The 56,652-nt window shown below is 65.6% G+C and carries 51 protein-coding genes (2 of these 51 only partly in view); 30 read left to right on the top strand and 21 right to left on the bottom strand.

Annotated elements, in window-relative coordinates; all coding sequences use genetic code 11:
- The 3 genes from QHG62_RS26655 to denD form a co-directional block, all read right to left on the bottom strand.
- Nucleotides 1-89, bottom strand: partial view of a TRAP transporter small permease gene (locus QHG62_RS26655; RefSeq protein ID WP_281148586.1) — the 5' end (the start) only. It extends 406 nt beyond the left edge of the window; only the first 89 of its 495 coding nucleotides appear in the window; it begins with the start codon at nt 87-89; its stop codon lies beyond the left edge, outside the window.
- 86 nt (nt 90-175) lie between these two features.
- Nucleotides 176-1,147 carry a TRAP transporter substrate-binding protein gene (locus tag QHG62_RS26650; protein WP_281148585.1) on the bottom strand — a complete coding sequence of 324 codons (972 nt, stop codon included), beginning with the start codon at nt 1,145-1,147 and terminating at the stop codon, nt 176-178.
- A 72-nt stretch (nt 1,148-1,219) separates the two neighbouring features.
- The gene (denD, locus tag QHG62_RS26645) at nt 1,220-2,236 is read right to left on the bottom strand and encodes a D-erythronate dehydrogenase (RefSeq protein WP_281148584.1); all 1,017 of its coding nucleotides are present in this window, start codon (nt 2,234-2,236) and stop codon (nt 1,220-1,222) included.
- A 102-nt stretch (nt 2,237-2,338) separates the two neighbouring features.
- Here denD and QHG62_RS26640 point away from each other — a divergent pair, with 102 nt between their 5' ends.
- The 4 genes from QHG62_RS26640 to QHG62_RS26625 all read left to right on the top strand — a co-directional run bounded on the left by QHG62_RS26640 (nt 2,339) and on the right by QHG62_RS26625 (nt 9,174).
- Entirely contained in the window at nt 2,339-3,244 is a 906-nt protein-coding gene (locus tag QHG62_RS26640; protein WP_281148583.1) for a LysR family transcriptional regulator, read from the top strand.
- 91 nt (nt 3,245-3,335) lie between these two features.
- Nucleotides 3,336-4,151 carry a putative hydro-lyase gene (locus QHG62_RS26635; protein ID WP_281148582.1) on the top strand — a complete coding sequence of 272 codons (816 nt, stop codon included), beginning with the start codon at nt 3,336-3,338 and terminating at the stop codon, nt 4,149-4,151.
- Between the two features lie 42 nt (nt 4,152-4,193).
- Nucleotides 4,194-5,486: an MFS transporter gene (locus tag QHG62_RS26630; RefSeq protein ID WP_281148581.1), complete on the top strand. Its 1,293-nt coding sequence runs from the start codon at nt 4,194-4,196 to the stop codon at nt 5,484-5,486.
- A gap of 43 nt (nt 5,487-5,529) precedes the next feature.
- On the top strand, nt 5,530-9,174 hold the full coding sequence (locus QHG62_RS26625; protein ID WP_281148580.1) for a hydantoinase B/oxoprolinase family protein: 3,645 nt from the start codon (nt 5,530-5,532) through the stop codon (nt 9,172-9,174).
- Between the two features lie 272 nt (nt 9,175-9,446).
- On the opposite strand, the gene QHG62_RS26620 is transcribed toward QHG62_RS26625, so the two are convergent.
- Complete coding sequence (locus QHG62_RS26620) at nt 9,447-11,144, bottom strand: electron transfer flavoprotein-ubiquinone oxidoreductase (RefSeq protein ID WP_281148579.1); 1,698 nt, start codon at nt 11,142-11,144, stop codon at nt 9,447-9,449.
- A 116-nt stretch (nt 11,145-11,260) separates the two neighbouring features.
- On the opposite strand from QHG62_RS26620, the gene QHG62_RS26615 reads away from it, so the two are divergent.
- From QHG62_RS26615 to QHG62_RS26605, 3 genes are read left to right on the top strand one after another with little or no spacing between them, the layout of a single operon-like run.
- Nucleotides 11,261-12,043, top strand: a complete 783-nt coding sequence (locus QHG62_RS26615; RefSeq protein WP_157614560.1) for an SDR family oxidoreductase — start codon at nt 11,261-11,263, stop codon at nt 12,041-12,043.
- Nucleotides 12,044-12,063: 20 nt separating this feature from the next.
- Nucleotides 12,064-12,951 carry a DMT family transporter gene (locus QHG62_RS26610; protein ID WP_281151828.1) on the top strand — a complete coding sequence of 296 codons (888 nt, stop codon included), beginning with the start codon at nt 12,064-12,066 and terminating at the stop codon, nt 12,949-12,951.
- Nucleotides 12,948-13,370, top strand: coding sequence for an acyl-CoA thioesterase (locus QHG62_RS26605; protein WP_281148578.1), 423 nt, complete (start codon nt 12,948-12,950; stop codon nt 13,368-13,370). Before QHG62_RS26610 ends, QHG62_RS26605 begins: the two co-directional genes overlap by 4 nt.
- 14 nt (nt 13,371-13,384) lie before the next feature.
- Here QHG62_RS26605 and QHG62_RS26600 read toward each other — a convergent pair whose 3' ends face one another.
- Nucleotides 13,385-14,737, bottom strand: a complete 1,353-nt coding sequence (locus QHG62_RS26600) for an ATP-binding protein (RefSeq protein ID WP_281148577.1) — start codon at nt 14,735-14,737, stop codon at nt 13,385-13,387.
- Nucleotides 14,734-15,408, bottom strand: coding sequence for a winged helix-turn-helix domain-containing protein (locus tag QHG62_RS26595; protein ID WP_281148576.1), 675 nt, complete (start codon nt 15,406-15,408; stop codon nt 14,734-14,736). The genes QHG62_RS26600 and QHG62_RS26595 overlap by 4 nt, the downstream gene beginning before the upstream one ends.
- A 145-nt stretch (nt 15,409-15,553) precedes the next feature.
- Here QHG62_RS26595 and QHG62_RS26590 point away from each other — a divergent pair, with 145 nt between their 5' ends.
- From QHG62_RS26590 to QHG62_RS26580, 3 genes are all read left to right on the top strand, one after another.
- Complete coding sequence (locus QHG62_RS26590) at nt 15,554-16,303, top strand: phosphatase PAP2 family protein (protein WP_432445563.1); 750 nt, start codon at nt 15,554-15,556, stop codon at nt 16,301-16,303.
- Nucleotides 16,290-16,859, top strand: coding sequence for a phosphatase PAP2 family protein (locus tag QHG62_RS26585; RefSeq protein ID WP_281148574.1), 570 nt, complete (start codon nt 16,290-16,292; stop codon nt 16,857-16,859). The genes QHG62_RS26590 and QHG62_RS26585 overlap by 14 nt, the downstream gene beginning before the upstream one ends.
- Nucleotides 16,860-16,928: 69 nt before the next feature.
- A complete protein-coding gene (locus QHG62_RS26580; RefSeq protein WP_281148573.1) occupies nt 16,929-18,686 on the top strand; it encodes a phosphoethanolamine transferase in 1,758 nt (585 codons plus the stop codon).
- 9 nt (nt 18,687-18,695) lie between these two features.
- Here QHG62_RS26580 and QHG62_RS26575 read toward each other — a convergent pair whose 3' ends face one another.
- From QHG62_RS26575 to eat, 7 genes are all read right to left on the bottom strand, one after another.
- On the bottom strand, nt 18,696-19,274 hold the full coding sequence (locus QHG62_RS26575) for a peroxidase-related enzyme (protein ID WP_126746805.1): 579 nt from the start codon (nt 19,272-19,274) through the stop codon (nt 18,696-18,698).
- Between the two features lie 77 nt (nt 19,275-19,351).
- Entirely contained in the window at nt 19,352-20,614 is a 1,263-nt protein-coding gene (locus QHG62_RS26570; RefSeq protein ID WP_281148572.1) for an HAD family hydrolase, read from the bottom strand.
- 92 nt (nt 20,615-20,706) lie between these two features.
- The gene (locus QHG62_RS26565) at nt 20,707-21,960 is read right to left on the bottom strand and encodes a type II toxin-antitoxin system HipA family toxin (RefSeq protein ID WP_281148571.1); all 1,254 of its coding nucleotides are present in this window, start codon (nt 21,958-21,960) and stop codon (nt 20,707-20,709) included.
- Nucleotides 21,950-22,294: a helix-turn-helix transcriptional regulator gene (locus QHG62_RS26560; protein ID WP_281148570.1), complete on the bottom strand. Its 345-nt coding sequence runs from the start codon at nt 22,292-22,294 to the stop codon at nt 21,950-21,952. Before QHG62_RS26560 ends, QHG62_RS26565 begins: the two co-directional genes overlap by 11 nt.
- 68 nt (nt 22,295-22,362) lie before the next feature.
- Nucleotides 22,363-23,148: an ethanolamine ammonia-lyase subunit EutC gene (gene eutC, locus QHG62_RS26555; protein WP_281148569.1), complete on the bottom strand. Its 786-nt coding sequence runs from the start codon at nt 23,146-23,148 to the stop codon at nt 22,363-22,365.
- Nucleotides 23,145-24,539 (bottom strand): ethanolamine ammonia-lyase subunit EutB, encoded by a 1,395-nt coding sequence (locus tag QHG62_RS26550; protein ID WP_281148568.1) that lies wholly within the window; start codon nt 24,537-24,539, stop codon nt 23,145-23,147. The genes eutC and QHG62_RS26550 overlap by 4 nt, the downstream gene beginning before the upstream one ends.
- Nucleotides 24,540-24,546: 7 nt before the next feature.
- Nucleotides 24,547-25,968: an ethanolamine permease gene (eat, locus tag QHG62_RS26545; RefSeq protein ID WP_281148567.1), complete on the bottom strand. Its 1,422-nt coding sequence runs from the start codon at nt 25,966-25,968 to the stop codon at nt 24,547-24,549.
- A 154-nt stretch (nt 25,969-26,122) separates the two neighbouring features.
- Between eat and QHG62_RS26540 the strand changes: the two genes are divergently transcribed.
- Nucleotides 26,123-26,500 (top strand): FKBP-type peptidyl-prolyl cis-trans isomerase, encoded by a 378-nt coding sequence (locus tag QHG62_RS26540; RefSeq protein ID WP_251012749.1) that lies wholly within the window; start codon nt 26,123-26,125, stop codon nt 26,498-26,500.
- 4 nt (nt 26,501-26,504) lie between these two features.
- On the opposite strand, the gene QHG62_RS26535 is transcribed toward QHG62_RS26540, so the two are convergent.
- Nucleotides 26,505-27,260 (bottom strand): glucose 1-dehydrogenase, encoded by a 756-nt coding sequence (locus tag QHG62_RS26535; protein ID WP_281148565.1) that lies wholly within the window; start codon nt 27,258-27,260, stop codon nt 26,505-26,507.
- Between the two features lie 128 nt (nt 27,261-27,388).
- Here QHG62_RS26535 and QHG62_RS26530 point away from each other — a divergent pair, with 128 nt between their 5' ends.
- Nucleotides 27,389-28,306, top strand: a complete 918-nt coding sequence (locus QHG62_RS26530; RefSeq protein WP_281148564.1) for a LysR family transcriptional regulator — start codon at nt 27,389-27,391, stop codon at nt 28,304-28,306.
- 6 nt (nt 28,307-28,312) lie between these two features.
- Here the strand turns inward: QHG62_RS26530 and QHG62_RS26525 are convergent, their stop codons facing one another.
- The 3 genes from QHG62_RS26525 to QHG62_RS26515 form a co-directional block, all read right to left on the bottom strand.
- Nucleotides 28,313-29,911 (bottom strand): glucan biosynthesis protein, encoded by a 1,599-nt coding sequence (locus tag QHG62_RS26525; RefSeq protein WP_281148563.1) that lies wholly within the window; start codon nt 29,909-29,911, stop codon nt 28,313-28,315.
- A 235-nt stretch (nt 29,912-30,146) separates the two neighbouring features.
- A complete protein-coding gene (locus tag QHG62_RS26520) occupies nt 30,147-30,989 on the bottom strand; it encodes a class I SAM-dependent methyltransferase (RefSeq protein ID WP_281148562.1) in 843 nt (280 codons plus the stop codon).
- 145 nt (nt 30,990-31,134) lie between these two features.
- Nucleotides 31,135-32,643: a CoA-acylating methylmalonate-semialdehyde dehydrogenase gene (locus tag QHG62_RS26515; protein ID WP_281148561.1), complete on the bottom strand. Its 1,509-nt coding sequence runs from the start codon at nt 32,641-32,643 to the stop codon at nt 31,135-31,137.
- A 105-nt stretch (nt 32,644-32,748) separates the two neighbouring features.
- On the opposite strand from QHG62_RS26515, the gene QHG62_RS26510 reads away from it, so the two are divergent.
- Complete coding sequence (locus QHG62_RS26510; protein ID WP_126746817.1) at nt 32,749-33,699, top strand: LysR family transcriptional regulator; 951 nt, start codon at nt 32,749-32,751, stop codon at nt 33,697-33,699.
- A gap of 28 nt (nt 33,700-33,727) precedes the next feature.
- On the opposite strand, the gene QHG62_RS26505 is transcribed toward QHG62_RS26510, so the two are convergent.
- Nucleotides 33,728-34,639, bottom strand: a complete 912-nt coding sequence (locus tag QHG62_RS26505) for a LysR family transcriptional regulator (RefSeq protein WP_281148560.1) — start codon at nt 34,637-34,639, stop codon at nt 33,728-33,730.
- 113 nt (nt 34,640-34,752) lie between these two features.
- Here QHG62_RS26505 and QHG62_RS26500 point away from each other — a divergent pair, with 113 nt between their 5' ends.
- The 13 genes from QHG62_RS26500 to QHG62_RS26440 all read left to right on the top strand — a co-directional run bounded on the left by QHG62_RS26500 (nt 34,753) and on the right by QHG62_RS26440 (nt 50,486).
- Nucleotides 34,753-35,169 carry a YjfI family protein gene (locus QHG62_RS26500; protein WP_281148559.1) on the top strand — a complete coding sequence of 139 codons (417 nt, stop codon included), beginning with the start codon at nt 34,753-34,755 and terminating at the stop codon, nt 35,167-35,169.
- 15 nt (nt 35,170-35,184) lie between these two features.
- Nucleotides 35,185-35,898, top strand: a complete 714-nt coding sequence (locus QHG62_RS26495; protein ID WP_281148558.1) for a PspA/IM30 family protein — start codon at nt 35,185-35,187, stop codon at nt 35,896-35,898.
- Complete coding sequence (locus QHG62_RS26490) at nt 35,895-36,257, top strand: hypothetical protein (RefSeq protein ID WP_258507487.1); 363 nt, start codon at nt 35,895-35,897, stop codon at nt 36,255-36,257. Before QHG62_RS26495 ends, QHG62_RS26490 begins: the two co-directional genes overlap by 4 nt.
- Before the next feature lie 27 nt (nt 36,258-36,284).
- Entirely contained in the window at nt 36,285-36,929 is a 645-nt protein-coding gene (locus tag QHG62_RS26485; RefSeq protein WP_258507482.1) for an OB-fold-containig protein, read from the top strand.
- A gap of 53 nt (nt 36,930-36,982) precedes the next feature.
- On the top strand, nt 36,983-39,151 hold the full coding sequence (locus QHG62_RS26480; protein WP_281148557.1) for a hypothetical protein: 2,169 nt from the start codon (nt 36,983-36,985) through the stop codon (nt 39,149-39,151).
- A gap of 53 nt (nt 39,152-39,204) precedes the next feature.
- Nucleotides 39,205-39,708, top strand: a complete 504-nt coding sequence (locus QHG62_RS26475) for a zf-TFIIB domain-containing protein (RefSeq protein ID WP_281148556.1) — start codon at nt 39,205-39,207, stop codon at nt 39,706-39,708.
- Nucleotides 39,709-39,720: 12 nt separating this feature from the next.
- Nucleotides 39,721-44,958, top strand: coding sequence for a DNA repair ATPase (locus tag QHG62_RS26470; RefSeq protein WP_281148555.1), 5,238 nt, complete (start codon nt 39,721-39,723; stop codon nt 44,956-44,958).
- Between the two features lie 389 nt (nt 44,959-45,347).
- On the top strand, nt 45,348-46,046 hold the full coding sequence (locus QHG62_RS26465; protein ID WP_281148554.1) for a phospholipase D-like domain-containing protein: 699 nt from the start codon (nt 45,348-45,350) through the stop codon (nt 46,044-46,046).
- The gene (locus tag QHG62_RS26460; protein ID WP_281148553.1) at nt 46,046-46,819 is read left to right on the top strand and encodes a hypothetical protein; all 774 of its coding nucleotides are present in this window, start codon (nt 46,046-46,048) and stop codon (nt 46,817-46,819) included. The genes QHG62_RS26465 and QHG62_RS26460 overlap by 1 nt, the downstream gene beginning before the upstream one ends.
- 113 nt (nt 46,820-46,932) lie before the next feature.
- Nucleotides 46,933-48,108, top strand: a complete 1,176-nt coding sequence (locus tag QHG62_RS26455; RefSeq protein ID WP_281148552.1) for a CaiB/BaiF CoA transferase family protein — start codon at nt 46,933-46,935, stop codon at nt 48,106-48,108.
- The gene (locus QHG62_RS26450) at nt 48,105-49,088 is read left to right on the top strand and encodes a hydroxymethylglutaryl-CoA lyase (RefSeq protein ID WP_281148551.1); all 984 of its coding nucleotides are present in this window, start codon (nt 48,105-48,107) and stop codon (nt 49,086-49,088) included. The genes QHG62_RS26455 and QHG62_RS26450 overlap by 4 nt, the downstream gene beginning before the upstream one ends.
- Nucleotides 49,085-49,465, top strand: coding sequence for a VOC family protein (locus tag QHG62_RS26445; protein WP_281148550.1), 381 nt, complete (start codon nt 49,085-49,087; stop codon nt 49,463-49,465). The genes QHG62_RS26450 and QHG62_RS26445 overlap by 4 nt, the downstream gene beginning before the upstream one ends.
- A 49-nt stretch (nt 49,466-49,514) precedes the next feature.
- Nucleotides 49,515-50,486, top strand: a complete 972-nt coding sequence (locus tag QHG62_RS26440; protein WP_281148549.1) for a Bug family tripartite tricarboxylate transporter substrate binding protein — start codon at nt 49,515-49,517, stop codon at nt 50,484-50,486.
- A gap of 21 nt (nt 50,487-50,507) precedes the next feature.
- Here the strand turns inward: QHG62_RS26440 and QHG62_RS26435 are convergent, their stop codons facing one another.
- Nucleotides 50,508-50,654, bottom strand: coding sequence for a hypothetical protein (locus QHG62_RS26435; protein WP_165442094.1), 147 nt, complete (start codon nt 50,652-50,654; stop codon nt 50,508-50,510).
- A 148-nt stretch (nt 50,655-50,802) separates the two neighbouring features.
- On the bottom strand, nt 50,803-51,369 hold the full coding sequence (locus QHG62_RS26430; protein WP_281148548.1) for a LuxR C-terminal-related transcriptional regulator: 567 nt from the start codon (nt 51,367-51,369) through the stop codon (nt 50,803-50,805).
- 103 nt (nt 51,370-51,472) lie between these two features.
- Here QHG62_RS26430 and QHG62_RS26425 point away from each other — a divergent pair, with 103 nt between their 5' ends.
- The 3 genes from QHG62_RS26425 to QHG62_RS26415 all read left to right on the top strand — a co-directional run bounded on the left by QHG62_RS26425 (nt 51,473) and on the right by QHG62_RS26415 (nt 54,068).
- Entirely contained in the window at nt 51,473-52,276 is an 804-nt protein-coding gene (locus tag QHG62_RS26425; protein WP_157614536.1) for a CoA transferase subunit A, read from the top strand.
- A gap of 1 nt (nt 52,277) precedes the next feature.
- Complete coding sequence (locus tag QHG62_RS26420) at nt 52,278-52,916, top strand: 3-oxoacid CoA-transferase subunit B (RefSeq protein ID WP_281148547.1); 639 nt, start codon at nt 52,278-52,280, stop codon at nt 52,914-52,916.
- Nucleotides 52,917-52,988: 72 nt separating this feature from the next.
- The gene (locus QHG62_RS26415; protein WP_281148546.1) at nt 52,989-54,068 is read left to right on the top strand and encodes a DUF4241 domain-containing protein; all 1,080 of its coding nucleotides are present in this window, start codon (nt 52,989-52,991) and stop codon (nt 54,066-54,068) included.
- Between the two features lie 34 nt (nt 54,069-54,102).
- Here QHG62_RS26415 and QHG62_RS26410 read toward each other — a convergent pair whose 3' ends face one another.
- Complete coding sequence (locus QHG62_RS26410) at nt 54,103-54,996, bottom strand: LysR family transcriptional regulator (protein WP_281148545.1); 894 nt, start codon at nt 54,994-54,996, stop codon at nt 54,103-54,105.
- A gap of 139 nt (nt 54,997-55,135) precedes the next feature.
- On the opposite strand from QHG62_RS26410, the gene QHG62_RS26405 reads away from it, so the two are divergent.
- Nucleotides 55,136-56,652: the 5' portion of a CoA-acylating methylmalonate-semialdehyde dehydrogenase gene (locus QHG62_RS26405; protein WP_281148544.1), read on the top strand. Its footprint extends 7 nt past the window's final position; 1,517 of the gene's 1,524 nt are visible here — the first part of the coding sequence; its start codon is at nt 55,136-55,138; the stop codon falls past the right edge of the window.

Here is a 56,652-nt window from a genome sequence, read left to right as displayed (position 1 = left end):
AAGCCGGAGGCGATGACCAGCATCACGCAGGCGGCGATCATCGAGAAGCCGGTCGTCCAGCGCTCGATGCCGAGAAATTTTTCTTTCATCTGCAGTCGTGATGTTGAAAACAAAAAAGCCCGCCAGATCGAACTGAGCGGGCACCGATGCTATCGAAGAGATAGCATCATCGAATTCACTTGAACTCGCGGATCTTGTCGAGGTTGGCCTTGCCGAAGTCCTTTTCGAACTGTGCATTCACCGGCCCCAGGGCGGTGACGAACTTGGTCTTGTCGATGTTGTCGATCACCGTCATGCCTTTGGCGCGCAGGTCGGCCACGCCCTTGGCATCGTCTTCGTCCACGCGTGCGCGGTTGGCCTTGGTGCCTTCTTTGGCAGCCTCGAGGAAGGCCTGCTTGTCGGCCGCGCTGAGCTTGTCGAACGCTGCCTTGTTCATCAGGAAAATGCACGGCGAGTAGACGTGGCCGGTGAGCGAAAGGTGCTTTTGCACCTGGTCGAACTTGGCCGAGATGATCACCGACAGCGGATTTTCCTGCCCATCGACCGTGCCTTGCTGCAGGGCGGTAAACACTTCGGGGAAGGCCATGGGCGTGGTGACAATGCCGAAGGTCTTGTAGGCCGCAATGTGCACCGGGTTTTCCATGGTGCGCATCTTCAGGCCCTTCAAGTCTTCCGGCGCCTTCACGTCGCGCTTGCTGTTGGTCATGTGGCGGAAGCCGTTCTCCGCCCAGGCCAGCGCCTTGAAACCCTTGGCGTCGAATTTGGTGAGCAGGTCCTGGCCGATCGGGCCGTCGAGCACGGCGCGCGCATGGGCCTTGTCGCGGAACAGGAACGGCACGTCGAGGATCTTTGTCTCCGGCACAAAATTGGGCACCGGCCCGGTCGAGGAGAAAGCCAGCTCCTGCGTACCGAGCTGCACCGCTTCGATCGACTCGCGTTCGCCGCCCAATGAGCCGTTGTAGAAGGTCTGGACCTTGTAGCGGCCGCCGGTGCGCTTTTCGACTTCCTTGGCAAAGACGTCGATCGCAACACCCTGGTGCGAGTTCTGCGCGGTCGAAATGCTGATCTTCATGGTGGTCTGCGCGAAGGCGGCGCAGGCCATGCCCATGCCCAGAACCAGGCCGGCGGCCAGTCGGGTCAATTTCATTGTGTTGTCTCCAGAGAAAAGAAGGCGCGAAGAAATAAAGCGGAAAAAGCAAACTTCGCGGGCAGCCGCCGACTATGCCGTAACAGGGAGCTTCACCGCGTCGGGATTTTCACGGACGTAATCACGAATAACTACTTCGAAGTCTGCATCCGCCGAAAGTCCCAGCCCTTTGGCGCGGGCGGTTTCGATGCGTCCGGGCCAGGTTTTCACGATGCGCTGGATGGCCGGGTCGGGCGTGCGGTCGAGCAGGGCGGTGGCCGCCTTGCCGGCCACGCGTTCGAGCGCGGCGGCCATTTCGCCCACCGTGGTGGAAAGCGAGGGCAGGTTCAGCGCCGTGCGCGGACCCCAATCGGAATCGCTTGCCTCGGCAGCACGGATGATGCCTTCGACCGTGCGGGCGGGCGATGCGATGGCCACGGGTGTTTCGTCGGGCACCGGGCAGGCGGCGCGAATGCCCGCGAGCGGCTCGCGGATCATGCCGCTGAAAAAACCCGACGCTGCGCCGTTGGGCTTGCCGGGGCGCACACTCACCGTCATCAGGCGCACGCTGCGCCCGCGGATGAAGCCCTTGCGCGTGTAGTCGGCCACCAGCTGCTCGCCGATGAATTTCTGGACGCCGTAGCTGGTCTGCGGCGTAGGCAGCGTGTGGTCTTCGATCACCGGCGGCAGCGGTTGTTCGGGCGAATCGCCGAACACCGCGAGCGAGCTGGCAAACACCACCAGAGGGCGAGTGCCCACAGCGCGCGCCTTGTCGAGCAGGGCGTGCGTGGCGGCGAAGTTGCTGCGCATGCCCAGGTCGAAATCGGCCTCGCATTCGCCGCTGACCGCGGCGGCCAGGTGAAAGATGGCGTCGGCTTCTCGCCAGAGCGCCGCGTCGGGTGAAGCCAGTTGCTCGTTCAGGTCGCCAAGGGCGGCCACGATGCGCGGGTCGGCCGCAAGGTCGGGTGGCGGTGCGACGCGGTCGACCAGGGTGATGCGCGAAATGTCGCGCACCGGGGCACCCGCAAGCGATAGCCGGCCCTGCTTCAGCAGCGTGCGGGCAAGGCGTGCGCCAACGAAGCCGGTACCGCCGGTAATGACGATCTGCATGGTTGTCTTGTCTCCTTTCGCAACGAGCATATCGCAGCGGAACGCCTCGCTCAGGCGACACTCGCGGCTCGCGCAATCAAGGAACCGGCCGACCGGAAAACGATGAACCTGCGATTCGTTGAAGCCTTTCACTGGGCCGTGGCGCTCAAGAGCGTCACACGTGCGGCCGAGAAGCTGCACCTTACGCAATCGGCGCTTTCCAGCCGCATTGCGGCACTCGAGCGTGAGCTTGGCGTTCTGCTGCTCGACCGGCGCGACAAGCAGTTCCGCCTCACGGTGGCGGGGCAGCGCTTTCATGCCTTCGCGCAGAAGCTGCTTGAAATGCAGATGCACATCAAGGCCGAGATGGGCTCGGGCGCCGTGCGCGAGGCCGTGCTGCGCGTGGGCGCCATCGAGTCGGTGGTGCACAGCTGGCTCACCGGCTGGCTCAAGCACATGCAGGCGACGCATCCGGACTTCGAACTGGAACTCACCGTCGAAACCACGCCGGTGCTGGTTGACCAGCTTCAGCGCGGCAAGCAGGACCTGGTGTTTGCCGCACTGCCCGCCGCCGGCGACGGCGTGCGCACCCGCGCCGTGCCGCCCATGCCCATGTGCTTCGTCGGGCACCGCGAGCTGCACCTGAAGCGGCGCTACCGCCTGCCGGACCTGCTCTCGCTCGACCTCTTGACCTTTCAGCGCGGCTCGCAGCCGCACGTGGCGCTGCTCGAACTGTTCCGCGAAGCCGGCAGTCCGCCGCCGCGGGTGCACGCAATCTCGTCGATCTCGGCGATGGCGCAGCTGGTGGAGGCCGGCTTTGGTGTGGCCACGCTGCCGCGCGCGGTGGTCGAGCCGCTGGCGCGGCGACTGCCGCTGCGCGTGCTGCCGTGCGACGACACGCTGGAGCCGCTGCCCATCTACGCGAGCTACCGGGACGACCCCTCTTCTCCGCTGCCCGAGGCCGCGCTCGGCTCCGCGGTGGTGCATGCCTCGCACCGCCAAGGGTCATCGAAAAAATCGATGAGCTGAGCGGGAAACTTTGCGTTGGCGTTCGTGAGCGCGGATTCCCACAATCCGTCGAATCACACCACAGCGATGCATCGGGCATCGAAAACGCCAAATGTCGAACCGCCAATCCTTCGTAGAACAACCCGGCGCTGCGAGCAGCGCGCTGGCTGTGCGCCAGGCCTGCCGCAGCGGCACGCTGGCCGCCCACACCAGCGGGCTGGCCAGTGCCCATGTGCAGGGCAACCTCGTGATCCTGCCGAAAGCGCATGCCGCCGACTTCCTGCGTTTTTGCCAGGTCAACCCGAAGCCGTGCCCGCTGCTCGGCGTGTCCGAAGCCGGCGACCCGGCGTTGCCCGCGCTCGGCGAGGACATCGACATCCGTACCGACCTGCCGCGCTACCGCGTGTGGCGGGACGGCGTGCTGGTCGACGAACCCACCGACGTGCGTGCCCTGTGGAGCGACGACATGGTGAGCTTCATCATCGGCTGCTCGTTCACTTTCGAGCATGCGCTGATGGCCGAGGGCATTGTGCTGCGCCATGTGGAGCAGGGCCGCAACGTGGCGATGTACCGCACGTCGGTCGCCACTGCGCCGGCGGGCCCGTTCCATGGACCGATGGTGGTGTCGATGCGCCCGCTGCGCGCGGCCGATGCCATTCGCGCGGTGCAGATCACCTCGCGCTTTCCGGCGGTGCACGGTGCGCCGGTGCACATCGGCGATCCGGCGCTGATCGGTGTCCGGGCGATTGCCGATCCCGACTACGGCGACGCGGTCGAGGTCATGGCCGACGAGCTCCCCGTGTTCTGGGCTTGCGGCGTGACGCCCCAGGCCGCATTGGCTGCCGCCAAGCTGCCGTTTGCCATTACCCACGCGCCGGGCTCGATGCTGGTGACCGACCTGCTGCACCACCGCCTGGCTGCGTTCTAGGCCGCCGTTCTTTCCCCAAGATTTCATACCTGGAGACAAACCATGAAGACCACCCTCGACGCCACGCAGGCGGGCGACGGCGCACACGCCGAAGGCAGCTGGCTGCGCACGCTCAACCTGAACGAGAAACGCACGCTCACCGCGTCGTTCAGCGGCTATGCGGTCGATGCGTTCGACTACTACACGCTGCCGCTGGTCACGCCCATCCTGCTGTCGCTGTGGGGCATGAGCAAGACCGAAGTGGGCCTGATCGGTACCGCCACGCTGGTGGCTTCCGCCATCGGTGGCTGGGGCGCCGGCATCCTGGCCGACAAGTATGGGCGGGTGCGCATCCTGCAGCTCACCATCCTGGTGTTCGCGATCTTCACCTTTGCCTGCGGCCTGGCGCAAACGCCGGAGCAGCTGCTGATTGCGCGCACGCTGCAAGGCCTGGGCTTCGGCGGCGAATGGGCCGTGGGCTCGGTGCTCATTGCCGAAATGATCCGGCCGGCCTATCGGGGCAAGGCGGTGGGGCTGGTGCAGAGCAGCTGGGCCGTGGGGTGGGGCGCGGCGGTGCTGGTGTCGATGGCGCTGTTCTCGTTCTTGCCGCCGGAGTATTCGTGGCGCGTGATGTTCATGCTCGGGCTGTTGCCGGCAGTGCTGATTGTTTTCATTCGCCGTTCGATTCGCGACCCGGAGATCTATGTCCAAAGCCGCGCGGCCGTCGAACGCGGCGAGCGCAGCGGCAACTTCCTCGCGATCTTCAAGCCGGGCATGCTGCGCACCACCGTGCTCGCGAGCCTGTTGTTCACGGGCATGCAGGGGGGCTACTACGCCATCGGCGTCTGGCTGCCCACCTTCCTGAAGAACGAGCGGCATCTCACGGTGCTGGGTTCGGGCGGCTACCAGTTCATGTTCATCGTCGGCGCTTTTGTGGGCTACTTGTGCGGCGCCTACTTGTCAGACCGGCTCGGCCGCCGCCGCGCGTTCATCCTGTTTGCCATTGGCGCGGGATCGCTGGTCTATGCCTACACGCTGCTGCCGATCACCGACGGCCTGATGCTGCTGCTCGGCTTTCCGCTCGGCTTTTTCATGTCGGGCATTTTCAGCGGCGCGGGTGCTTTTCTGTCGGAGCTTTTTCCCAATGAGCTGCGCGGCTCCGGGCAGGGTTTTTGCTACAACTTCGGGCGCGGCATCGGTGCCACTTTTCCGGCCTTGGTCGGCGTGCTGAGCGACCGTATGCATCTTCCGCTGGGCACGGCCATCGGCGTGTGCGCGGCGGTGGCCTACGCCATGGTTGTCGTGGTGGCGCTGTGCCTGCCAGAGACCCGCGGGCGCGATCTGCGCCAGAACTGATCCGAACCTCCTTTTCTTCGCGAAGACTCCTCCCTTTCTTCTCATGACCACGCATTCCCTTCTCCCGTCCCGCTGGCAGTTCTGGATCGACCGCGGCGGTACATTCACCGACCTGGTCGGCCGCGACCCCGAGGGCGGCCTGCACACGCTCAAGCTGCTGTCCGAAAACCCCGAGCAGTACAAGGACGCCGCCGTCGAAGGCATTCGCCGCCTGCTGAAGCTGAAGCCCGGCGAACCCGTGACCCCCGAGCGCGTCGAATGCGTGAAGATGGGCACCACGGTCGCCACCAATGCGCTGCTGGAGCGCAAGGGCGAGCCGACGGTGCTGGTCACCACGCAAGGCTTTCGCGATGCGCTGCGCATCGCCACGCAGGCGCGGCCCCGCCTGTTCGACCGCCGCATCGTACTGCCCGAGCTGCTGTACGTGCGAGTGATCGAGGCCAGCGAGCGCATGGATGCGCAAGGCGGCGTCGTGCAGCCGCTCGACGAAGGCGCGCTGCGTTCGGCGCTGCAAGATGCATTCGATGCCGGCCTGCGCGCATGTGCCATCGTCTTCATGCACGGCTGGCGCTACACCGCGCACGAACTCGCGGCCGAGCGCATCGCAAGGGCAATCGGCTTTGCGCAGGTGTCGGTGTCGCACAAGACCAGCCCGCTCATGAAGCTGGTGCCGCGCGGCGACACCACGGTGGTCGATGCCTACCTGAGCCCGATCCTGCGGCGCTATGTGGAGCAGGTGTCTCGGCAGATGCCGGGCGTGCCGCTGTTCTTCATGCAGAGCTCGGGCGGGCTTACGCAGGCCGATCGCTTCCAGGGCAAGGACGCGATTCTTTCGGGCCCGGCGGGCGGCATCGTCGGCATGGTGCGCACCGCGCTCGATGCGGGCCATGCGCGGGTCATCGGCTTCGACATGGGCGGCACCTCCACCGACGTGTCGCACTATGCCGGCGAGTTCGAGCGTTCGTTCGAAACCCAGGTGGCCGGCGTGCGCATGCGCGCGCCGATGATGAGCATTCACACGGTGGCGGCGGGCGGCGGTTCGGTCATTGCCTTCGACGGCGCGCGGCTGCGCGTGGGCCCTGAATCAGCCGGCGCCAACCCCGGGCCGGCAAGCTACCGGCGCGGTGGGCCGCTCACCACCACCGACGCGAACGTGCTGCTCGGCAAGATCCAGCCCACGCATTTTCCGCACGTGTTCGGCCCGAATGCCGACGAGCCGCTCGATCTTGCAGCGGCACGGAGTGGGTTCGACGCCATGGCGCGTCGTATATCGGAAGCCACCGGCCGTGCCGTGAATGCCGAAGAAGTGGCGAGCGGCGCATTGCGCATCGCCGTGGCCAGCATGGCCAATGCCATCAAGCGCATTTCGGTTGCGCGCGGCTACGACGTCACGCAGTACACGCTGCAGTGCTTCGGCGGCGCGGGCGGCCAGCACGCCTGCCTGGTGGCCGACGCGCTGGCCATGCGCAGCGTCTACCTGCATCCGCTGGCGGGCGTTCTCTCGGCTTTCGGCATGGGGCTGGCGGACCAGTTGGCGATGCGCGAGCTGGCGCTCGAACGCCGGCTCGATGCGCAAGGCCTGGCGGCGGCACGCGAGGCGGCCGATGCCCTTGCCAACCAGGCGAAAGGCGAACTGCGCGAGCAAGGCGTGGCAGATGCCGCCATTGCCGAGGTGCACCGCGTGCAGCTTCGCTATGAAGGCACCGACACCGCACTGGCCTGCGCCCTGCCCATGGCGGGTTCGGCGGACGAAGCCATTGCCGCGATGCGCGGCGAGTTTGAAGCCGGCTATCGCAGGCGCTTTGCCTTCCTGATGGCAGAACGCGCGCTGGTGATCGAGGCGGTGACGGTAGAAGCCGTAGGCGCCAGCGAACGCGGCGCACCGCCGGCGGCCCAGGCGGATGCAGCTTCATACGCACCCGAGCCGCTGGCGGCCGTGCGCATGTACTGCGAGGCCGACGAAAAAGCCGCTGGCTGGCGCGATGCGGCGCTGTTCGACGAGGCCGCGCTTCAACCCGGTGCGTCCATCGACGGCCCCGCCATCCTCGCGGGCCGCAACGCCACCACGGTGATCGAGCCCGGCTGGCAGGCGCGCGCCACCTCGGCCGGCATCGAGTTGCACCGCGTGCGGCCACGCGTGGCCACCCAAGCCATGGGCACCAGCGCCGACCCGGTGATGCTCGAAGTGTTCAACAACCTCTTCATGAACATTGCCGAGCAGATGGGCCTGCGGCTGCAGAACACGGCCTACTCGGTCAACATCAAGGAGCGGCTCGACTTTTCTTGCGCGCTGTTCGACGTGCAGGGCAACTTGATCGCCAATGCGCCGCACATGCCGGTGCACCTGGGCTCGATGAGCGAATCGATCAAGACCGTGATCGACGGCAACCCCGGCATGAAGCCCGGCGACGTCTTCGTGCTGAACGACCCGTACCACGGCGGCACGCACCTGCCCGACATCACAGTGGTCACGCCCGTGTATCTGGAGGAGGGTGATGCGCGGCCTTCGTTCTACGTCGCCTCGCGCGGCCACCATGCCGACGTGGGCGGCATCACGCCCGGCTCGATGCCGCCGTTCTCGGCCACCATCGGCGACGAAGGCGTGCTGATCGACAACTTCAAGCTGGTGGAAGGCGGCCGCCTGCGCGAGGCCGAGCTTCGCGCGCTGCTGGGAAGCGGGCCTCATCCGTCGCGCAACATCGAGCAGAACCTCGCCGACTTGCGCGCACAGATTGCTGCCAACGAAAAGGGCGTGCAAGAGCTGCAGGCCATGGTGGCGCAGTTCGGCCGCGAGACCGTGGCCGCCTACATGGGCCATGTGCAGGACAACGCCGAAGAATCGGTGCGCCGTGTCATCACCGCGCTGAAGAACGGCGAGTTCACGCTGCCGCTGGACAATGGCGCACAGATTCGCGTTCGCGTCACGGTCGATGCGATCAAGCGCTCGGCCGTCGTCGATTTCACCGGCACCAGCGCCCAGTTGCCGAACAACTTCAACGCGCCGCGCGCGATCACCATGGCGGCGGTGTTGTATGTGTTCCGCACCCTGGTGGACGACGACATTCCGCTCAACGCGGGCTGCCTTAAGCCCATTGAAGTGATCGTGCCAAACGGTTGCATGCTCAACCCCCTTCCGCCGGCCGCGGTGGTGGCAGGCAATGTCGAAACCTCGAGCTGCGTAACCAACGCGCTCTACGGTGCGCTGGGCGTGATGGCGGCAAGCCAGTGCACCATGAACAACTTCACCTTCGGCGACGGCGAGCACCAGTATTACGAAACCATATCGGGCGGCTCTGGCGCCGGCCCCGGTTTCGACGGCACGAGCGTGGTGCAGACCCACATGACCAATTCGCGGCTCACCGACCCCGAGGTGCTGGAGTTCCGCTACCCGGTGCGGCTCGACAGCTACCGCCTGCGCGCCGGTTCAGGCGGGGCAGGGCGCTGGCGCGGCGGCGACGGCGGCGTGCGGCGCGTGCGCTTCCTGGCGCCCATGACGGCATCGATCCTCAGCAATGGCCGGCTCTACGGAGCGTTCGGCGGAGCGGGTGGCGAAGCGGGTGCGGTGGGCATCAACCGCGTGGAACGGGCCGATGGCACTGTCGAGCGGCTGGACCACATCGGGCAGGTGCAGATGGCACCAGGGGACGTGTTCGTGGTCGAGACGCCTGGCGGGGGCGGGTGGGGCTAGAGCCTCGGCTGAAATTTGGGTCTTTTCAGGGCGCGCCCCCGCCGACGGGGTACCTTTCTCCGCGAATGTCCCCCGGCCTGCGGCCTCCTCCCGGTACACCAGCAGCGTGCCCAGTGCACAGGGCATCGGGTGCTCCCCGCAGCGAAATAAAGGAGGAGCCGAAGGCGGGGGACATTAGGGGCGCAGCCCCGGGGGACATTCGCGGAGGGGAGTACCCGGTGGCCTTTGCACACGCCCTGAACAAGAGCGCCAAAAACAACAACCCGGAGGAGTTACATCCCCACGTAATTCGGCCCGCCGCCCCCCTCAGGCGTAACCCACACGATGTTCTGCGTCGGGTCCTTGATATCGCAGGTCTTGCAGTGCACGCAGTTCTGCGCGTTGATCTGCAGGCGCTGCTTGCCGTCATCGGTGCCCACGAACTCGTACACACCAGCCGGGCAATAGCGGCTTTCAGGACCCGCGAACTTCGAGAGGTTGATGTTCACCGGAACCGACGCATCCTTGAGCGTCAGGTGGGCCGGCTGCTGCTCCTCGTGATTGGTGTTGCTGATGAACACGCTCGACAGCCGGTCGAACGTGAGCTTGCCGTCCGGCTTGGGGTAGACGATGGGCTTGCATTCCGCCGCCGGCTTGAGATACAGGTGGTCGGGCTTGTTGCGGTGCAGGGTCCATGGAATGTTGCCCTTCAGCAGCCATTGTTCGATGCCGTTCATGAACGTGGCAATGCCCAGCCCCTTCTTGAACCAGGCCTTGAAGTTGCGTGCCTTCTTCAGCTCCGTGTAGAGCCAGCTCTTCTCGAACGCGGCCGGGTAGGCCGTGAGTTCGTCGTGCTGGCGGCCGGCCTGCACCGCGTCGAAGGCGGCTTCGGCGGCCAGCATGCCCGTCTTGATTGCCGCGTGGCTGCCCTTGATGCGGCTCACGTTCAGGTAGCCCGCCTCGCAGCCCACCAGCGCGCCGCCCGGGAACACCGTTTTTGGCAGCGACAGCAGGCCGCCGGCCGTAATGGCGCGCGCGCCGTAGCCGATGCGCTTGGCCGGCTTGATGCCCTTGGCCTCGTCGCCTTCGAGGTACCAGCGGATGTTCGGGTGCAGCTTCCAGCGCTGCATTTCCTCGAATGGGCTCAGGTACGGGTTGCTGTAGTCCAGTCCGGTGATGAAACCCATGGAAATCTTGTTGTCTTCCATGTGATAGAGGAACGCGCCGCCGTAGGTGTCGCTCTTCATCGGCCAGCCGGCGGTATGCAGCACGAAGCCGGGCTGGTGGCGCTTGGGGTCGATCTCCCACACTTCCTTCACGCCCAGGCCGTAGGTCTGCGGATCGCGGCCTTCGTCGAGCTTGAACCGGCTGATGAGCTGGCGGCCAAGGTGGCCGCGCGCGCCTTCGGCAAACACCGTGTACTTGCCCAGCAGCTCCATGCCCAGCTGGAAGTTTTCGGTCGGCTCGCCGTCCTTGCCCACACCCATGTTGCCGGTGGCCACGCCGCGTACCGAGCCGTTCTCGTTGTAGAGCACCTCGGCCGCCGGAAAGCCCGGAAAGATTTCGACACCCAGGTTCTCGGCCTGCTGCGCCAGCCACTTGGTGAAGGCTCCCAGGCTGATGATGTAGTTGCCGTGGTTCTGGAAGCAGGCCGGCAGGAACATGCTGGGTGTGCGCAGGCCCGACTTTTCGCCCAGGAACACCATCGCGTCGTCGGTGACGGGCTGGTTCAGCGGAGCGCCTTGCTCCTTCCAGTCGGGAAGCAGCTCGTTCAGCGCGCGCGGGTCCATGATGGCGCCCGAGAGAATGTGCGCACCGGGCTCGGAGCCCTTTTCGAGCACCACCACCGAGATTTCCTTTTCGTGCTGCGCGGCCAGTTGCTTGAGCCGGATGGCGGTCGAGAGGCCGGCCGGGCCGCCGCCGACGACCACCACGTCATATTCCATGGATTCGCGGGGGCCGAACTGGGCGAGGATTTCGTCGTGGGTCATGTGGGTCTCGTCGATAATGATTTGAGGCTCGGACGCTTCGAGGGCGCGAAACATTTTATGTGGAGTGCAGGGCGTCACCTCGGCGACTCGGCAACGACTCAACAGGACCGCTTTTCATGGCTTACAGCATCGATCTTTCGGGCCGCGTGGCCTTCGTCACCGGCGCTTCCAGCGGGCTGGGTGCGCAGTTCGCGAAAACGCTGGCGCGCGCCGGTGCCGCCGTGGTGCTCGCGAGCCGCCGGGTCGAAAAGCTCAAGGAATTGCGCGCCCGCATCGAAGGCGAGGGCGGCGACGCACACGTGGTCGAGCTCGACGTGACCGAGATCGGCAGCATCAAGGCCGCCGTGGCGCGCGCCGAAACCGAGGTGGGCCCCATCGATATCCTGGTCAACAACTCGGGCGTGAGCACCACCCAGCGCCTGCAGGACGTGACCCCCGACGACTACGACTACATCTTCGACACCAACGTGAAGGGCTCTTTCTTCGTTGCGCAAGAGGTGGGCAAGCGCATGCTGGCGCGCGCCAAGGGCTCGGCGCCGGGCACCTACATCGGCGGGCGCATCATCAACATCGCCTCGGTGGCGGCGCTCAAGGTCATGCCGCAGATCGGTGCCTACTGCATGAGCAAGGCCGCCGTGGTGCAGATGACCAAGGCCATGGCGCTCGAGTGGGGCCGCTTCGGCATCAACGTGAACGCACTGTGCCCCGGCTACATCACCACGGAACTCAACGAAGACCATTGGGCCTCCGAAGGCGGCGCCAAGCTCGTGAGCATGCTGCCGCGCAAGCGCGTGGGCAAGCCCGAAGACCTGGACGGCCTCATCGTGCTGCTGGCCAGCGGGCAGAGCCATTTCGTGAACGGCGCGGTCATTGCCGCCGACGACGGGTTCGCGCTCTGACGCCGCGCGCCTGGGTCGGCATTGCCGCCGGGCTGGGCGCGGGCGCGCTCTGGGGCCTGGTGTTCGTGGCGCCGCGCATGGTCGGGCACTTCGGCATGGTCGACATCACGGCTGCGCGCTTCGCGGTGTTCGGCGCCATCTCCGCGCTTGCGGTGTTTACGCGGCCTGCGTCGCTGCGCTGGCCCAACAGGCAGCAGGCCCTTGCGGCGCTTGGCCTAAGCGTGCTGGGGTTCAGCGGCTACTACCTGCTGCTGGCCTTCGGCATTGCGGCCGCCGGCACCGAGGTGCCCAGCCTCGTCATCGGCACCATTCCCGTCTGGATGATGCTGCTCGGCCGGCCCGCGGGGCTGCGCATGCGGGCGCTGCTGCCCGGCCTGGTGCTCACGGGCGCGGGCATTGCGCTCATGGTCTACGGCGCCTGGTCGGCGCAGCACGGCACGGCCGGCAACGGCGTTCGTTTCGGCTGGGGCATCGCATTGGCGCTCTGTGCCATGGCAAGCTGGACGGTGTACGGCCTTCTCAACGCCGCCTGGCTGCAGCGACACGCCGAACTCAACGCGACCGACTGGGCCAACTGGCTTGGCATTGCGACGGGCGTGGGCGCCTTGCTGCTGTGGGTGGTGGCCGGCAGCGACGTGGCCACGCTTCGCGCCCAGCCCCAAGGCATGCTCTTCGTCTGGCTTGCGTTGGCGGGCGGGTTCGGCTCTTCATGGCTCGCTACCATTTTGTGGAACATCGCGAGCCAGCGCCTGTCGGCCAGCCTGTGCGGCCAGCTGATCGTGAGCGAGACGTTGTTCGCGCTGCTCTATTCCTTTTTATGGGACGGGCGCTGGCCCCAAGCCACCGAGTTGGCGGCCGCGCTCTTGTTCGTTCTTGGCATCCTCGCATCCATCAAGGCCCACCGATGAGAATCGAAATTCCCGAAAAGAAGAAGTTCGTGTTTGAAATGTCGATCCCGATCCGCTGGGGCGACATGGACGCCATGGGGCACCTGAACAACGGCACCTATTTTCGCTACCTCGAAACCGCGCGCATCGACTGGATACGCTCGCTCGGCATCGAGCCGACGCCCGGTGGCGAAGGCATGGTGATCGTCAATGCCTTCTGCAATTTCTACCGGCAGATCGAGTACCCCGGCGACGTGCTCATCAAGATGTACGTGAGCGACCCGGCGCGCACCACGTTCGAGAGCTGGGCCACCATGGCGCGGGCCGAGGCGCCCGACGTGGTTTGCGCCGCGGGCGGGGCGACCACGATCTGGGTCGACTTTCCCAAGCAGAAGGCGTTGCCCCTGCCCGACTGGCTGCGCGCGGTCGTGAGCGAGTAGGGCGCCGCTGGCGCTCAGGCCTGCGGCAGCACGATGCGCGCTTCGAAGCCGCTGGCAGCGCCTTCCGGCGGTGATGCGAGTTCGAGCTTCGCATTGTGCTTCTCGACAATGGTGCCCACGATCGACAGCCCCAGCCCGTAGCCCGCGCGGTCGGAGCTGTGGCGCACATGGCGCTGCTGCAAAGAGGCGAGCTGCACCGCGCTCGCGCCGGGGCCGAAGTCGCGCACCGCGAGCGTGCAGGGCGCCATCACCTCCACCACCACCCGGGCCCCGCCGCTGTAGCGCAGGGCGTTCTCCACCAGGTTGCGAAGCGCGATCGCGAGTGCGTCGACATCGCCTACCGCCACCGGGGCCGCGCTGTCGGGCAGCTTGAGGTCCAACCTTTCGTTGACTTGCGGATCGTTCCAGAACTCCTGCACCACCGCGCCGGCAAGCTGGACCAGGTCGACCCGCGAACGCGCAAGCGATGCGCCCGACTCGGCCCGCGACAGCTGCAACAGCTTTTCGGTGCGGTGGCTCAGCATTTGCAGCGCATCGAGCGCGGCCTGCACGTCGTTGCGCTGCAGGTCGTGCTCGAGCGCAGTCTGCAAGCGCAGCCGCGCCGCCGCCAGCGGCGTTCGCAACTCGTGTGCGGCATTGGCGGCCAGGGCGCGTTCAACGTCGAGCGAATGCGACAGCCGCTCCAGCAGGCTGTTGACGTGGTCGCCCACGGAGCGCAGCTCACGCGGCAGGCCGGGCAGGGCGATGGGCCGCAGGTCGGCGCCGCTGCGCTTTTCAATTTCACCCGCAAGCTGCTGCAGCACGCGCAATTCGGTGCGGGCCACGTTGCGCAGCACCAGTGCCAGCAGCGGCAGCACGGCGCCAAGCGGAATGATCAGCCCGAAGAGCGTGCGGTTCAGCGCGGAGCGCCGCTCGTCGAGCGGATCGGCCACCTGAAAGTAGAGCCCCCGCGTGGGATGCCGCACGGTGTAGATGCGCCAGGTCTGGTTGTTTGCAAAGCCCGAGGCAAGCGGAACGTCGAAGGCATTGGTGGGCGCCTCGGCCGACCGCAGCAGCACGTGCTCGTGGATGTCGACGACCTGGTACTTCACCGCGTCTTCCGAAAACAATTGCTTCGGCGCAATCATCGGCGTTTCGGTGGGAGTGCCCGCCTGCTGCAGCTTGTCGAGCTCTTGCACCGCCATGTCGAACATGCGGTGCGACACCTCGACCAGTTCGTTGTCGAAGTTGTGGTTGATCTCGCGGTCCACATACCAGACCACTGCCAGCACGCAGAGCATCCACACGCCGCCGACCCAGACAATCAGGGTGCGAGTCAGTCGGCCGGCCAGCGTGTCGCGGCCGTTTTTCGAAGGTGCGGTGCTCATTCGTCGTCGTCTGCCGATGTCGACAGGCGATAGCCGAGGCCGCGCAGTGTCTGTATGTGGCTCTTGCCCAGCTTGCGCCGCAGCCGGCTGATGAATACCTCGAGCGTGTTGCTGTCGGCCTCGTCGCCGAAGCCGTAGAGCGCATCGGCAAGGTTTTCGCGGGTGTGGATGCGCTCGGGGCGGGTGGCCATTACCCGCAGCAGCGCCCATTCCTTCTGGGTCAGCACCACCGGATTTCCATCCTTGCGGACGCGGTCTTGCGCCAGGTCGATTTCGAGCGTGCCCAAATGCAGCACCGGCGAGCTACCGGCGCTGCGCCTTCGTTCGACTGCACGCAGCCGCGCCAGAAGCTCTGCCGGATCGTAGGGCTTGATGAGGTAGTCGTCCGCACCGGCGTCGAGCCCGCGGATGCGGTCGGTCACCTGGTCGCGCGCGGTCAGCACGATCACGATGGGCGGCTCGCGCAACGCACGCACCTGCGGCAGCAGCGAAAGGCCGTCGCCGTCGCCCAGGTGCAGGTCGAGCAGCACGGCGGCGTATTGCACCGACAGCAGGGCGCCGCGCGCTTCGGCAAGGCCGGGCGCCACGTCGACCACAAAGGCCTTCGCGACCAGGTAGCTGCACACGGCGTCTGCCAACGCACTGTCATCTTCGACGAGCAATATGCGCACGCGAGGTCATCTTTCAAAAAAACGAAGTCTAGCGCCGACGGCAGCTTGGCTGGGCGGTGTCAGTTCCCGTTCAGGCCGCTTCAGGATCGGTTCAGGCCACGAACGTAGGCTGGAAGGGTTTTCATGCTTGCTGGTTTCTCTGCTCATGACGCGTGTTCCGAATCTTCCGAATCCCCCGAAACTTCCCTCGAATCTTCGCCTGGGAGGGGTGACCCTCCTCCTGCTGGCGCTGCTGCTCGCGTGGGACGCTACCCAGGGCGACCTTGCGCTGGCGCGCCTCGCGGGCACGCCCATGGGCTTTCCGTGGCGCGACAACGCTTTTCTTGTCCGCGTGATGCATGAAAGCGCAAAGAACCTGAGCTGGTTGCTCGTCATTGCGCTGTTCGCAAGCATCCGCTGGCCGATGGGCATTCTGCGGCGGCTGCCTGTTCGCGCGCGGGCACAGCTGGCTTTTACGGTGCTGCTCTCGGTGGTTGCAATCAGCCTGCTCAAGCATGCGAGCCACACAAGCTGCCCGTGGGACCTGAAGGAGTTTGGCGGCACCGCAAGCCATGTGTCGCACTGGGCCTGGAAGGTCTACGACGGCGGCCCGGGCGGTTGCTTTCCGGCTGGCCATGCCTCGGCGGCCTTCGCCTACGTGGGGGGCTATTTCGTGCTGCGCCGGGTGTCGCCGCGTGCTGCAGTCATCTGGCTTTGCGCATCGCTGGTTGCCGGGCTCATGCTGGGCATGTCGCAGCAGCTGCGCGGCGCGCACTACATGAGCCACACGCTCTGGACCGCCTGGATCTGCTGGGCGGTCGGATTCGCAATCGAGCTGATTGCCGCGCCTCGCATCTCCCGTTCGTCCGCCGCCGAACCTGCCGCCGAATCCGTCGTGTTGAATGCAGGCTCTTGATGTCGCGCTGTTCGAGCTGATGAACGCGGGCGCTACGGCGCCCGCGTGGAGCATTCATTTCGCGCGCTTTGCCTCCGATGTGCTGCCGATCGTGCTGGCCGTTGCCATCATGGGTGGCGCGGCGCTCGACCGGCGCCTGCGGTATGCGTTTTTCACGGCACTGGTCAGCGTGCTGGCGGTCTGGCTCTTCGTGAACGTGTTCCGCTCGGCCATGCCGTTCCAGCGGCCCGCGTTCTACGGGCTTGGAATCCAGTGGGCGCCGCAGGGCGCACGGCCGGGCTTTCCAAGCCTGCATGCCGCCGGCACTTTTGCCGCGGCGTTTGCCCTGTGGTGCCTGCCGTGGCGGGCGCCCATGGCAGCAGCGCTGGTGGTGGCCGCCGTGGTCGGATGGAGCCGGGTGTTCCTGGGGCTGCACTTTCCGTTCGACGTGGTCGTCGGCGCGATGCTTGCTGCGCTGGTATCCATCCTGGTGGAGCGCCGCGTGAGCCGGCCGCTGAACCTGGCGCTCAGGGCCTACATGCGGCCCAGGCTGAGGGCGAGACGAGCCCGAGCCTGAGCTCGATTCTGAACACCGGCTGAACGCGCAATTCAGGCTTCCTTCAGTTGCGCTTCCTACAGTCGGCGCATGTCTTTCACGCGAATCGAACCCGCGCCAGCGCCCGCGCGGGGCATGGAGTTGCCGGCAGCCGGCGCCCCGTACCTGGCGTTTGCACAAACGCTGTGGGCACGCATCGATGCCTGGCTCACGCGGCCGCGCACCGCGCAGCGCGTGGTGGTCTGGCTCGCCCTCTACCTTGCCGCCGCTGCCAACTGGCCGCTGTGGGACGAGCTCGCCCGCATTGGCGGCGCGCCCAGCACCTACCTGCCCACAAGTGCAGCCATGGCCGTGCTCATGGTGTGCGCAACGGTCGCGCTGCTGTCGTTCACCGCATGGTCTCGCTGGATGAAGCCGCTGTGGTTTGCGGTGGTGCTGCTGGCTGCGTTCGTGCAGCACTACATGCTCGAATACCGCGTGGTCATGGATCCGACCATGATCGCCAACGTGCTCCAGACCGACCCGAACGAAGCGCGCGACCTCATGGGCTGGCGCATGGCGTTCCATGTGCTGCTGGTCGTGCTGCTGCCGGCGCTGGCGCTCTGGCGCGCGCGCATCGTGCCGATGCGCTTTGTTGCCAAGCTCTGGCGCAATGCGGCTTTGCTGGTTTTGGCGCTGGCGGTGGCACTGGTTGCGGCCGTGTCGATGAACCGGCAACTCGCGCCGCTGATGCGCAACAACGTGCACCTGCGCTACATGATGAATCCTGTCGCAAGCCTCTATTCGGCCGGCTCGGTGCTCATCAAGCCGATGTTCAAGCGCAGCCGAAAGCTGATTCCGATCACCGCAGGTACGGCCTTGGGAGCGAGCTACGCGGGGCAGGTACGGCCACCGATGTTCGTTCTGGTGGTGGGCGAAACGGCCCGGGCCGACCACTTCGGCCTGAACGGCTACGCGCGCGACACCACGCCCGAGCTGGCCGCGCGTGGCGTGCTGAGCTACCGCGACGTGCATTCGTGCGGCACCAACACGCTGGCTTCGGTGCCGTGCATGTTCTCGCCCCTCGGCAAGCAAGGCTACGAATCGCGCAAGGACGACTACGAAAACCTGGTCGACGTGCTGCAGGCCGCCGGGCTGGCCGTGCTGTGGCTCGACAACCAGGCCGGCTGCAAGGATGTCTGCACGCGTGTTCCGAATGCCTCGGCCTTCGACAGCCTGTCGCCGGCGCAGAAAGGCGCACTGTGCGACGGCGAGGAGTGCCTGGACGACGTCATGCTCAAGGGGCTGGATGCACGCATTGCCGCGCTGCCGGCCGAGCGGCGTGCCAAGGGCGTGGTACTGGTCATGCACCAGATGGGCAGCCACGGGCCGGCCTACTACAAGCGTTCGGCGCCGGAGGTGAAGCGCTTCCTGCCCGAATGCAAGACCAACGCGCTGGCGGAGTGCGGCCATGCCGAGCTGCAGAACGTGTACGACAACTCCATCGCCCAGACCGACCGTTTCCTGGGCCAGACCATCGACTGGCTCAAGGCCCAGTCGGGGCAGTACGACCCGGCGCTGCTCTACGTGAGCGACCACGGCGAATCGCTGGGGGAGTACGGCCTGTTCCTGCATGGCGTGCCCTACAGCTTTGCGCCGGAGGCCCAGAAGCACGTGCCCATGGTCACCTGGTTCAGCCAAGGCATGAGCGAGCGCCGCAAGCTCTCCCGGCCGTGCATGGAAGCGGGCCTTGATGCACCGCTCACGCACGATAACCTCTATCACACGGTGCTCGGGCTGATGGACGTGGCCAACTCCACCTACAAGCCCACTCTCGACGCGCTCGCTTCGTGCAGAAGCAGGGCCTGAAGACCCTTCCTACTTCTTTTCGCGAGGCAGGCGCCCCATCAGGAAGAACTCGGGGTTTGGCTGCATGCCGCTGAAGCTGGCAAGGCGGTTGCTCAGGCCGAAAAAAGCGGTAATCGAGGCGATGTCCCAGATGTCTTCATCGTCGAAGCCGTGGGCATGCAATGCGCTGAAGTCCGCATCGTCGACTTCGTGCGAGCGTTCGCACACCTTCATTGCAAAGTCGAGCATGGCGCGCTGGCGGGGCGTGATGTCGGCCTTGCGGTAGTTCACGGCCACCTGGTCGGCCACCAGCGGCTTCTTCTCGTAGATGCGAAGCAGCGCGCCGTGGGCCACCACGCAGTAGAGGCACTGGTTGGCCGCGCTGGTGGTGGTGACGATCATCTCGCGGTCGCCCTTGGTAAGCGAGCCTTCTTCCTTCAGCATCAGCGCGTCGTGGTACGCGAAGAAGGCGCGCCACTCGGCCGGGCGGCGCGCCAGCGCAAGGAAGACGTTGGGCACGAAGCCGGCCTTTTCCTGCACCGCAAGAATAGCGGTGCGGATGTCTTCGGGCAGGTCTTTCAGCTCGGCAAGGGGGTAGCGGTCGGCCATGTTTTGTCTCCTGGGGGCGATGCCAGGATCATAGGCAAGTCCCTCATGGGCAGCCACCGCCCGCCAGGCCTGTGCGGCTATTTCAGCGCCTTGCCTTGCGTGGCACCCAGCGGCGTGTGCAGCTGCGAAGCCACCCATTGGCCCGTGTTGTCGTCACGGCCCTGCAGCAGGTAGCGCGTGTCCGGCTTGCCGTAGTTCTGCACGGCCATGGCCGAGAACTTGCCGATGTCGGTCTTCGGGTCGCGCAGGCGGTTCACGATCAGCACCTTCTTTGTGTCTGCGAAGTCGGCCATCATGTTCTGATCACCCTCGCTGTCTCCGGCAATGAAGCACGGGCCGTAGCCGTATTTGCCGACCAGGAAGCGCTGGATGTTCTTCGTCTTGCCGGGCCCCTGAGTCTGGTCGTACCCGTGGCGGAACTCAGGCTGAATGACGCCGTTGGCATCGCGCTCCAGTTCCATTGCCAGCACGCGCTCGGGCGGGTTGTTGTAGCCGAAGGCGGGGTTGGACGAGATCTCCTTGATCACGTCGACGAAAGACGCGGAGCAAACCCACACGTCGAACCCTGAGTTGCGAAAGGCGGCGTACAGCTCCTGCATTTCGGGTTGCAGCCGCAGCCCGTTCTTCCAACTGACCGAAACCACGCCCGCCTGGCCGGGCAGTGCCGTTGGCGAGGTCCACTTCACCTTGGCCACGGGCTCCCTCAGCTGCCATGCCACCGTTTCCGCCGTCAGCTTGCGCACCTGCGCTTCGGTCATGCCGACGAAGAGGTAGGTCACCCAGGGGTAGGCCGTGTCGTGGTCGAAGGTGTCGCCAATGGCTTCGTAGAGGTAGCGGACCTTGGTGGTGAATGCAATGTAGTGCGGGCTCAGCTTGACTGCCGCGAGCGGCTGGCTGCCCTTGAAGCCGCTGTAGTTCTGGTAGAGCCACGTGTAGCTCGCCACGATGTCGGGCACCAGCAGGTCGATGTTCACCGGCTTGCCCGCCGCGTTGTTGTGCGCCGGAAGAAAGTCCTTCTTCGGAATGTTCTTGCGCAGCGCCACTTCGAGCTGCGCGGGCGTGGCGCCGAACACCAGGTTCTCGAGCTGGTAGATCAGCGAGGCTTCCTCGATGTCGAGGAACACGCTGGTGTTGTCCCAGTCGAAGACTACATAGGGCGGCTTGGCTGCGTTGTAGCCCGGGCTTCCCTTGCCGAGGCTGGCGATCAGGCCTTCGATCTGTGCGCGGTTGAAGGCGTCCCAATGACCGGGTGAAAGACCCTGGGCGGTCGAAAGACTGGCGCAGCCGGCGGCAACCAGCGCAGTGGCAAGCGGGGTGAGGAGGACGAGGCGGCGTTGCATGCGGTTCCTGTTGTACGTTTGTCGATGAGAAGCGCCGAGCGTATGCAACGCCCGTGACACTTCAGCATCGACCTACGCATCAGCCGTGCCAGCTACGCGTGGATGCGTGCGTGCTGTCGCTCGATGAATCCCGCCACACGGCGCACGAGTGCACGGTTTGCGCCCGACGCCTCGACGCTCGCAGCGGCATGCAAGGCCACGGTTTCTTCGGTCGTGCGAATGACGGCGTCGGCCTGGGTTGCCGACAGCCCGAAATGCGAAGCTGCGGCGCGGGCCAGTTCGATGCTGGAGGCGTGCTGCCCCGGAAGAATGGCCAGTTCCTGATAGCCCGTATGGCCGCCCAGTTGCATGACCAGATCGAATGCCGGCGCGAGGCGCCAGAAGCCGTCTTCGCTTCGCAACGCGCCGTGATTCTTGACGTGGTCGTCGCTGTTGCCCACTGCAAGGTTGAACACCAGCCGGCGAAAGAGCTCGGCCAGGTCTGCCTGCGGACGAGCCGAAATGCGCCGCAGCAGTTGCGCCAGCTCGACGTAGCTGCCCCTGCTCGATTCGTAGGGAACATCGAGCAGCGCGGAGGCCGAGAGGTAATGAAAACGCCGCTCTTCGCCCACCGGACCCACCCGGTCGAAACGCTCGACCAGCAGGGCATGCCCCGCTGCGAGCGGCTGCAGCACAAAGGGCGGAACTTCGATGCCGCATGCATCGGCCAGCCAGAGCGTTGCCGCCTCGATCACTTCCACATCATGGTCGTCGCCGCGCGATGCGAACTTGGCGATGCAACGCCTGCCCTGGTGCACGAAGGCCGCCTTTGGCCGGGCGCCGCCCAGGCTGCCGCCGCGCAGGAGCCGGTGCATGTCGGGGCCGATCTCGATGCCGGCTTCGATGCGGCGGGACGCCTCGGCGAGTTGCTCCAGCGAAAGCAACGCCGATGGCGGTTCTTCACTCTCGATAGGCAGCGATTCGGCGAACACCATCGCACCGATGCGGTCCTCGTTGGTCAGCAGCAATGCATCAATGTCCGACAGCGGCTTGCCCTGGCGTGTTTCGAGCACCTTGCGCCCCCAGCTGTCGGGCAAGGCATCGCGCAGCGTGAGCGGCATGGCGCCGCCTTCGCGGATGCGGCGCTCGGGCAGCGCAAAGGCCGCGTTGCGCAGCGGTAGATACTCAGGGTTCAGCGGTGCAGCCCCGGGGGCTTCAAGATAGCGCCGCCCGTAGGCAAACTCGCCGGACTCGACCACGCCCCTGCGTACCACCTTCATCAGCCCGGCCGGTTGCACCCGTTCACCCGTGCGGTGGGCAAGCCCGACGTAGATGCTTCGCTCGTCGACGGTGCTTTCAGAAGTCACGTTCGTCTTCCGCGATCTTGCCGGCCTGGCCTTGCGCGGCCGACCTGCGTACGCGGCGTTTTGCGGCCAGCGCCGCAGGAGCGGGGGCCACGTCTTCCATCGAATCGATTTCGCCGAAGAGCCACAACGCGTGGGCGAGCAGGCCGATGCTGGTGCCCGGTTTGCCGGATTCCAGCGCGCGCAAGGTGTTTGGCGAGCACATCAGCCGCTCGGCCATTTCGGCAATCGTCCATTCGCGGTGAACCCTGTGCGCGCGCAGGCGCAGACCGAGCCTCTCAAGGGGTTCGATGGTTTGCGAGGGCAGGGCAGACAGGCTACGGCTGCTTTTTGACATCAATAAAATGACTGTTAAACGGCTTAAAAGTCATTTTAATGCGTTTTTCCAAGGTTTGGAAATGCTTGCTATCCGGGCAGTTCGGGCCTGTGCGCGTCTTGCTGAAGCACGGCCAGGTCGCTCTCGTCCTTCAGGCCGACACCGGTCAGCCCGCGCTGCAGCGACTCCCGCATCAGCCATGCCAGCTTGAACGCGGCGGCTTCGCAGGGCAGGCCTTCGGGCCGCACATTCGAGATGCAGTTGCGCTCGGCGTCGTGCCGGCCGCGCTTGGGCGAATGGGTCAGGTAAATGCCGAGGCTGTCGGGTGAGCTGAGCCCCGGGCGTTCGCCGATCAGCATGACCGAGAGTGCCGCGCCGAATAGTTCGCCCACCTCATCGGCCAAGGCCACGCGCGCCTGCGTGGCGATGACCACTGGAGAGAAGCGCGTTTCAGCCGGCAAATGCGAGCGCAATGCAGCCAGCAGCGGCGTCGCATGGCGCGCCACGGCGAGCGAGGAGAGCCCGTCGCCGATGACCAGGCACACGTCGCATCCAGGCTTTGCCGCGGCACGCAGGCGCTCGGCGTCGGCGGGGTCGAGCTGCCGGCCCAGGTCGGGCCGGCGCAGGTAGGTGGTGCGGTCTTCCGCGCGGCTGCGAGCGTGCAGCGTCTCCCAGTTCTGCTTGCGCAGCGTGGCTTCGAGCGCATCGACGTCGAGCGCCGCATGAATGGCGTCGCGCGCCATGGCATGCGCCCATCCGAAGCGCAGCGTTTCGTCGGTGGGCATGCCCGCGCCGGCACGGCCCAGCGCCAGGCGCGCGGGCGTGGCCGACCGCCATTGCGCCCAGGGGTTTGGCGTGACGGGTTCGCCGCTCATGGCGCCAGTGCGGCCAGCCCGCTCATGTCTGCCAGCAGGCGGTTGGCCGAGGGCGGCGCCAGCTGCCCCGCTGCATCGGTGATCTGCATTCGCTGCAGCCAGGCCTCGAATTCGGGCGCGCGCTTCAGGCCCAGCGTCTGGCGCAGGAACAGCGCGTCGTGGAACGAGGTGCTCTGGTAGTTGAGCATCACGTCGTCTGCACCCGGAATGCCCATGATGAAGTTGATGCCCGCGGTGCCGAGCAGCACCAGCAGGTTGTCCATGTCGTCCTGGTCGGCCTCGGCATGGTTGGTGTAGCAGATGTCGCAGCCGATGGGCAGCCCCAGCAACTTGCCGCAGCAATGGTCCTCGAGCCCGGCGCGGATGATCTGCTTGCCGTCGTAAAGGTACTCGGGCCCGATGAAGCCGACCACCGTGTTGATGAGAAGGGGCTTGTAGCGCCGCGCCAATGCATAGGCGCGCACCTCGCAGGTCTGTTGGTCGACACCGAAGTTGGCGTTGGCCGAAAGCGCGCTGCCCTGGCCCGTCTCGAAATACATCACGTTGTTGCCGACCGTGCCCCGATTCAGTGCCAACGCCGCGGCGTAGGCTTCGTCGAGCAGTTCTGGCGTGATGCCGAAAGAGTGGTTCGCCTTTTCGGTGCCGGCAATCGACTGGAACACCAGGTCCACCGGTGCACCGGCTTCCGCCAGCTTGAGCGTGTTGGTCACGTGCGTGAGCACGCAGCTTTGCGTAGGAATCTCGAAGCGCTGGATCACTTCGTCCAGCATGTGCAGCAAGCGCCCCAGCACCTGCATGCTGTCGGACACCGGGTTGAGCCCGATCACCGCATCGCCCGCGCCGTAGAGCAGCCCGTCGAGCGTGGAGGCCGCCACGCCGCGCAGGTCGTCGGTCGGATGGTTGGGTTGCAGGCGCACGGCCAGGTGGCCGGGCAGGCCGATGGTGTCGCGAAACCGCGTGACCACGCTGCACTTCCTGGCGACCGAGACCAGGTCCTGGTTGCGCATGAGCTTGGACACGGCCGCCACCATTTCGGGCGTGAGGCCGGGCGCCAACGCCGTCAGCGTCTCTGTGGTGGCCTGTTCCGAAAGCAGCCAGTTGCGGAAGTCGCCCACCGTGAGATGCGACACCGGTGCAAAAGCCTGCGCCTCGTGGCTGTCGACGATCAGGCGCGTGATGTTGTCGCTTTCGTAGGGAATCAGCGCTTCGTTCAAGAACTGCTTGAGCGGTGTTTCCGCCAGCACGTGGCGCGCCGCCATGCGCTGCTGCGCGGTGGCCGCGCCGATGCCCGCAAGATAGTCGCCGGAGCGCGCCGGGCTGGCAGCGGCCATGACCTGCCTGAGGTCGTCGAAAGCGAAGACCTGGCCGGCGATGGTGGTGCGGTACCGCATTTTTCCGTCAAAGGATGGGCGGCGAGGCAAGCATCTCGTCGGGCGCCGCCGCCTTGCGCTGCGCCGAGGTCAGGAGAAAGTATCCGTAGGCCGCGGCCATCAGCACCAGGAACAGCAGCGTGAGCATGGCGTTGAACCACACCATGGCGCCCAGGCACACCACGCCAAGCCCGAGCGCGATGGCCGGAAACACGGGGTAGAAAGGCGCCCGGTAGGTGCGCAGCAGGTCGGGCTCGCTCTTGCGCAGCTTGAAGAGCGCGGCCATCGAGATCAGGTACATCACGATGGCGCCGAGCACCGCCATGGTCACGATGTTGGCGGTGAGTGTCTGGCCGCCGAACTGCACCCATTCGTCGCTGAAGATGGCCACCACGCCGATCACGCCGCCGGCCAGCAAGGCGCGGTGCGGCGTGTCGAAACGCGGGCTCAGTCCGGCAAAGTAGCGGGGCAGGTAGCCCGCGCGCGCCAGCGCGAAGATCTGGCGCGAATAGCCCATGATGATTCCGTGGAACGAGGCAATCAGACCGAAGAGTCCGATCCACACCAGCATGTGCAGCCAGCCGCTGTTGTCGCCCACCACGGCTTTCATGGCCTGCGGCAGCGGATCGTTGATGTTGGCAAGCTTGCGCCAGTCGCCCACGCCGCCCGCAAAGATCATCACGCCGAAGGCCAGCACCACCAGCGTGACGATGCCCGTGGTGTAGGCGATGGGAATGGTGCGGTGCGGGTCGCGCGCTTCCTCGGCCGCCATGGCCGCGCCTTCGATCGCCAGAAAGAACCAGATCGCGAACGGTATCGACGCAAAGATGCCGGAGATGGCTGCGCCGTTCAGCACATTGCCGCCGGCCCAGCCGTTGGCAACGAAGTTGGCCATCGACCAGCCGGGCGTGACCACGCCCATGAACACCAGCAGCTCGAAGATCGCAAGCACCGTCACGAAGAGCTCGAAGGCCGCCGCAATGCCCACGCCGATCCAGTTCAGTGCGATGAAGATCACGTAGGCACCCAGTGCAAACCACTTCGGGTTGATGCCGGGGAACTGCACATTGAGGTAGGCGCCGATGGCCAGTGCAATGGCCGGCGGCGCAAAGACGAATTCGACCAGCGTGGCAAACCCCGCCACGAAGCCGCCGGTCGGCCCGAAGGCCCGCCTGGCATAGGCAAAGGGGCCGCCGGCGTGCGGAATGGCCGTCGAGAGCTCGGTAAAGCTGAAGATGAAGGTGGTGTACATGGTGGCCACCAGCACCGTGGCAACCAGAAAGCCGAGCGTGCCGGCGGTGTTCCAGCCGTAGCTCCAACCAAAGTATTCGCCTGAAATGACGAGGCCGACCGCAATGCCCCAGAGCTGGATGGGGCCGAGCACCTTCTTCAGGTGGCCGGTGCCGGCCGGAACAGGGACGGCGACCGGGGTGGCTTCGATGGACTGCATGGAGCTTTCCTCTCTTTTTTCGGATGTTGACAGTGCACCTGCAGCAAAGCAAGGGCTGTTCCACCGCTCGCCATAATCATGCTTTTCCATCCGTCCGAGGTATTCCGTGAAGTCCTTTTCCTCTTCGTCGCTCGCCTGTGCTGCTTTTCTTTCCGTGTGCGCCGTGTCCACCGCCTGGGCCCAGTCGGCCCCCGTCACCACGCCGAGCGGCCTGGTCTATCAATCGCTGAAGGAAGGCACCGGCGCCTCGCCGGCCGCAACCGACGTGGTCAAGGTGCACTACCGCGGCACCTTCCCCGATAGCGGCAAGGAGTTCGACAGCTCCTACAGCCGCGGCGAACCCACCGAGTTTCCGCTCAACGGCGTGATCCCGTGCTGGACCGAGGGCGTGCAGAAGATGAAGCCGGGCGGCAAGGCCAAGCTGACCTGCCCGCCGGCCATTGCCTATGGCTCGCGCGGTGCAGGCGGCGTGATTCCGCCAAACGCCACGCTCAACTTCGAGGTCGAGCTCGTTTCCGTCAAGAAACGCTGATCGCCTAGATCTGCGCCATGCCGCCGTCGACGAACAGCTCGGCGCCGTGCACGAAGCTGCTGTCGTCGGAGGCCAGGAACACCACGGCCTTGGCGATCTCGTCGGGCGCGCCCACCCGGCCCAGCGGAATGTTCTGCGCCTGTGAGTCGATGAAGCCCTTCACCTGCTCCGGCGTGAGGCCCAGCAGGTCGTAGGCCGGGGTCGGCACGACGCCGGGACTCACGGCGTTGACGCGGATGCCGGCGTCCTTCAGGTCCACCGCCCAGCTGCGCGCAAAGCTGCGCACCGCTGCCTTCGTCGCGCTGTAGACGCTGAAGGCGGGCGTGCCCTTGATGCTGGTGATCGAGGCGTTCAGCACGATCGACGCGCCCTTGGGCATCAGCGGCAGCGCCTTCTGCACGGTGAAGAGCAGGCCGCGCACATTGGTGCCGAAGATCTTGTCGAAATGCTCTTCGGTGATCTGCCCCAGCGGCAGCAGGCTGCCGCCGCCCGCATTGGCAAACAGCACGTCGAGGCGGCCTTTCTGTTCCTTGATGGTCGCGTAGAGCTTGTCGAGATCGGCAAGATTCGACACGTCGCCAAGCACGCCGGTCACGTTGCGGCCGATGGTTTCTACGGCCGCATCGAGTTCGGCCTGGCGACGGCCCGTGATGAACACATAGGCGCCTTCGGCCACGAAGCGTTGGGCGGTGGCCAGGCCGATGCCGCTGGTGCCGCCGGTGACGAGGGCGACCTTGTCGTTGAGCTTGGGTTGGGACATGGGATTCTTCCTTTGGATTGCTTGCTGCGAGGCAGCGTTGAACAGGCAAGGAAGTTTGGGCGCCATCCCCTCGCGGACCAAGACGCTGCTGCGGATTTGTTTATTCACGAATCACTAATAATCCGGCAATGGATCAGATCGCCGCCATGCGTGTCTTCGCCCGTGTGGTCGAGGCAGGCACCTTCACCCGCGCAGCCGATTCGCTGCAGATGCCCAAGCCCTCGGTGACCAAGCTGGTGCAGCAGCTCGAGACGCACCTGCGGGTGAAGCTGCTGCAGCGCACGACCCGGCGCGTGACGGTCACGCCTGAGGGTGCCGCGTACTACGAGCGAACGGCGCGCGTGCTGGCCGAACTGGAAGAGATCGAATCGGATCTCAGCAACGCGCAGGCGAATCCACGCGGGCGGCTGAGGGTGGACGTCGGCTCCTCGTTTGCCAACATGATCCTGATTCCGCAACTGCCGGCATTTCATGCGCGGTACCCGGAGATCGAACTCGAGATCGGCGTGGGCGACAGGCCGGTGAACCTGATCGGCGATGCGGTGGACTGCGTGATCCGCGCCGGCGAACTGAGCGACCAGTCGCTGGTGGCGCGCCGCATCGCGACCTTGCCCTTCGTGACCTGCGCCACGCCGGCCTACCTGGAGCGCCATGGCATGCCCAAGACGCCGGCGGACCTCGGCGGCGGCGCGCATCGGGTGGTGGGCTACTTCTCATCGCTGAGCAACCGCGCGATTCCGCTGCGTTATGCGCGCGGCGAAGAGCGCATCGAGATTCACGGCCGCACCGTGGTGGGCGTGAACGAAAGCACCGCGCAGATCACTGCCGTTCTTACCGGCATGGGCGTGTCGCAGGTCTTTTATCCAATGGCCGCGCCGTACCTTGCAAGCGGCGCGTTGGTAGAGGTGCTGCAGGACTGGGCACCGCCGCCATACCCGCTGCACGTGGTGTACCCCGCCAACCGGCACCTGAGCGCCAAGCTGCGCGTGTTCGTCGATTGGGCCGTGGAGCTCTTCGCCCCCTACAACACACGCACAGCGCGTTGATGGCGATCAGCTCGGCTGGAATTGATACAGCCAGGTTTCCGTGAGCGTCTTGTCTCCGGTCTTCAGGTAGAGCCGCATGTCGACGGGTTCGTTGCCTTCGGGCGTGAAGTCGAACTGCGCGCGCCAGTGGCCAGGCACGCCGTTGGGTACGGCCTCGGCAAACATGTAAGAGAACTTGCCGCGCGGCGCGGTGAGCACCAGTTCGGGCTTGACACCGAAGGGCACGGTCGTGAGCGGCTCGCCGACAAACTCGACCATGAACTTGCGCACGCCCGGCGGCCGCGGCTGGCCCGGCTGTCCGCCGCGGCCGATGCGGGTGGCCACGCAGCGCGCGAGCGGGGAGGGAAAGGGCTCCTGGTCGGTCCAGTGCAGCCGGTACTGCAGGCTGTAGCTTGCGCCCGCCTTGGCGTCGGCCTTGGGCACCCAGAAGGCGACGATGTTGTCGTGGATCTCGTCGTCGGTGGGAATCTCGATCAACTGCACCGAGCCTTCGCCCCAGTCGCCCTGCGGTTCGATCCAAAGGCTCGGGCGCTTTTCGTAGTTCACGCCGTCCTGGTAATTGTCGAACACGCGGTCGCGCTGCAGCAGGCCGAAGCCGCGCGGCCGGGTGTCGGCAAACGCCGAAGCCCGGGTTTGCGTCGGGTTGTTGAGAGGGCGCCAGATGCGCTCGCCCGCGCCGTTCCAGATGGCGAGGCCGTCGGAGTCGTGCACCTCGGGGCGCCAGTCGATGGCGGTGGGCTTGATGGTCTCGGAGTACCAATACATCGAAGTGAGCGGCACCAACCCGAGGCGCGAGACGTCGCGGCGCAGGAACAGGCGCGAATCGATGTCCATGATCACGGCCTTGCCGCGTTGCATGACGAACTTGAACACCCCCGTGACGCTCGGCCCTTCGAGCAGCGCGTAGACCGTCATCGAGGTGGTGTTGTTGGCGGCAGGTGTCTCGAAGTAGTAGCGCGTGAAGGTCGGAAACTCTTCCGGCTTGTCGGGCACGGCCACGTCGAGCGCAAGGCCGCGTGCCGACAGGCCGTACTGGTACAGCTCGCCTATGGCGCGGAAGTAGGAGGCGCCCAGAAACGCGACCCAGTCGTTCTTCTGCCAATCGAGCTTGCCCTGGTCGCCCAGTCGGCTTTCCTGCAGGCGAAAGCCTGCAAAGCCCGCGCCCGCCGGCAGCGCGCGGGCCGGGCTATCCGGCGGCATCGAAAAGTAGCTGGGGCTGTAGAGCACCTCGCGCGCAAACACGTCGCCGCCAGCGTTTTCGAGCACGTGCATGCGCACCGGCGTCTGGAAGAAGCGGCCCAGATGGAAGAAGGTGACCGGGAAGGCTCCGGGCCCGTCGCGGAAGAGGGCGTTGGCGGGGTCGAACTTGATCTTGCCGTGCGCGTCGTAGTCGATCTTTTCGAGCACATCGGGTGCGAGCGGCGTGGCCGCTGCATAAGGTTGCGAGGCCAGGCGCTTGGCCTGCGCGACAAGGCGATCGAACGAAAAGGGTGCGGGCTGGCTCAGTTTGAGGCCGTTGGCGGCCATTGCCTCTTCGGGCAGTCCAAGGGCGGCGAGTGCGGCGGCGGCACCACCTGCGGCAAGGAAGGATCGGCGATCAAGCATGTGTTTCTTGAGGGTTGCGAGTCTTGGAGGTACGGAAGCGGTTCACGAAAGAGAGAGACGCGGCCGCCGGATGCGACGGCGGAGCTGCGGAAGAAACCATCCTAATGCAGCACGCGCCAGGATTTTCTCCGCGACAGGAGGAATGGCGAGCATGCCTTGGCTGCGCTCCCCCGTGCGTCAGCCAAGCCGCGCAAACGAGGCCAGACAAGGGCGGGGATTGCAGAAAATTGTGCGTTTATGTATCGGCACTGTCGGCCGCGGTGAGCGCATACACGGCATAGAGCGGCACACCCAGCACCATCAGGACCAGCGGCGCAAACAGGGTGTACGCAAGGCCGAAGCCTTCCAGCACGCGATAGACGGAATCGAGCCGCAAGCGCGGATGGGCTTCAGCCAACTCGGAGGTGCGGCGCAACCCCCACCGGAACTCCGCTCCGGTGGCGCGCACCGAGGGATGCTGTGCAGCGCGCCCAACGCCAAGCCAGCACATGGCGTCGAAAGCCAGCACCGAGCCCGCGGGCGCGCGCTCGCCGAAGGTCGCGAACACGGCCTGCACCTGCTGCGGCTCGAGGTACATCAGCACGCCTTCGGTGAAGAGAAAAACGGGCCGCTCATTGCGGGTGCGCGGCAGTGCCAGCCGATCCCACCATCGGTCCGATGTCAGGTCGAGCGGGCACACGTCATGCCGTGGATTGGTCTCGGGAATCAGCGCCCGGCGCAGCTCGACCACCTCGGGCAGGTCGGCGTCGGTCAGGCGGCACTCGCCGTCGTCGAGCCACTGGAAGTAGTGGCTCAGGCCGCAGCCCATGTTCACCACGCGGCCGCCCGGATGCTGCTTGAGAAACTCTTGCGCAAGGCTGCGAAAGCGGCGCGTGCGGTTCAGGATGCCGTAGATGGTGGCCCTGTCTTCCGGCAGCGCGTGCCAGTCGTCGCGTATCTGCTCCAGCACCGATGCGGCGTAGGCGTCCCGCACGCCGAGCTGCGGAAACATCGCATCGCCCGAGGCGCGCGCCGCAAGCGAAATGCGCAAGGTGGACGGCACGGCCGACAGGCTCCGCGCGGTTTTGTCTGTTGTCATGGGCGCCGGACCAGAGGTCATGCCCAAGTCTGGCTGCTACGGCACAGCGGGGCAAGTCAGCCTTTGGTTAGCCCTGACCATGCGCCGCTGTGCGGGCGGCTATTACTTATTACTTCGAATCAATTCGGTGACTTCAAGGCTTCGATCACTTGGCAGTGGGCATCACGAACTCGGCGCCCTTGCCGATGCTCTCGGGCCAGCGCTGCATGACGGACTTCTGCTTGGTATAGAACCGAACGCCTTCTTCGCCATAGGCATGCGTGTCGCCGAAGAGCGAGCGCTTCCAGCCGCCGAAGCCGTGCCAGGCCATGGGCACGGGAATCGGCACGTTGATGCCGACCATGCCCACCTGGATGCGGCGGCTGAACTCGCGCGCCACATTGCCGTCGCGCGTGAAGCAGCTCACGCCGTTGCCAAACTCGTGGTCGTTGACCAGGTCGACCGCATCCTTGAAGTTGGCCACGCGCACGCACGAGAGCACCGGGCCGAAGATCTCTTCCTTGTAGATGCGCATCTCGGGCGTGACGTGGTCGAACAGCGTGCCGCCCATCCAGAAGCCGTCGCCGCAGCCTTCGCCAGCCTTGCTGCCGTCGAACTGGCGGCCATCGACCAGCAGCTTCGCACCTTCTTTTTCGCCCTGGGCGATGTAGCCCGTGATGCGCTCGTGCGCCGCCCGGGTGACGATCGGGCCCATCTCGGCCGCGAGATTCTCGCCGTCGAGCACCTTGAGCGTCTTCGTGCGCTCGACGAGCTTGGGAATGATCTTTTCGGCCACGTCGCCCACCAGCACCGCCACGCTGATCGCCATGCAGCGCTCGCCGGCCGAGCCGTAGCCGGCGCCGATCAGCGCATCCACCGTCTGGTCGATGTCGGCGTCGGGCATTACCACCATGTGGTTCTTCGCGCCGCCCAGCGCCTGCACGCGCTTGCCGTTGCGCGCGCCGGTTTCGTAGATGTAGTTGGCAATGGGCGTGGAGCCGACGAAGCTCACGGCCTTGACGTCCGGGTGCTCGAGCAGCGCATCGACCGCGGCCTTGTCGCCCTGCACCACGTTGAACACGCCGTCGGGCAGGCCCGCTTCCTTCAGCAGCTCGGCCATGCGCAGCGACGGGGTCGGGTCGGTGGGGCTGGGCTTCAGCACGAAGGTGTTGCCCGCGGCAATGGCCACCGGGAACATCCACATCGGCACCATCACCGGAAAGTTGAAAGGCGTGATGCCGGCCACCACGCCCAGCGGCTGGCGCAGCGTCCAGTTGTCGATGCCGGTGCTCACCTGGTCGGTGAAGTCGCCCTTGAGCAGCTGCGGAATGCCGCATGCGAACTCGACGATGTCGATACCGCGCGAGACCTCGCCCTGCGCGTCGGTGAACACCTTGCCATGCTCGGCGGTGATCATGTGGGCCAGCTCGTCCTTGTGCAGGTTGAGCAGCTCCAGAAACTTGAACATCACGCGGGCACGGCGAATCGGCGGCGTGTCGGCCCACTTGGGAAAGGCGGCCTGGGCGGCTGCCACGGCGGCGTCGACATCGGCCGCGGCGGCAAGAACCACCTTGCCGGTGACCTTGCCGGAGGCCGGATTGGTGACGTCCTGCGTGCGGTTGGAACCGCCGGCGGTGTGCTGGCCGGCGATGAAATGCGCGATCTGTGTGGTCATGGAGAGTCCCAGGGTCAAGTGATTTGCGCCAGTCTAGAAAAGGGAAGGGCGCCTGCCTAGGCGCTAAAGTTGAACTGTTTGTTCGCCATGGTGAACAATGCAGCCATGGATACGCAAAAAGCCGAATCGCTCTGGACGCACCTGCACTGGCTGATAGTGCTGGGCCAGCAGGGCAGCTACACCGCCGCAGCGGCCCGGCTGGGCGTGAGCAAGGCCGCCATGAGCCAGCGCATTGCCGAACTGGAGCGCGCAGCGGGCGTGCCCCTGGTGCGCCGCACCACGCGCAGCATGCGGCTCACCGAGGCCGGCCAGCAGCTCGTCGACCAGACCCGGGAGCCCTTCGAGCAGATCGCCCATAGTTTTTTGAAGGCCCAGGACCATGCAGGCGAACCGCGCGGCCTGGTGCGCGTGACGGCACCCGTAGCCTTGGGGCGGCAGCAGCTGTTGCCAAGGTTGGCCGACTTCCTGCTCGCGCATCCATCGATCCGCATCGAGATGGAGCTTTCCGATCGTCTCAGCTCGCTTGCGACGGAAGGCTTCGACCTGGCGGTGCGGCACGCCGCTTCGCCGCCCGATACGCATGTGGCCTGGCGGCTCTGCGAGACCCGATCCGTGCTGGTGGCCAGCCGGGCCTACCTGCGCCGCAAGGGAACACCGCTGGCGCCGGCCATGCTGGCGGAGCACGATTGCCTGCACTATCCCCGCGGGCAAGAAACGAATGTGTGGTCATTCGAGCGGCGCAACGCCCGGGCACGCCAGGCCGAGCGCATGACCGTGCCCATTGCCGGCCCGCTCGCGGCCAACAACAGCGAAGCGCTTCGCGACGCCGCGCAGGCCGGCCTGGGCATTGCCTTGCTGCCCGACTTCAGTGCGCAGTCGGCCTTGCAAACAGGCAAGCTGGTCGAGGTGCTGCCCGACTGGCAGCCCACGGGTGCATTCGCGGACCATATCTACGCCATTCGGCCGTACTCGCTGCACATACCGCGTGCGGTCAATCTATTCGTGAGCCACCTGCGCGAAACCCTCAAGGCAGGGTTCCGCTTGCCGCAGGCCTGAGCTTTCAGCCCGCTGGTCCGGCCTGGTTTCAGGTGGACGATGCAAGCAGTTGCTTGACCAGCAACTGCGCCGCGGGCGACAAGGTCTCGCCCGTCTTCGTCGCCATCAGCAGCCGCCGAACGGCCCAGGCGTCCTTCAGCCGCACCACCTTGAGATCGAGCGCGCTCACCTGCGCCTTGCAGGCCGCGAGCGGAACCACGCCGATTCCAAGGTTGGCAGCAATCATGTGGCACATCGCATCGAAGCTGCGCACCTGCACGCGCAACCGCATCGGAATGCCGGCCTGCTCGGCCGCGCGGGAGGTCAGCTCGAGCAGCGAGCTGCTGCGGTTGAGCCCCACGAACTCGTGGGCGAGGCAGGTCTTGAAGTCGGTTCTGCGCGTGCGTGCAAGCGGATGCTGCCGGGCGCACAGCACCACCAATTCATCGGTCTGGAACTGCGCCACATCGAGCCCGTAGGCCGGCGTGTTCTCGGCGAACACGCCCACGTCGGCCAAGCCGTCGACCAGGGCGCGGACGATATCGCCGCTCAGTTGTTCTTCCACTTCGACGCGGATGTCCGGATGCTGGCCTAGAAACTCTGCCAGCGTGGCCGGCAGGAACTCGGTGAGCGCCGACATATTGGCCCACAGTCGCACGTGGCCGCGCACGCCGCTCGAATAGTCGCCCAGCTCGTTGCTGAACTGCTCGAAGCCCTGGAAGAGCCGCATTGCATGCTGCATGGCCACATGGCCGGCGGGCGTGAGGGCTATGCCTTGCGAACTGCGTTCCAGCAGCTTCGACCCCGTGGCGGCCTCGAAATCCGAAAGCCGCCGGCTGGCTGCCGATAGCGCGAGGTGGCAGGCCTCCGCGCCCTTGGTGATGCTGCCCGACTGGGCCACGGCGCAGAACAGGCGCAGCGTCACGAAATCGACACGCGCGGGATTGATGGGGCTGGCCATCGCCGGATTCTAGGGATGGCGCCGTTATGTAAACGCCATTGGCATAGGCCAAAAGATTCTTTGACATGTTATGTCGAGGCACATATAGTGAACGTCAGTAACAAAGGAGGGGTATGCAATCACTGCTCGATCAACTGAAGGGGCTTGACGTTCTGGCCGGTGCTGCAATGGGCGGACTCGCGGTGCAGTTGCAGCCTATTCCGGGTCACACGCCGGTGGTGCAGGTGAGCATCGAGGGCCGGGAAGAGTTGCCGATCTTCATCACCAGTTCAGACATGCAGGTGATCTGCATCTGCTATCTCTGGACCGAAGAAGAAGTGAAGGCCGAGCGCCGTACCGAGTTGCTCGAGTCGCTGCTCGACCTGAACCCCTCGGTGCCGCTGTCGTCCTTCGGCCGCGTCGATGGCCGCTATGTGCTCACCGGCGCCCTCGGCCGCAATGCCAGCGTCGAAGACATCGCGCGCGAAGTGGCGGTGCTCAGCGACAACGCGCTCGATGCGCTGGACGCCCTGTCCGAATTCCTGAACTAAAAGGCGGAAATCATCATGACGGTCATCAAGAAACTGGTCACCTTGCTGCGCGGCAGCGCCCGCGAAATCGGCGAGAGCGTGGTCGACAGCAACGCCACGCGAATCTACGAACAGGAAATCATCGATGCCAAGCACAGCATCGAGAAGGCCAAGGGCGATCTCACCGGCGTCATGGCCAAGGAGATGCAGTCCGCCCGCGAGATCGAACGCCTGAAGAACGAGGTCACCCGCTACGAGGGCCTGGCGCTCGAAGCGCTCAACAAGACGCAGGAAGGCCTGGCGCTCGACGTCGCGGCCAAGGTGGGCACGCTCGAGAAAGAGCTCGAGGAGCAGGCCAAGGCGCACGCCTCCTACGCGCTGCAGGTGTCCAAGCTCAAGGACCTGATCAAGACGGCCGAAGCGCGCATTCGCGAGCACGAGCGCGAGATCGGCATTGCCAAGACCACCGAGAGCGTCTACCGCGCCACGCAATCGATCTCCGAGAACATCGGCGCGGGCGGTTCGCGCCTGTCCAATGCGCGCGAATCGCTCGAACGCATCCGCCGGCGCCACGAAGACCTGGCCGATCGGATGACCGCGAGCCAGGCACTCGAAAACGAACTCGGCCACAGCGCGCTCGAAAAGAAGCTGGCAGCCGCGGGCATCGGCAGCGACGTGGACCGCACCGGACTGGTGATGGAGCGCATCCGCGCCCGCCAGGCCAAACCGGCGGAGCCCGGCGCCCAATGACCGTTCGGGTCAAGCCGGTTCGCTGGCAAGGCTCGGACGAGGCGATACGCGCCGTTCAGGTGGCGTTCGATGTGGAAGAAGCCGTGCTGGAGGCGGTGCGCACGGCGGCCTTCGAGCAGCACGTGTCCACCTCCGACCAGATCCGGCAGGTGCTGGGGCTTGCGACAACGTCCAAACCCAAGCGGCCGCGGCTGACCGTGTCGCTGAATGCGGCAGACTACGAGTTTCTGGCGGCGAGATATGGGCTCGCCCCGGACGACCGCCTGGCCATCAAGGAGAGGGCCACGCGGGATCTGATTGCTTTTGCAAGTGGTGGAAAGAAAAAGGGCACTGGCGCAACGAAGCCGGGCCGAAGATAAAAACACAACCCGCACGCGGGAGGGTCAATGGGAAATTTCATGGATGCGGTGACGGGTTACCCCACCGCGATCTACACGGTGCTGCTGGGCGTCGTGGTGATCTATTGGGTGCTTGCGGTGGCCGGCATGGTCGACATCGAGCACAGCGGCATCGACGTCGACCTGCAGACGCATGCCGACGGCGACACCAGCGACGTGGGGCAGCTCGCGAGCTATGTAGTGGCATTCGGCCTGAACGGCGTACCGTTCTCGGTGGCCGTGAGCCTGCTGGTGCTGGTGTCCTGGACGCTGTCTTGCCTTGGCGGGGAGTGGCTGCTGCCGCTGGTGCCTACGCTGCCGCTCAAGCTCCTGGCCGGTACGGTGCTGCTGGTGGCGAGCGCCGCCATTGCCATACCCGTGACGGCCGTGGCCATTCGCCCGCTGCGAGGCTTGTTCGTGAGCCACACGGCCGTGAGCAACGCGGCACTGGTCGGGCAGGCCTGCCGCGTCGTCACCGGGGTGGTGAACGAGAAGGACGGCCGCGCCGAAGTGGCCCGCCGCGGCGCCAGCCTGAACATCCGCGTCTGGGCTCCCACGCCCAACACCCTCAAGCGCGGATCGCAAGCGCTCATTCTTGAATACGACGAGGTGGCCGGGCGCTATCTCATCGCAGCGCACGAAGACATCGTCTGACCGCGCGCATCCCCTTACCGTTCGTTCGCTCTTAAAGCATCTCTGGAGAAAAAATGGAGCCCATCCTCTTTGCCGTGGCCATCCTGGCCGTGGTCATCCTCGGCCTGTTCGCGATGTTCGCCAAGTTCTATCGAAAGATCGAACAGGGCCACGCGCTCATCGTGAACACGCTGCGCGCCGAGCCCGAGGTGACTTTCACCGGGCGAATGGTCTACCCGATCATCCACAAGGCCGAGTTGATGGACATCTCGGTCAAGACGATCGAGATCGACCGCTCCGGCAACGAGGGCCTCATCTGCCGCGACAACATTCGCGCGGACATCAAGGTGAAGTTTTTCGTTCGCGTGAACAAGACCGCGGACGACGTGCTCAAGGTGGCGCAGGGCATCGGCTGCGCGCGCGCTTCGAACCACGAGACGCTCGAAGAATTGTTCTCGGCCAAGTTCTCCGAGGCGCTCAAGACCGTTGGCAAGTCGATGGATTTTGTCGACCTGTACCAGGCGCGTGATGGTTTCCGCGACCAGATCATCAGCCAGATCGGCAACGACCTTTCGGGCTACGTGCTCGAAGACGCCGCCATCGACTACCTCGAGCAAACGCCGCTGTCCGAGCTGGACACCAACAACATCCTCGATGCGCAGGGCATCAAGAAGATCACCGAACTCACGGCGGTCGAGCATGTGCGCACCAACGAGCTGCGCCGCAACGAGGAAATGCAGATCAAGAAGAAGAATGTCGAAACGCAGGAAGCCCTGCTCGAGCTCGAACGCCAGCAGGCCGATGCCACCGCCCGCCAGCAGCGCGAGATTGCCAGTGTGCGCGCCCGCGAAGAAGCCGAAACCGCCAAGATCCAGGCCGAAGAGCGCACCAAGTCCGAAACCGCGCGCCTGGTTGCCGAGCAGTCCATCTCGGTGCAGCAGGAGAACGTGCAGCGCGAAAAAGAAGTCGCCGAGAACAACCGCAAGCGCGCGGTGGCCATCGAGGAAGAAAAGGTCACGCGCGCCCGCGATCTTGAAATTGTCGACCGCGAGAAGGAAGTGACGCTGCAGCGTATCGAGAAGGACAAAGCCGTCGAAGTGCAGAAGAAGGCCATTGCCGACGTGATTCGCGAGCGCATCGTGGTCGAGCGCACCGTGGCCGAGCAGGAAGAAGCCATCAAGGAACTGCGCGTGGTGGCCGAGGCCGAGCGCACCAAGAAATCCGTCGTGATCATGGCCGAGGGCCAGGCCGAAGAGAAGATGGTGCTCGACGTGAAGGCGGCCGAAACGCAGGAAAAGCGCGCCCGCCACAAGGCAGCCGAAGAACTCACGCTGGCCGATGCCAAGCTGAAGGTGGCCGAGCGCGATGCCGAATCGAAGAAGCGCGAAGCCGAAGGCGTGGAAGCCATCTCGGCCGCGCCGGGCCTGGCCGCTGCCAAGGTCGAGATTGCGACCGCGCAAGCCAAGCTCGCGAGCTTCGAGGCCGAGGCTTCGGGCAAGGAAAAGCTCGGTCTTGCCGACGTGCATGTGCGCCAGGCCGACGCCGACGCCGTCCTCAAGGCCGGCCAGGCCGATGCGCAGGTGATCGAAGCGCGCTCGCAGGCCGAGGCCGCGGGCATGCGCGCCAAGTTCGACGCCGAGGCCTCGGGCAAGGAGAAGCTCGGCCTTGCCGAAGTGAACGTGCGCACGGCAGACGCCGAAGCCACCCTGAAGTCGGGCCAGGCCGACGCGCAGGTGATCGAAGCCCGCTTCAGCGCCGAGGCCAAGGGCCTGCACGAAAAGTTCGAAGCCATGAAGGCAATGAGCCCCGAGACGCGCGACCACGAAGAGTTCCGCATGCGCCTGGAAAAGTCGCACGTCGAAACCATGAAGGGCATCGATGCGCAGACCTCCATTGCCAAGGAGCAGGCCGAGGTGCTGGGCACAGCGCTCGCCAACGCCAAGATCGACATCGTGGGCGGGCAGGGCGACTACTTCGACAGCTTCGTGCGCTCGCTTTCCGTGGGCAAGGGCATCGACGGCGTGATCTCCAAGAGCAATGCGCTGCAGGTGGCCTTCAAGGACCAGCTGGCCGGCGACCGCGACGTGGTGAAGGACCTGCGCGACATCGTCGGCGCACTGGGCAATTCGTCCGGCGAAATCCAGAACCTCAGCGTTGCGGCGCTCATGAGCCGGATCACCAGCGACGGCAGCGAAAGCCAGAAGACCGCGCTGAGCAACCTGATCTCCACCTTCCGCAACTGAGTGGGCGCGCAATGAATCCGAACCTCAAATGCAGCTGCTCCGCGCATTCGCCGATGCAAGCTGTTGCGCTGGCCGAAGCGCTGCTGGCCGTGAACTGCACCGATTGCGGCGGCATGGTCATGTCCATGGAAGACTGGCGTGCCTGGAAGGCCGCCGATCCTTCGCGCGAACCCCATGCCATCGACGACGAGGTCATCGAAGTGTTCGATGCCGCCTCGGTGCGGCACTGCCCCGAATGCGACCGGCTCATGCAGCGCCTGCGCGTGAGCGCGGGGCCCGACTTTCGCATCGACCGCTGCATTGCCTGCCAGAACCTCTGGTTCGACCAGGGCGAATGGCGTGCGCTCGTGAGCCGCGGCCTTGCCAACCGGCTCGATGAACTGCTGTCCGACAGATGGCAGCGCCAACTGCAGACCGAAGAGGTGCGCGAGGTGCGGCTTGCCGCGCTGCGCCGCCGCTACGGCAACGACTGCATCGACGAGTTGGACCGCATTCGCGCCTGGCTCGACACCCAGCCCCACCGCGACGAACTGCTCGCATTGCTGCGCGCGGACTGACCGCGCCGACCTATGCAACCCACGGATGAATCGGGGGCGCCGGCCGGCGCCCAGGTGCCGTCTGACCAGACCGAAGCCCTCGTGTCCGGCAGCGGCAGCTACGACCTGCTGAAGAAGCGGCTCGAAACACAGGGCGAAGGCCTGCTGAAGAAGACGCAGGCCCTCAACGAGCGGCGGCTTGCCGAGTTCGGCCGCTCCGAGCAGGCCTTGGTGCTGCGCACCCGCGCGCGCACCGAAAACAACGCCGTGGCGCGCGACATCGTGCGCATCGGCGACCTGCTGCTGTTCGGCTACAACGTGTTCATCGGCCTGCGCAAGGAAACGGCCGTGAGCGACGTGTTCGGGCTGTATCGCCTGGCAGTGCCAGGAGAGGCCGCCACCGAGAACGACGAGCTGCAGCCCGTGCCGCTGGCCGGCACCTTCCTCGAAGACACGCGCTTCGTCTCCGATTTTCGCGAGCTGTACGCCTACTACAAGCAGGCCACGATGCTGCAGCTGCGGGTCACGCAGGACAAGCTGCTCGCGTCCTTCCAGATCGGCCAGCAGCTGGGCGACGTGCGCGTGTTCCGCTGGGCCATCGAGCGCAACGGCGGCATCCACTACATCGACAACCGCGGCGAGCGCGACATTGCGCTGCCCGCAAGCCACGACTTCGAGTGGACCGTTGCCACGCGCGAAGACCATGTGGGCGGCAAGCACCCCCATGTGAACGTGCTCGACACGGTGTTTGTCGAAACGCTGGGCGGCGACCTCACGGTCAAGATCGAGAACAATACCGAAACCGGCCTCGGCATCTACAGCGAGCCGGTGGAAGACAAGAGCCAGTCGCTCACCGACGCCGAGATTTCGTGGGCCAAGCTCGGCATGCTGATCCTGCTGCGCGTAAAGCCCTACCGCGAGCAGGTCACGCGCTACCTGGTCTTCAACATCCGCACGCAGCAGGTCGAGCGCATCGACGCCATCGGTGGCTCGTGCGTGCAGCTGCCTGAAGACCACGGCATCATCTTTCCGGGCGGCTACTACCTGCAGTCGGGCGAGTACAAGCGCTTCGACCTGCCGGGCGAGGTGGTCGAAAGCCTGCGCTTCAAGCGCATGCTGCGCTCGCCCAACGGGGAAGACGTGGCCTATGTCTTCTACGACCCGAAGCCGGGGCGCTACGCGCTCTTCAACTACAACCTGATCGACAAGAAGCTCGCCACGCCGATCATCGCCAACGGCTATGCGCGCTTTGCCGACGGCCGCATCCTCGTGTTCAACGGCGACGCCGGCGAGCCGACGCGCGTGCACCCGATGCAGCTGTGGCAGACGCCGTTCGCCAGCGAAGAGCATGTGAGCGCGCAGCCGCCCGCCACCGGCTTCTTCGGCAAGATCGGCAATGCCGAGCTGGTGCGGGGCGTGAGCGACCTGATGGGCATTGCCCGCGCGGTGCGCGAGCAGGCGCCTACGCGCGCTGCTTACGAAGACCTGATTCGCCAGTGCACCCGCGTGAGCGACGCCTACTTCTGGCTGGACGCATCCGAGGCTGCCGGCCTGATGGCCGAGCTGCGCAGCATTGCCGACGTGGCGCGCAGCACGCTGGCCGAGTTCGAGAAGGTCGACACCATCCGCCGCGAAACCGCGCGTGCACTGGCCCGTGCCGAAGACGAGCAGCACGCGTTGCTGGTCGACATTGCCAGCACGCTCTGGCGCGCGCCCGACGATTTCGTGAAGGCCTTGGGCCGCCTGCGCGAACGGCGCGGCGCGCTGCAGATGCTCAAGGAGCTGCGCTATGCCGACCTGCCGCGCATCGCCGCCATGGACGCGGCGCTCGAGATCGAGCAGCAGCGCATCGGCGAACGCGCCATGCAGTTCCTGGCGGCCGACACGGCCTTCAACGGCCAGCGCCAGGCGCTGGACAAGCTTGCGCTCGATTTGCCGAACCTGGCCACTTCGCCCGCGCTCGGGCAGATGCTCGCCACGCTTGACGAACAGGCGGCCGGGCTCGATCTGCTGACAGAACAGCTCGGCAGCCTGCCGGGCGGCGATGCGGTTGTCCGCACGTCGATTCTCGACCGCATCTCGCTCATCTACGCCGACATCAACCGCATGCGCGCCGATGCGCGCGCACGGCGCAAGTCGCTGGGCGCCACCGAGGCCCGCGCGGAGTTCGGTGCGCAGTTCAAGCTCTTCAGCCAGGCGGTTGAAAACGCACTGGAGTTTGCCGACACGCCCGAGAAGTGCGACGACGCGCTCACGCGCCTTTTGGCCCAGCTCGAAGAAATCGAAGGCCGCTTTGCCGAGCAGGAAGACTTTTTGGCCGACATCGCCGAGAAGCGCGAGACCGTGTACGAAGCGCTTTCCGCGCGCCGCCAGAGCCTGGTGGAAGCCCGCCAGCGCCGCGCGCAGGGCGTGGTCGACGCGGCGGGCCGCATCCTCGACGGTATTCCACGCCGCATTGCGCAGTTCGGCGATCTGAAGCAGGTTCACAGCTACTTTGCGGCCGATCCGATGATCGGCAAGCTGCACACGCTGATTGCCGACCTGCGCACGCTGGGCGCCGCCGTGCCGGCCGACGAACTGGACACGCGCCTGAAGACGGCGCGCGACCAGGCCCTGCGCTCGATCCGCGACAAGCGCGAACTGGTGAGCGAAGGCGGAGACACCCTGCGCCTGGGCCGCCATGCCTTTACCGTGCACCGCCAGCCCGTCGACCTGACCTTGGTGGCCCGCGAGAGCGGCATGGCCTACCAGGTTACCGGCACCGACTACCTGAGCCCTGTGGACGAGCCGCGGCTGCTGCCGCTGCAGCGCTACTGGAACCAGTCGCTGGTGTCGGAAACCACCGAACTGTCGCGTGCCGAATACCTGGCCGGGCGCCTGCTCGAGTCGCTGCTCGATGGCAAGGCCGAGCGCACCTGGGGCGAGGTGGTCACGCTCCTCACCGAAGACCCTTTGCATCCGCAGCTGCTCGAAATGGTGCGCCGCTTTGCAGCCGCGCGCTACCAGGAGGGCTACCAGAAGGGGATTCACGATGACGACGCGCTGCGCCTGCTGGGTGCGCTCGTTGCCATGCAAGATCAGGCCGGCCTGCTGGCGTGGGGCCCGACCGAACGCGCGCTGGCGCTGCTCTATTGGCAGCACGGCCACTTGATCGCGCACCGCGAATCGCTGCTGCGGCGTGCGCGCGCCGCGTTGCAGATGCAGGCCCTGTTCGGCCGGCGCGATGCGCTGGAGCAGCTCGAAGCCGACACGGCGCGCGCGCTGAACCACTTTGCGCGCGACATGCTGCCCGACCTTTTGCCTTTGGCCGAAGAGGCAACCGAAGAAGAGCGGGACGCCCACCAGGGCCGCGTGTCCACCGTGTGCGGCCAGGCGGCTGCCTACCTGGTGCGCGAACTGGCCGGCGAGCACGGCGGCGAAACCTGGGCCGTTTCGGGAGCGGGCGAAGACCTGGCCGCCGCGCTGCTTCGCGAACTCGAAAGGGGTGGCCGGCGCGATGCGTGGCAGCACGATCTCGACGCCGCACCGCCGGCGGAGCGCTGGCGCCTGGCGCGCGACTGGGTGCGTGCCTATGCGGTTCATCAGGCGCCGCAGTCTGTCGACTGGGTAGACGACGCGGCCGGCGTGCTGGCCATGCCGATGCAGCGCAAGCGGGTGAACGTGGCGCTCGACCGCACGGTCGAAGGGCTGCGCGGCGAGCATCCACGCGTGGCCGAAGGCCGCATGACGCTGAACCTGAACGACTTCTGGCGCCGCTTCCTGTTTCACACCACGCATGCAGTGCCGGGCTACGAAGCGCTGCACAGCCTGCGCCACGAGTTGCTCGAACGCGAGAAGGCCCGGCTCAAGCTGGGCCAGTTCCAGGCCAAGCCGCTCTCGACCTTCGTGCGCAACCAGCTGATCGACGAGCTGTACCTGCCCATCATCGGCGACAACCTTTCCAAGCAGATCGGCTCGGCGGGCGAGGGCAGCCGCACCGATCGCATGGGTTTGCTGCTGCTGATTTCGCCGCCCGGCTACGGCAAGACCACGCTGATGGAATACGTTGCGGACCGGCTCGGCCTGATCTTCGTGCGCATCAACTGCCCGGCTCTGGGCCACGGCGTCACGGCCATCGACCCGGCCAACGCGCCCAACAGCGCCGCGAGGCAAGAGCTCGAGAAGCTCAACCTCGGCCTTGCGATGGGCAGCAACGTGATGCTGTACCTGGACGACATTCAGCACACGAGCCCGGAGTTTCTGCAGAAGTTCATTGCGCTGGCCGACGGCACGCGCCGCATTGAAGGCGTGTGGAACGGCGAACCGCGCAGCTACGACATGCGCGGCAAGCGCTTCGCCATCGTGATGGCTGGCAACCCGTACACCGAGTCGGGCGACGTGTTCAAGATTCCGGACATGCTGGCCAACCGGGCGGACATCTACAACCTGGGCGACGTGCTCTCAGGCCGCGAGGCGGCCTTTGCGCTTTCGTACATCGAGAACAGCCTGACCTCCAACCCCACGCTGATGCCGCTGGCCTCGCGCGACCCCAAGGACGTGCAGCTGCTGGTGAAGATGGCGCAGGGACACGAGGTGCCGAGCAGCGCGCTTTCGCACGCGTACAGCGCGGTCGAGCTGGAAGAGATCAAGGCGTTGCTGCAGCGTCTGTTCCGTGCGCGCGACCTGCTGCTGAAGGTCAACCTCGCCTACATCGAATCGGCCGCGCAGCAGGAGGCCTACCGCACCGCGCCGCCGTTCAAGCTGCAGGGCAGCTACCGCAACATGACCAAGCTCGCGGGCAAGATCACCGCGCTGATGCGCGACGACGAGCTCGACGCACTGTTGCGTGACCATTACCGCGGCGAGGCGCAGACCTTGACCACCGGCGCGGAAGAAAACCTCTTGAAGCTTGCGCAGCTTCTGGGCAGCCCCACGCCGGAAGAAAGCGCGCGCTGGGCGGCCATCTGCGAAGAGTTCGTGCGAAAGAAAAAGCTCGGCGGCGACGACGTCGACGGCAGCCAGCGCATTGCAAGCAGCATGCTCGACGTGGCGCGCGCTGTCGATGCACTCAAGCCCAAGCCGCCCGCCGAAGGCCCGAACGAAGGTCAGCGGCTGGCCGACGCCATGCTGCAGATTGCGGTGACTTATCGCGAACTGATCCTGCCGTTGGTAACCGCCACTGAACGTCGGCTCGAACTCGACCGTTCAATCAAGCAGGACATGGAGCGGCTCGCGGCTGAAGTGCAGGCTGCACGCGGCGTGGTCAAGCGCTCTCCCAAGCCGGACAAGTAGGGCTAGGAATGGGGCGTTGTGTTTCTTTGCGTGTTGTGCGCGAGGCGCTTTGTTCAGGGCGCGCACCCGCCGACGGGGTACCTTTCTCCGCGAATGTCCCCCGGCCTGCGGCCTCCTCCTTTATTCCGCGAATGTCCCCCGGCCTGCGGCCTCCTCCTTTATTTCGCTGCGCAAGGCACCCCATCGACGTGCGCGTTGGGCAGAGCGGTGGTTGATCGAGCGGAACAAGCGCAGCGCCCAGTGTGCACAGGGCATCGGGTGCTCCCCGCAGCGAAATAAAGGAGGGGCCGAAGGCGGGGGACATTCGCGGAGGGGAGTACCCGGTGGCCTTTGCACACGCCCTGAACAAGAGCCCCTGAATAGGCGCAGCACTATGGAGATTCACTGAAATGTCGGCCCTTCCCGAACTACTGGCCCAGCTGGACGCCACCATGGCCGACGAGCGCCTCAGCGATGACGAGCGCCGCGTGCTGGTCCACACCTTGCGCGAAGCTTCACCGCCCGAAGACGGCCTGCGCCAGCTGCGCAATCGCGCGTTCGACCTGGTGCGCTCCCGCACAGCCGACCCGGAGCAGTTGTCCTTGCTCAAGTGGCTCGAAGGCGTGGTCCGCGCGATCGACACCGGCCGCTCGCCTGATGCCGTCAACGTGCACTCGCAAGCCTTCTTCAGCCCGGGTACCGCTTGCCTTCAGGCGATCAACCAGCAACTGAAGGCTGCCAAGCGCTCCATCGACCTATGCGTGTTCACGCTGTCGGACGACCGCATTACCGCCGAGGTGCTGGCCGCACACCGACGCGGCGTGGCAGTGCGCTTCATTACCGACAACGACAAGGAGTTCGACCGCGGCAGCGACGTAGGGCAATTGCGCGCGGCGGGCATTCCGATTGCGGTGGACCGCACCGAGGCGCATATGCACCACAAGTTCGCCATTTTCGACGGCGCGCGGTTGCTGAACGGCAGCTACAACTGGACGCGCAGCGCCTGCGAGCACAACGAAGAGAACGTGATTTTGAGCAACGACCCCTCGCTCGTGCGCCGCTTTGCGGACGAATTCGACACCTTGTGGAAAGAACTGCAGGCCGCCTGATGCCAAGAAGAATCGACTACGACTGGGAACTGCCGCCTGAAATACAGCAGCGGCTGGGGGGCGCGAGCTACGGCGCGCAGCGCATCATTCACGAGCAAGGCCATCTGCTGGTGATCCTGCACGAGCCGCCCGCCGGACCCGGCGCGGAGCGCAAGCCCGCGGTGTTCCTGCGCAAGCCCGATGGCGCGTGGTTCCACAAGGGAAACAACCCCGGCGAGCGGGCCTTTGCCAAGCTGCTCGAAAGCTATCGCACCTCGCTGGCCACTTTCGAAACCAGGCACGCAGCCGCTGAAACTTCGGAAGATCTGTTCCAGGTTCTCGGTCCACTCATTCCGCTGACCCGCGCCGCCATGAACATGCAGGCCGCGCTGCAGGCGGCGCGCGATGCCGTGAAGGAAGACTTGATGCTGATCGACCTGCGCGATCTGGCGGTCGAGATCACGCGCGGCATGGAACTGCTGCTGGCCGACACTCGCATGTCGCTCGACTACCGGCTGGCGCATGCGGCCGAGGCGCAGGCGCGCTCGACCCGTGAAGTGAGCCGTGCGCAGCACAAGCTCAACACCATTGCCGCGCTGACCTTCCCCCTGATGGCGGTGGGCGCCGCATTCGGCATGAACCTGCACAGCGGCATGGAGAACATGCCGCCCTGGATGTACTGGGCGATTTTTTTGGGCGGTCTCTTCCTTGGGGTCTTGCTGCGCGGCTGGGTCAAAGCGCCGGAGGTTCCACCATTGCCTGCCGCGAAGCCTGCGTTGGCCAAGAAGAAGTAGAGCAAGCAGAGCACGGGCCTTCGCAAAACGCGAAGGCGTGCTGCCGTCAGAGCAATTCCGGCGGACGCGATCTGTTCTTAGAGTTGGGGCATTCCAACAGGAGACAGACGCAGATGAACGCACTCGAAGGCCTCAAGGTGCTGGAGCTCGGCCAGCTCATCGCCGGCCCGTTCGCCGGCAAGACGCTGGCCGAATTCGGCGCCGACGTGATCAAGGTCGAGCCTGCCGGCGTCGGCGATCCGCTGCGCAAATGGCGGATGCTGCGCGAAGGCACTTCGGTGTGGTGGGAGGTGCAGTCGCGCAACAAGCGCTCTGTGTGCTTGGACCTGCGCAGCGCTGAAGGGCAGGACGCCGTGCGAGCCCTGGCGCTCGAGGCCGACGTGCTGATCGAGAATTTCAAGCCCGGCACGCTCGAAGGCTGGGGTCTGGGCTGGGAGCAACTGCATGCGCTCAACCCCCGGCTCATCATGCTGCGCATCTCGGGCTACGGGCAGACCGGCCCCTACCGCGACAAGCCGGGCTTCGGCGTGCTCGGCGAATCGATGGGCGGGCTGCGCTATCTGAGCGGCGAACCAGGCCGGGTGCCTGTGCGCGTGGGGGTGTCGCTCGGCGACACGCTGGCTGCGCTGCATGGCGTGATCGGTGTGCTCACCGCGCTGCACCACCGCACGGCCCATGGCGGCGAAGGGCAGTTCATCGACGTGGCGCTCTATGAGTCGGTCTTCAACGTCATGGAAAGCCTGCTGCCCGAATACGACGCGTTCGGCGCGGTGCGGGAGCGCGCCGGCAGCGCGTTGCCGGGCATCGCGCCGACCAATGCCTACAAGTGCGGCGATGGACATTACGTGCTGGTGGCGGGCAACGGCGACAGCATCTTCCGCCGATTGATGCGCGCCATCGACCGCGCTGATCTTGAGAATGACGCGCAGCTCGTGCACAACGACGGCCGCGTGCGGCGCGTGGAAGAAATCGACGCCGCCATCGAGGCCTGGACGCTGCAGCGCAGCCGCGACGAGGTGCTGGCGGTGCTCGATGCGGCCGGCGTGCCCGTCGGGCGCATCTACTCGGTGGCCGACATTGCCGCCGATCCGCAATACCAGGCGCGGCAGATGATCGTGGAGGCGACCACTTCCGATGGCGGCACGCTCAAGGTGCCCGGCGTCGTGCCCAAGCTCAGCGCCACGCCGGGCCGCATTGCACACCCTGCGCCACGGCTCGGCGAGCACACGGGCGATCTGAAAGGCCCGGGCTGGCCCGCACGCCGCACCGAAGAAAGCGAGGCCGTATGAAAGCAGACAAGGGTAAATGGCTCTTCATCAATGAAGTGGCCACGCGAGACGGCTTCCAGATGGAAAGCCGATTCATTCCCACCGACGACAAGATTGCGTTGGTCGACCGTCTGAGCACCCTCGGCTACGCCAAGATCGAGGTGACCTCGTTCACCTCCGCCAAGGCGATACCGGCATTGCGGGACGGCGAAGAGGTGATGCAGCGCATCGCCCGCCGGCCCGGCGTGGTCTATACCGCGCTGGTGCCGAACCTGCGCGGCGCCGAGCGCGCGCTGGAAAGCCGCATCGGCGAATTCAATATCGTCATGTCGGTGAGCGAGACGCACAACCTCAGCAACCTGCGCATGACGCGCGAGCAGTCTTTCGCGCAGCTCACCGAAGTTATTGCGGTGGCAGCGCAGGCCGGTGTGCCGGTGAACGTCTCGCTCTCATGCGTGTTCGGCTGCCCGATGGAGGGCGAGGTGCCGCTTGCCACGGTGCTCGAATGGATCGACCGCTTCGCTGCGCTGCGGGTGCAGGGCATCACGCTGTGCGACACCACGGGCATGGCTTTTCCCACGCAGGTGCAGGCCGTTTGCGAGGCGGTGCTGACGAGATATTCCGCACTGCTGTGGACGGCGCACTTTCACAACACGCGCGGCATGGGGCTTGCGAACACGGTGGCCGCAGTCGAGGCGGGTGTCGAGCGGCTCGACATGTCATTGGGTGGCATCGGCGGTTGCCCTTATGCGCCCGGGGCCACCGGCAATGTGGCCACGGAAGACGTGGTGCACATGCTGCAATGCATGGGGTACGACACCGGCATGAATCTGGAAGGCCTGATCGAAGCCGCCTCGGAGCTCGAGGCCCTGGTGCAGCACGACTTGCCGAGCCAGGTCTCCCGCGCCGGACACCGGCTCACGCGGCATGCGCCACCGGCGGATTTCAACGACATCGTGGCGCGTGCGCATGCGCGCCGCGGCAAGGAGCTGCAGACATGATCGACCATCTGGACCACCTGGTGCTAACCACCACGAACGAGGAAGCCTGCACGCGCTTCTACACCGGCGTGATGGGCATGGCGCTGGAGACCTTCGGCCCGGGCCGCAAGGCTTTTCGCTTCGGCAACCAGAAGATCAACCTGCACGTGAAGGGCCACGAGTTCGAGCCCAAGGCGCAAGTGCCAATGCCCGGTTCGCTGGACCTGTGCTTCATCGCGAGCATGCCCTTGGACGACGTGATCGCGCGCCTGAAGGACAGGGGCGTGCCGATCATCGAAGGCCCTGTGATGCGAACGGGCGCCACATCGCGCATCCGCTCGGTCTATGTGCGCGACCCTGACCTGAACCTCATCGAAATCTCGGAGCTGGCGCCCTGACGAAGGGCCTGGCTTCCCAGACAAATCTCAAAAAAACCGGAGACAAACCATGAAACCCACACTTCGCTTTATCGCCGCCGGCCTTGGCCTTGTGCTTGCAGCCACAGCCGCCCGCGCCGACACCTGGCCTTCGAAGCCGATCACCTTTATCGTGCCCACCGCGCCCGCGGGTTCGACCGACATCATGGCGCGCATGGTCGGCGATCCGCTGCATCGCGCATTGGGCCAACCTGTCGTCGTCGACAACCGCCCCGGCGCCAGCGGGAACATCGGCGCCGAGGCGGTGGCGCGCGCCGCTCCAGACGGCTACACGCTGCTGATGCAGTATTCGGGCTATCACGTGGGCAACCCGTCGCTCTACCCTCAGCTCAAGTGGAGCCCCACCAAAGACTTTGTGCCCGTGGCCATGGTGATGCGTGCGCCGCACGTGGTCGCCGTCAGCGGCAAGCTGCCGGTCAACTCGATGAAGGAACTGATCGAGCACGGCAAGAAGAAGGAGGGTGGTCTGTTCTACGCCTCGTCGGGCAACGGATCTATCCAGCACATTGCGGGCGAGTTGCTCTCGCGACAAGCCAAACAGCCAATGACGCACGTGCCCTACAAGGGCTCGGGCCCCGCCATCAACGACCTGATTGCGGGCAACGTCGACATGTTCATCACCACGCCGCCCTCGGTCATCGGGCACATCGCGAGCGGGCGCATGAAGGCGCTGGCCTATACCGGCAGCAAGCGGCACCCCTCGATGCCCAACGTGCCGACTTCGGCCGAGGCAGGCTTGCCGGGCTACGAAGTGGAGTCGTGGTTTGCGGTATTCGCACCGGCCAGAACGCCACCCGAAGTGGTGGCAAAGCTCAGCGCCGAGATCAAGAAGATCGTCGAGAGCGAATCGTTTCGCAAGAAGGTGGACGAGCAGGGCGCCTTCGCCACCTACATGGACTCCGCCGCGCTCGGCAAGTTTGTCGACCAGGAACTGGTGGCCTGGTCGAAGGTGATCAAGGCGGCCGACATCAAGCCCGAGTGACCGGGCCGGGGCCGCAACGCATTACGGTTTGACGCCGAGCACCGAGAGAATGATGGCTGCCAGGGTCAGCGTGACCGGCAGCCGGTGCGATGCCAAGGCTTGCGCCCGCGCAACCGACAGCTTCGACGAGAGAAGCAGGTTCTTTTCAGAATGAAGAGGCGTGGTCATATCGGTACTCCTGAGTGGCTGTGGGCGACTTGCCCGCATGCCTCAAAGATAGTCATCGCAAGGCACCGTGGCACGGGCCTTTGCGCGACACCGCGTTTCCGTTTTTGCAACGATCGGCGCGGAACCAGGTCAGGGTAGCTGCGAAGAATTAGCCGGCAATGAGCTTCTGCACCAGCTCCGCCGTGGTGGCCGCCGCGTACTTGCGCATCAGCCTCGCGCGGTGCAGCTCGACCGTGCGGTGGCTGATGCCCAGCGCCTTGCCGATCTCCTTGGACGTGAGCCCGCGCATCACCTGCGCGGCCACCTCGCGCTCGCGCGGCGTGAGCTCGGCCTTCACGGCGCGGCGCGAACCCAGGTCTTCGAAGGTCCAGATGCCGGCCTCGTGCGGCGCGGCGCGGTTCATGGCATGGCCCGTGACATGGCACCAGAAGGTTTCGCCCGCCATGGCGCCGTGCAGGCCGCCCAGGCGCTTCATCATGCGGTTGTCGGCATAGCGGCCGCTGGCGTTCAGGAACGGTTCCATGCGCTTGCCGATGCGCTCGAACTCGGCCACGCTGGGGTACAGAATGCTGAACGAATGCCCGACCAGCGCAGAGGGCGTTGCGCCAAAAATCTCGCAAACCCGCTCGTTGCAGGCCACGATGGTGCGGTTGCGCGAAACCACCATGCCCACGGGGGCATGCGCAAAGGCCAGGCGGTAGTCGATCTCCTGCATCGGGGGTCACCATTACGAAATACTACGTATGCGACTACGTAGTATCGTTCAAGGCTCTTCAAGAGCTTTCGCCAACTCTCCATCCATCCATCAAGGAGCCCGAGTGAACAAGATTTATCCCTCCGCAGACGCGGCACTCAAGGGGGTCGTGGCCGACGGGCAGATGCTCGCGGTCGGCGGCTTCGGCCTGTGCGGCATTCCCGAGGCGCTGATCGACGCGCTCAAGGACACCGGCGTGCAGAACCTCACCGTCATCTCGAACAACGCGGGTGTCGACGGCTTCGGCCTTGGCAAGCTGCTCGAGACGCGGCAGATCAAGAAAATGATCGCGTCGTACGTGGGCGAGAACAAGGAGTTCGAGCGCCAGTACCTCGCGGGTGAACTCGCGCTGGAATTCACGCCCCAGGGCACGCTGGCCGAAAAGCTGCGTGCGGGCGGCGCGGGCATTCCTGCCTTCTTCACCAAGACCGGCGTCGGCACGCAAGTGGCCGAGGGCAAGGAACTGCGCGAGTTCGACGGCGAAACCTACGTGATGGAACGCTCGCTGGTGCCCGACGTGGCGCTGGTCAAGGCCGACGTGGCCGACAAGTCGGGCAACCTGCGCTTTCGCCTCACGGCGCGCAACTTCAACCCGGCCGCCGCCATGGCCGGCAAGATCTGCATCGTCGAGGTCGAGAAGATCGTCGAAGTGGGCGAGCTGGCGCCCGACGACATTCACCTGCCCGGCATCTATGTGCACCGCATCGTGCTGAACGCCAACCCCGAGAAGCGCATCGAAAAGCGCACCGTGACGGCAGCCGCTCCGGCAGACGCCGCAGCCGCCAAGGTCGAAGCCCAGGCCGCCATTGCGCAAGCCGCTGCCGGCAGCGAAGTGCCCGCCCCCGTCAAGAACACCAAAGGAGCCTGAGATGCCCTGGACCCAAGACCAAATGGCCGCACGCGCGGCGCAAGAGCTCGAAGACGGCTTCTACGTGAACCTGGGCATCGGCATTCCCACGCTGGTGGCCAACTTTGTCGGCGACAAGGAAGTGTGGCTGCAAAGCGAGAACGGCATGCTCGGCATCGGCCCGTTCCCGACCGAAGACCAGGTGGATGCCGACCTGATCAACGCCGGCAAGCAGACCGTGACCACGCTGCCGGGCTCGGCCATCTTCGGCAGCCACGACAGCTTTGCAATGATCCGCGGCGGCAAGATCAACCTGTCGATCCTCGGCGCCATGCAGGTCAGCGTGAAGGGTGACCTTGCCAACTGGATGATTCCCGGCAAGATGGTGAAGGGCATGGGCGGCGCCATGGACCTGGTGGCCGGCGTGAAGCGCGTCATTGTGCTGATGGAGCACGTCGCCAAGAAGAAGGACGGCACTGAGGACTTCAAGATCCTTGAGCAGTGCACCTTGCCGCTGACCGGCGTGGGCGTGGTCGACCGCATCATTACCGACCTGGCCGTGATGGATGTGGTGCCCGAGGGCCTCAAGGTGGTCGAGCTCGCGCCGGGCGTGAGCTTCGATTCGCTGCAGGCCAAGACCGCGGCCAAGCTGATCCAGTAGGCTGCGGCAACGCAGCATCCACAAGGGCCGCTTTTGCGGCCCTTTGTCATGGACGGATGAGAAACTGTACGCATGGCCTATCTCGACCTCGACAACCTCCAGACCATTTTTCTCGACGACGAGGCGCTGCGCACACGGCGCCTGCAGCGGCAGCCTTGCGGGGTGCTCAACATCACGAGCGGCCGTATCGTGGCGTGCGACCCGCTGGTGCAGCCCGAGCGCGAGCCCTTCGTTCGCAGCGTGAGCGGACGCGGGGGATTCCCGGCCGAGGTGCTCCAGCACGAAGGCCGCCATGCGCTGGCGGTGCTCTGGCTGCGCGAACGGGGCAGCTTGCAGGCTGCCGGTCTCCACTGGGAACCGGCGCTGCTCGAAGGGCAATTGCAGGACGAACTCGGCGACGACGAGTTCTACGGTTACCCCGTCGATGCCGGCGTCGGCTGCTTCATGGATGCCGAGTGCGCAGCTGCCATCGCCGAGCGCGAGGCGCGCGAATCATCGGCCAACCCCGACTACGTCAGCTATTACGACGACGTGCTCGACACCGAACTGGGCGTCGAGGACATGGCGGACCACTACCCGCTGGGCGAGGGCAGCGCGAACAACGTGCTGATCTTCAGCTCGGGCTGGGGCGACGGCAGCTACCCGAGCTTCTGGGCGATCGACGCGTCCGGTGAACCCGTGGCGCTGGTGACCGACTTCATGACGATGCACGGCGGCGATGCGCGCAGCGAGGACGAGAAGCGCGACGACGCCTACGCCGCCAGCCTTTCCCCCGAGAAACTGGCCGCGCTCGAAGCGTTGGGTGCCGCTGCGGTCAACGGCGATGCGGCCGCCATCCGGCCCTTGCTCGATGCCGGGCTTGCAGGTGCCAACGACATCATTCCGTCGCTCGGCGAGACCGCCATCACGAGCGCGATCCGCATGAACCGGCTCGAAGCGCTGCGCATGCTGCTGGGCGCCGCCCCATGCCCCGCCATGCCCGAGCAACTGCGCATCGAAGGCCAGGCGGAAAGCTACTTGGCCTATGCGCGCTGGCTCGGGAAGCCGCGCGTGCCGGGGTTGATCGAATTGCTTGAGGCATCGGAAACCGCGGCTGTTGCTGCGCCAGCGCCCGCCGAAGGCACGAGCCTCTGGAAACGCCTGTTCTCCTGAGGCCTGCGCCGACGCGCGCCGGTGTATCGGCGCTTCAGCCCGGCGGCATCAGCATGTCCTTCTGCGACTGAGCGGTGGCGAGCAAGAACTCCCACACCGCACGCATCCGCACAAGGTGCTTGGTTTCCGCCGGCATCGACATCCAGAAGGTTCGCGTGAAGTTCGCCTGGTCGCCGAGCACGGGGCGCAATGCGGCGTCCGGTTCGGCAATGAAGGCCGGCAGCACCGCGATGCCCGCGCCGGCGGCCACCGCCCGGTGCTGCGCAAGCACGCTGGTGCTGCGCAGCGCAAAGGCATCGGGCCGGTGCAGTTCGTCCAGGTACTGCAGTTCCTTGCTGAAGAGCAGGTCGTCCACGTAGCTGATGAAGGTGTGGCCGCGCAGGTCTTCGCGTGTTTTTATCGGCTTGTGCGCGGCCAGGTATCGCTTCGACGCGTAGAGCCGCAGCGTGTAGTCGGTGAGCTTGGTGACCACCACGGGCCCGCGCGCCGGCCGTTCGAGCGAGATCACGATATCGGCCTCGCGCCGAGACAAGTGAACCAGCCGCGGCATCGCCAGCAGGTCGATGGTGAGCTTGGGGTGCTGCTGCGCGAAAAGCGCGAGCTGCGGCGCCAGCACCACGGTGCCGAAACCCTCGGTAGCGCCTATGCGCACCAGGCCCGACAAGCCTTCCTGCGATGCCGGCGCGGTGCTTTCCACCGCCTGGAAGGCGCTCTCCATGGCTTCGACCTGGGGCTGCAGCTTGCGGCCCGCCTCGGTCAGCCGGTGGCCGCCGGCTTCGCGCGAGAAAAGCGGCGCACCCACTTCCTTCTCGAGCGCCTGGATGCGTCTGGCCACCGTGGTGTGGTCTACCTCAAGCCGGCGCGCGGCGCTCATCAGCGTGCCCGAGCGGGCCAGCTCCAGAAAGTAGCGAAGGTTGTCCCAGTCCATGTGCTCTCATTGCCTCGGGTGAGCTCTGCATTTTTGCAAAGCGATGGCGCATATTTGTCTATTGTCATGGCAAATCTGCAAAGCTACGATGCGGCTTGAACCTGCCGCGCAGGCCCCGTATTCACAGGAGACAAAACCCATGGACGCCACCACCACCCCGAAGACCCAGGTCGCCACCGTCAAGCTCTTGATCGGCGGCAAGTTCGTCGAGTCGAAGACCAGCGAATGGCGCGACATCGTCAACCCGGCCACGCAAGAGGTGCTCGCCCGCGTGCCCTTTGCCACGCAGGCCGAGCTCGATGCCGCCGTGGCCTCCGCCAAGGACGCCTTCAAGACCTGGCGCAAGACCCCCATCGGCGCGCGCGCCCGCATCTTCCTGAAGTACCAGCAGCTCATTCGCGAGAACATGAGCGAGCTGGCCGCGATTCTCACGGCCGAGCAGGGCAAGACGCTGCCCGACGCGGAAGGCGACGTGTTCCGCGGCCTCGAAGTGGTCGAACACGCATCGAACATCGGCAACCTGCAGTTGGGTGAGCTGGCCAACAACGTGGCCAATGGCGTCGACACCTACACGCTGCTGCAGCCGCTCGGCGTATGCGCCGGCATCACGCCGTTCAACTTCCCGGCCATGATCCCGCTGTGGATGTTCCCGATGGCCATCGTCACTGGCAACACCTTCGTGCTGAAGCCCTCGGAGCAAGACCCGATGGTGACGATGCGCCTGTGCGAACTGGCGCTCGAAGCCGGCATTCCGCCCGGCGTGCTCAACGTGGTTCACGGCGGCGAGGCGGTGGTCAACGGCATCTGCGATCACAAGGACATCAAGGCGATCAGCTTCGTCGGCTCGACCAAGGTGGGCACGCACGTCTACAACCGCGCCACGCTGGCCGGCAAGCGCGTGCAATGCATGATGGGCGCGAAGAACCACGCCATCGTGATGCCCGATGCCAACAAGGAGCAGACGCTCAATGCACTGGCTGGCGCGAGCTTTGGCGCCGCGGGCCAGCGCTGCATGGCTGTGTCGGTGGCGGTGCTGGTGGGCGAGGCGCGCAACTGGGTGCCCGAACTCATTGCCAAGGCCAGGACGCTGAAGATCGGCGCGGGCACCGAGAAGGGCGTGGACGTGGGGCCGCTGGTTTCTTGCGCAGCCTACGACCGCGTCAACAACCTCATCGAACGCGGCCTGGCCGACGGCGCCAAGCTGGAGCTCGATGGCCGCAAGCCCACTGTGCCCGGCTACGAGAAGGGCAACTTCGTCGGCCCGACGATCTTCTCGGGCGTGAAGCCCGGCATGACCATCTATGACCAGGAAATCTTTGGGCCGGTGCTGTGCGTGGCCGATGCCGAGAACATCGACGAAGCCATCGAGCTGATCAACAGCAACCCGAATGGCAACGGCACGGCGATCTTCACGCAGTCGGGCGCCGCGGCGCGCCGCTTCCAGGAAGACATCGACGTGGGCCAAGTCGGCATCAATGTGCCGATTCCGGTGCCTGTGCCGATGTTCTCTTTTACCGGTTCGCGCGCTTCCAAGCTGGGCGACCTGGGCCCCTACGGCAAGCAGGTCATCATGTTCTACACGCAGACCAAGACCGTGACGGCACGCTGGTTTGACGACAGCACCGTCTCGCACGGCGTGAACACCACGATCAGCCT

Origin of the sequence: Variovorax paradoxus (assembly GCF_029919115.1) — a bacterium.
GTDB classification, from domain to species: Bacteria; Pseudomonadota; Gammaproteobacteria; order Burkholderiales; family Burkholderiaceae_C; genus Variovorax; species Variovorax paradoxus_O.
The sequence above is the reverse complement of the archived record's forward strand: the minus strand, read 5'-3'. Positions and strand labels throughout refer to the sequence as shown.

Coding starts and splice junctions, on each gene's coding strand:
- QHG62_RS26485 (WP_258507482.1), top strand. CDS start 36,285: ATGGGAAATTTCATGGATGCGGTGACGGGTTACCCCACCGCGATCTAC.
- QHG62_RS26505 (WP_281148560.1), bottom strand. CDS start 34,639: ATGGCCAGCCCCATCAATCCCGCGCGTGTCGATTTCGTGACGCTGCGC.
- QHG62_RS26620 (WP_281148579.1), bottom strand. CDS start 11,144: ATGACCCACGACGAAATCCTCGCCCAGTTCGGCCCCCGCGAATCCATG.
- QHG62_RS26430 (WP_281148548.1), bottom strand. CDS start 51,369: ATGCAGGAGATCGACTACCGCCTGGCCTTTGCGCATGCCCCCGTGGGC.
- QHG62_RS26570 (WP_281148572.1), bottom strand. CDS start 20,614: ATGCAACGCCGCCTCGTCCTCCTCACCCCGCTTGCCACTGCGCTGGTT.
- QHG62_RS26490 (WP_258507487.1), top strand. CDS start 35,895: ATGACCGTTCGGGTCAAGCCGGTTCGCTGGCAAGGCTCGGACGAGGCG.
- QHG62_RS26520 (WP_281148562.1), bottom strand. CDS start 30,989: ATGACAACAGACAAAACCGCGCGGAGCCTGTCGGCCGTGCCGTCCACC.
- QHG62_RS26640 (WP_281148583.1), top strand. CDS start 2,339: ATGAACCTGCGATTCGTTGAAGCCTTTCACTGGGCCGTGGCGCTCAAG.
- QHG62_RS26625 (WP_281148580.1), top strand. CDS start 5,530: ATGACCACGCATTCCCTTCTCCCGTCCCGCTGGCAGTTCTGGATCGAC.
- QHG62_RS26580 (WP_281148573.1), top strand. CDS start 16,929: ATGTCTTTCACGCGAATCGAACCCGCGCCAGCGCCCGCGCGGGGCATG.
- QHG62_RS26455 (WP_281148552.1), top strand. CDS start 46,933: ATGAACGCACTCGAAGGCCTCAAGGTGCTGGAGCTCGGCCAGCTCATC.
- QHG62_RS26530 (WP_281148564.1), top strand. CDS start 27,389: ATGGATCAGATCGCCGCCATGCGTGTCTTCGCCCGTGTGGTCGAGGCA.
- QHG62_RS26550 (WP_281148568.1), bottom strand. CDS start 24,539: ATGCGGTACCGCACCACCATCGCCGGCCAGGTCTTCGCTTTCGACGAC.
- QHG62_RS26420 (WP_281148547.1), top strand. CDS start 52,278: ATGCCCTGGACCCAAGACCAAATGGCCGCACGCGCGGCGCAAGAGCTC.
- QHG62_RS26480 (WP_281148557.1), top strand. CDS start 36,983: ATGGAGCCCATCCTCTTTGCCGTGGCCATCCTGGCCGTGGTCATCCTC.
- QHG62_RS26650 (WP_281148585.1), bottom strand. CDS start 1,147: ATGAAATTGACCCGACTGGCCGCCGGCCTGGTTCTGGGCATGGGCATG.
- QHG62_RS26515 (WP_281148561.1), bottom strand. CDS start 32,643: ATGACCACACAGATCGCGCATTTCATCGCCGGCCAGCACACCGCCGGC.
- QHG62_RS26415 (WP_281148546.1), top strand. CDS start 52,989: ATGGCCTATCTCGACCTCGACAACCTCCAGACCATTTTTCTCGACGAC.
- eat (WP_281148567.1), bottom strand. CDS start 25,968: ATGCAGTCCATCGAAGCCACCCCGGTCGCCGTCCCTGTTCCGGCCGGC.
- QHG62_RS26605 (WP_281148578.1), top strand. CDS start 12,948: ATGAGAATCGAAATTCCCGAAAAGAAGAAGTTCGTGTTTGAAATGTCG.
- QHG62_RS26590 (WP_432445563.1), top strand. CDS start 15,554: ATGACGCGTGTTCCGAATCTTCCGAATCCCCCGAAACTTCCCTCGAAT.
- QHG62_RS26525 (WP_281148563.1), bottom strand. CDS start 29,911: ATGCTTGATCGCCGATCCTTCCTTGCCGCAGGTGGTGCCGCCGCCGCA.
- denD (WP_281148584.1), bottom strand. CDS start 2,236: ATGCAGATCGTCATTACCGGCGGTACCGGCTTCGTTGGCGCACGCCTT.
- eutC (WP_281148569.1), bottom strand. CDS start 23,148: ATGAGCGGCGAACCCGTCACGCCAAACCCCTGGGCGCAATGGCGGTCG.
- QHG62_RS26410 (WP_281148545.1), bottom strand. CDS start 54,996: ATGGACTGGGACAACCTTCGCTACTTTCTGGAGCTGGCCCGCTCGGGC.
- QHG62_RS26435 (WP_165442094.1), bottom strand. CDS start 50,654: ATGACCACGCCTCTTCATTCTGAAAAGAACCTGCTTCTCTCGTCGAAG.
- QHG62_RS26535 (WP_281148565.1), bottom strand. CDS start 27,260: ATGTCCCAACCCAAGCTCAACGACAAGGTCGCCCTCGTCACCGGCGGC.
- QHG62_RS26460 (WP_281148553.1), top strand. CDS start 46,046: ATGCCAAGAAGAATCGACTACGACTGGGAACTGCCGCCTGAAATACAG.
- QHG62_RS26450 (WP_281148551.1), top strand. CDS start 48,105: ATGAAAGCAGACAAGGGTAAATGGCTCTTCATCAATGAAGTGGCCACG.
- QHG62_RS26440 (WP_281148549.1), top strand. CDS start 49,515: ATGAAACCCACACTTCGCTTTATCGCCGCCGGCCTTGGCCTTGTGCTT.
- QHG62_RS26615 (WP_157614560.1), top strand. CDS start 11,261: ATGGCTTACAGCATCGATCTTTCGGGCCGCGTGGCCTTCGTCACCGGC.
- QHG62_RS26635 (WP_281148582.1), top strand. CDS start 3,336: ATGTCGAACCGCCAATCCTTCGTAGAACAACCCGGCGCTGCGAGCAGC.
- QHG62_RS26600 (WP_281148577.1), bottom strand. CDS start 14,737: ATGAGCACCGCACCTTCGAAAAACGGCCGCGACACGCTGGCCGGCCGA.
- QHG62_RS26500 (WP_281148559.1), top strand. CDS start 34,753: ATGCAATCACTGCTCGATCAACTGAAGGGGCTTGACGTTCTGGCCGGT.
- QHG62_RS26495 (WP_281148558.1), top strand. CDS start 35,185: ATGACGGTCATCAAGAAACTGGTCACCTTGCTGCGCGGCAGCGCCCGC.
- QHG62_RS26465 (WP_281148554.1), top strand. CDS start 45,348: ATGTCGGCCCTTCCCGAACTACTGGCCCAGCTGGACGCCACCATGGCC.
- QHG62_RS26510 (WP_126746817.1), top strand. CDS start 32,749: ATGGATACGCAAAAAGCCGAATCGCTCTGGACGCACCTGCACTGGCTG.
- QHG62_RS26630 (WP_281148581.1), top strand. CDS start 4,194: ATGAAGACCACCCTCGACGCCACGCAGGCGGGCGACGGCGCACACGCC.
- QHG62_RS26575 (WP_126746805.1), bottom strand. CDS start 19,274: ATGGCCGACCGCTACCCCCTTGCCGAGCTGAAAGACCTGCCCGAAGAC.
- QHG62_RS26445 (WP_281148550.1), top strand. CDS start 49,085: ATGATCGACCATCTGGACCACCTGGTGCTAACCACCACGAACGAGGAA.
- QHG62_RS26475 (WP_281148556.1), top strand. CDS start 39,205: ATGCAAGCTGTTGCGCTGGCCGAAGCGCTGCTGGCCGTGAACTGCACC.
- QHG62_RS26560 (WP_281148570.1), bottom strand. CDS start 22,294: ATGTCAAAAAGCAGCCGTAGCCTGTCTGCCCTGCCCTCGCAAACCATC.
- QHG62_RS26470 (WP_281148555.1), top strand. CDS start 39,721: ATGCAACCCACGGATGAATCGGGGGCGCCGGCCGGCGCCCAGGTGCCG.
- QHG62_RS26585 (WP_281148574.1), top strand. CDS start 16,290: ATGCAGGCTCTTGATGTCGCGCTGTTCGAGCTGATGAACGCGGGCGCT.